The following is a 57,671-nucleotide window of genomic DNA, read 5'->3' as shown; positions in this document are numbered from 1 at the left end:
CGAGCGTGTTCACAGATTATTTTCCGTTGATCGCGTTCAATAATGGGAGTTGGATTTCAATACTGTCTGCGGCGCAAATTTCAGATTCAGGATGGTAGCACTCCGTTTTGATTTTGCTTTGTCTAATGTAATGCACGCTCAAGCCGTTAATCTTAAAAACGGTGATTTATCCACGAAAGACACGAAATAAATCAATATACGACATTGATTAATATCATTCATTCTTTGAGTGATGGCTTGCAGCTTGTTATCTCTTTGAGTATTTTGCGAGCTTTCGCCTTACGGCGAAATCCCTGCCTACCCCATTTCGTGCTTTTTGTGTTTTTCGTGGACCAACTGCTTTTTTAGGTTAATACAGAAAAAATGACTCAACTGCTGGGAGACAGTGAAAATGGAATTGAATTCAGATTTTTTTGCACCATGTATCTGATCAAATGATGAATTATCCGGGGCTCCCTTGTACAATCGCCAATCATGCTCACTGAACGCGCCCAAATTCTGCTCAAAACCCTGGTCGAACGCTATGTTGCGGAAGGTCAGCCGGTAGGTTCACGCACGCTGTCCAAGTATTCCGCGCTGGATTTAAGTCCCGCTTCCATCCGCAACGTGATGGCCGATCTGGAGGACATGGGCCTGGTGACCAGCCCGCACACCTCGGCAGGGCGTGTCCCGACAGCGTTGGGTTACCGTTTTTTCGTGGATTCCCTGCTCACCATCCAGCCCCTCAACAGCAAGGAAATGAGCCAGTTGGAAGAACAGCTGCACGCGGACGATCCGCAGCGGCTGGCCGCGAACGCCTCCCAGCTGTTGTCCGACCTGACCCGTTTCGCCGGTGTGGTGTTGGTTCCGGGACGGCGCAGCACAGCATTCCGTCAGCTTGAATTTATCAATCTGTCGGAAAAGCGCATCCTGCTCATTATCATCACCGCGGAAGGCGAAGTGCAGAACCGCGTACTCCTCACAGACCGCGCCTACACCCCGTCGGAACTCACCCGCGCCGCCAATTTCCTCAACCAGAATTACGCCGGCAAAACATTTGCCGACGTGCGCCGCCTGATGCAGGACGAGCTGCAGCAACTGCATCAGGACATCAACGGCCTGATGAATCTGGCACTCACGGCCGGCAGCGCGGCCCTCGCACCCAATCGCGACGATCTGGTCATGTCCGGCGGGCACAACCTGCTCAAGGTCAACGAGCTGTCCTCCAACATGGAACGGCTGCGCAAACTGTTCGACATGTTCGAACAAAAAACCTCGCTGATGCAGTTGCTGGACATCAGCCAGCGCGCGCACGGGGTGCAGATTTTCATCGGCGGCGAATCCGAAGTAGACCCTCTGGACGGCTGCAGCGTGGTCACCGCCCCCTATAAAGTCAACGGTGAAATCGTCGGTACGCTGGGCGTGGTCGGCCCCACCCGCATGGCCTACGAGCACATCATCCCGATTGTGGACATCACCGCCAAGCTGCTCTCCAGCGCGTTGTCGTTTCATTGATAGCCGGCGCTACCGTTACAAAAATTTGAGAAACCCAAACCCGCCATGTCGCGTTACCTGACCGAACCTGCCCACACCCATGGCAATGTTGCCAAAACCGGCATCCTGCTGATCAACCTGGGCACACCGGATGCCCCGACCAAACAGGCACTCAGGCCCTACCTGAAGGAATTCCTGTCCGACCCGCGCGTGGTGGAAATCCCGCGCGCCATCTGGTGGCTGATCCTGAATGGTGTGATCCTCAACACGCGCCCGAAAAAATCCGCCCACAAATACGCCAGCATCTGGACCAGCGAAGGTTCGCCGCTACGCTTTCACACCGAGAAACAGGCCAAGCTGCTCAAGGGCTGGCTGGGCGAACGCATTAAATCGCCCTTTGTGGTGGATTACGCCATGCGTTACGGCAACCCATCGGTGGCCAGCGCCATGACCAGGCTCAGCGAGCAAGGCTGCGACCGCATCCTGGCACTGCCGATGTACCCGCAATATGCCGCCAGCAGCACCGCCACCGCGCTCGATGCGGTGTATCAGATTCTGGAAACCAAACGCAATCAGCCGGCGCTGCGCACGCTCCGCCATTATCACGACGACCCCGGCTACATCGCCGCACTGGCTGCCAATGTGCACGAATACTGGATGCGCAACGGCCGTCCCGAAATGCTGGTGATGAGCTTCCACGGCGTGCCGCGCTACACGCTGGACAAAGGCGACCCCTACCATTGCGAATGCCAGAAAACCGCACGCCTGCTGGCCGAAGCGCTCGGGCTCTCCAAAACCCAGTATCAGCTCACCTTCCAGTCGCGCTTCGGCCGCGCCGAGTGGATCAAACCCTACACCGTCGCCACCCTCGAAGCACTCGGCCGTGCCAGGACAAAACGCGTGGACGTGGTATGCCCCGGCTTCGTCGCCGACTGTCTGGAAACCCTGGAAGAAATCGCCATGGAAGGCAAACAGACATTTCTCGCCGCAGGTGGTGGAGAATTCCACTACATCCCGGCACTCAACGAACGCCCGGAGTGGATCGCCGCGCTGGGCGAACTGGCGCTGAGCAATTTGAGCGGCTGGGTAGCGCCGCAGTGGAATGCGGCACAGGCAGTACAAGACACGGAAGACAGCCACGCCCGCGCCGTCGCGACGGGTGCGCCTGTTTGATCAGGCGGATATCGAAATAAAGAGTAGCTATCGAGCTTGCGGAAACTCATGCCGATACGTTACATCTGCTGAAGCCCGGTACGGCGTCCGTAGAATGACCAGAGGCACCCAACCATGAAGCCCGTGGACAAACTCATGCCTGGATTGCCCGGATTCAATTGCAGGTCGAATGCCGTGGTCTTGACGGCTTTCTACTCCTCGCCGGTGAGTTTGGCGAGGCTGCCGGTGAAGGTGTCGGCGATGAGGAAATCCATCAGATACCGTTCTGCCACACATCGTGCAAGGGTACGGCCTCGACGGAGGGCGCAATGGAAAACCGCTTCGTCCCCGGATAGACCACCGCGATACTTTCAAGCTGCAAGTCGTCAAGGGCGATGCGCATGGAGGGAGTCATCCTGGGCGCGTCGGTTCGTTTACATTCGACGCCGAACATGCGTCCGTTCTTGCGCAGAACCAGGTCAATCTCGGCGCCCTGATGCGTTGCCCAGAAATACGCCTCATCGGGTTGAATGGCGGCCAGCACCTCTTCAATCACATATCCCTCCCAGGATGCGCCGATCTTGGGATGGGTCATCAAGTCCCGATCGGTTCGTATACCAAGAAGCTGGTGCAACAGACCGGAATCACGGACATAAATCTTGGGCGCCTTGACCTGCCGTTTGCGTACGTTGGCATGCCAAGGCTGTAACTGACGTACCATAAAGGCATCTGTCAACAGATCAAGATAGCGGCGGGTTGTAGATTCGCTGACACCCAGGGCGCGGGCTGGTTCTGCCGCGTTCCATATCTGCCCGTGGTAATGAGCGAGCATGGACCAGAACCGCCACAAGGCAGCCGACGGGGTGCGCACCCCCCATTGCGGCAAATCACGCTCCAGCAGCGTCTGGATAAAATTCTTGCGCCAGGCAGTGCTGCCGGCCTCGCTGGCCGCCAGATAAGACAAGGGGAACCCCCCGCGCAACCAGTGCCGCTCCGGGGATGGATTGCCCAACTCGCCCAGGCTGAAACCGCGGAGCGTCAGGGTTTCCATCCGGCCAGCCAGTGTCTCGGACGACTGCCGGAGCAGATCGCCGGATGCACTGCCGAGAATAAGGAATCTGCCTTCAAACTTCTTGCGGTCCGCCAGCACCCTGAGCACCGGAAACAGATCGGGGCGGCGCTGCACCTCATCAATCACCACCAAACCCTTCAGTGCACCCAGCGCCGTCATCGGCTCAGAGAGGCGGGTCAGGCTGACGGGATCCTCCAGATCGAAATAGTTGGCAGACTCTTCCGAAAGAAAAAAACGTGCAAGAGTTGTCTTCCCGCATTGGCGCGGGCCGATCAACGTCACAATCCGGCTTCGTGTAAGGGCGGCTTGAATCGCTTCTATTTGGGCTGAACGTATAATCATGATGGTTTTATACCATGAATATCGGTTATGACACGAATGTTTTTCATGGTAAGTGCCGGGCGGATTATTTCAGAAACATCCGGGGTCAAGTCTAGATATAATGCATCCTCTGGTTCGTATAATCTATAGAATTAAAGCAAAGAAATTATTTGTCAGGCTACCCAAAAGAAGTATTCTTTCTCAAGATTTTCTCGCTGAATGGCCTCGGTTTCGCATATTTCGGCCTGTCATTTTTGTAGTCCATCTGGCCGCTTATGGCACGTTTCTGCCGGCCGATGGAGGTCTAAGATCCACCCATTCCAGTCATTGGATCCTCCACAAGCACAAGGGGATTAGTTGCTGCCCTTGCGGCAGTAGCAATAGACGAACTGCTGATTTGAACCGGAAGGCGTGTGGTGAACTTCCTTCTTATGCTCAACCAGCAGGAAAGCGTCTCCAAATTCAGCGTGCAGCGATTCAGGTCGATACCGGATCACCGGAAGGCCACTGCATTTTTCCGGGCCATCTTCGGCAAAGGTGGCAATGATCACATGCCCTCCCGGACGAACTGAGCGCATGACCCGTTCCACATAAGCATGGCGGTCATTCGGATTGGTCAAAAAATGGAACACTGCTCGATCATGCCAAATATCGAATCGGTGAACTGGAAATTTTGCAAGGGTAATGTCGCCTACCATCCAATCCACAGCTTCGGCATGTTTTCCTAAATGCTGCTTGGCAACAGAAATCGCTGATGGCGAAAGGTCAAGCACCGTCAGGTCGGAATAGCTTTCCGCCACAAGGTCATTCACCAGGGTAGAAGCTCCGCCGCCCACATCGATAATAGCCGCGTCCTTGCCGAGCCCGGTATTGTGAATCAGCCGCAGTGATAGCTCTGCGTGTTCCTGAAACCAGCTAACCGAGTCAGATGCTTTTGTGGAATAAACCTGTTCCCAATGTTGCTTGCGATCCATATACAGTCCCCAATTCAGCCATGATGGGCCTTAGCCGTTGGACGATTATGGATTCACGTCTTCAGGAAGTCCAGAAAGCCCTGAACGATGCCATTTCCGTGATGATTGTCCGGAAATGGCACGTTTCAACCAGCAGTTCACGGCATATACAACACGCTGGATTGTCCACTGCTGCAGTGTATTTCGAAAATACCTGTGTCCAGTCGTGCTGCGTGCCCGGCGTAGTGTTGGCGGCCTGCGCCAAAAATCCAGGTGCGATTTGTTTTCCTTGTTCTCCAGCACCTTGAACATGTGATAGCACGGAAAATCCGGTTGCTTGAGCGCCGTATAGGCCGACAACGTGCCGGTGCGCCCAAAGCCTGCTCCGATAACCTCAAGGGCCATGCTTATGTCTCCATTGGAAATTAACCATCGCGCCTGTTATTTTGGCTGAACCGCCGGACCGGCATGATCGGCCGGCGTCGCGCCGGGCGCCCCGGCCAGCTTGGCGCCCAGGCTCATTTTGGTGTTGATGGCCTGATCCGACAGCGTACCCTGTACCGGCGGCGCTACGCTCAGGTGGTCAGCCGCCACGCCATTAGCCAGCAGCGTTTGCCGTATGGCGTCACCACGCTGCTGCGCCAAGCGCAGCAGCTCGTCCTCCGTCACCGGAATTTGCAGCGTGAGCTGCTCCAGCAGCGCAGCATACAGTGTGCGCCCGTCAGGTTTTGTCTGGCTGAACTCGGTCTTGATGCGTTTGAACAGATCGGGTTTCAGGCGCGATTTCGCCAGCACCAGCACCGCCTGCTGCGCCTTGGGATTGGTTATATCCACCGGGCCTGGCGTTTCGTCAGGAGCCAGTTTCAGTCGCATGCCTTGCGCCACGTCGCGACGTATCCATTGTTCTTCGATGGCGCGGGTGTCGGCGGTGCTGGCGTAGCTGGGTTCCACGGTCAGCGTCAGCGCCGGACGTTTGCTCATGGCCTGCGCCACGGCTTTGAGTTTTTCCAGTTCAGGTGGTGCCAGTGCTGCGCTGCCGGCGTCGAATGCCACCGCCTGCAATTTGTCGGAGCTGATGCCGAGCAGGCTGCCGAGCGCGCGAAACGGCGCGGTGACCAGCTTGGTGAGCACGTTGACGATGGCTTTCCAGACGATGCGGCCATAGCTGAATTGTGGATCGTCGAGGCTGCCGGACACTGGCAGATTGAGGTCGATGACGCCGTTGCTGTCTTCCAGCAGGGCGATGGCCAGATCCAGCGGCAGTTTCATCGCGTCCGGGCTGTCGACGCGCTCGCCCAGGCGCAGTTTGTTCACAATAAACTGGTTTTCACCCGTCAGCTGGCGATTTTTGATCTTGTATTCGAGGTCGACAGAGAGCTTGCCGGATTCGATTTTGCGCCCGGCAAATTTGCCCGAATACGGCGTCAGGCGGTTCATTTCCAGATTGCGGAAAGTCAGCTTCAGATCGGTGAAATCGGTGGCGTGAAACGGCTGCAGCGAGCCACGAATGCGCGCCAAGCCATAGTCGTCCACCTTGCCGTCCAGTTCCACCTGCGACACCGTGGCCGGATTGGTGGAGAGACCGTTGATGACACCGCTGAGCGAATTGATGTTGGTACCAAACTGCGGTGTGAGCGAGAGATCGGCAAATTCCAGGTCGGCGTTGTCGATGCGCACGCGTTCGATACTGACCGGGAAGGTATCTTTGACCGGCTGGACAGGCACCGCTGCAACCGGCTCGACGTGTGGTGCGGCGGGTGCCTGCGCCGCAGATGGCGCGGACGTGGCGGGTGGCGGTGCCGCGCTGCGCATCATGCGCGTCACATTAAGCGTTTTGTCGGGGAAAATGATGATTTTTCCATACGGCTTCACCGCATGCAACGTGCCGATATGCAGGTTGCCGGGCGCGAGTCTGATGGCCAGGTCGTTGCTGGACAGGCGCTGCCAGCCGAGAAATTTGGCCCCGCCTTGTTCTTCGGTGATGTCCAGCCGATCGAGCGCGAAGCCGCCCGTGTATTTCATCGCCAGCACCTTGCCCGGCAGCAGCCTGAGCGTGCCGCCGGTACTGGCGCTGCCGTCATTGAGATTAAGCCGCGCAATGCGGTTGATATAGAGCGCAAACGGCTTCAGTGACAGCGCAGTGAGTTTGAGTTTGAAGTCGCCTTTCAGCGGTTCGGGCGCGAGCGTGCCTTGCGCGTCAAACCGTCCACCCTGTTTCACCTGGAAAGCCGCCTTGACCGGGATGGCTTTGGCCAGATCGAGCGACACGTCGCGTGCCACCACTGCGGCATGTTCGATATCCAGCACGACTGGCCTGCCCTTGGCCCGATCTTCGAAGTGCAGTGCGGCGTCTTCCAGCGCGGCTCGCTGCAGAGCCAGTGTCCAGGCGGGTTTTTCAGCGCTGGCTGTCTCAACGCGCGCTGCCGCTGGTTTCGGGCTGGCTTTGAGCGGCTCGAACATGACTTGCCAGGCCAGCGGCTGGTTGGCCTGATGGATGACTTCAGTGCGCAGGCCGCGGGCGACGATGGCATGCAGCGTGACGGATTGCTTCGCCAGATCGAGCGCGCCGTCTTCGATGCGCACCTGTTGCAGCATGGCGGCGGGCTTGCTATCCAGTGCCGAACTGAGCGTGATAGGCCCGGCGCGGCTGTTAATGGAGCTGAGTACTACGCCGCCACTGGCATTGGAGACGGCGAAATCCAGATTGAATCCGGCCACGTCGGCGCTGAGCGAGTGGCGGAAATGCTGATCGAGATAATGTGCCTGCCAGTCGTGGATCCGCACTGCGCCGATGTTGAATAGGAACGGCGCGCTGGCGCCGGCAGGGGTGGCGGGGAATGGTGCGGGCGGGGCGGATTTGGACGGGGCCGCCAGCACCTGTTGCCAATCGATGAGGCCCTCTGCATTCCGGCGGGCATGGATTTCGCCGCCGTCGAGTGCGACCCGAGCGACCTCGGCGCGGCGTGCTGCAAGGTCAAAATCGATGCCGCTCACGTTGCCTTGCGGCAGGCTCAACAAAGGTTCGCCATGCTGGCTCAAAACCAAGCCATTCAACTGCATGCCGAGCCCCTTGAAACGCAACTGCGTGCCCGGCTGCATGGCAAAGTCGAGACGCGGCAAGTGCACCGCGAACTGCTGTACGCCCAGTTGCGCGGTGCCGTTGGTGAACGTGGCGGCAAAATCCTTGAGGTTGAGCGCGATCTGCGTCAGTACCGCCTGCGGCCGGTCTTTGACCATGGCGAAATTGTAGGTCAGCTGCGTATTGAGCACGCCCGCCGTCGGCGCGAGCGGGAGTTCGATGTGTTTGACCACACGGATGAAGCTGGCGAGCTTTACGCCCTCCAGCGCCACTTCACCCTGCGAGGCAATGGGGTTCAGGCCCACATTGCCGCGCCATTTGAGCGTGCCGCCCTGCTCGGGCAGGCTGCCGGCTATCGAATAGTTGCCACGGTCTTCCGGCAATGTGGAGAGACCGTCGAGTTTCAGATCAAGCGGCAGCAGACTGGCTTTGAAAGGCATGGCGCGATTGCGGTCAGTGTATTCGATGTCACCCTGTTCGATCCGCAGGTGTTCGATCAGCACGCGCGCTAGCGTGTCGGACGGCGGGGTCTTGTCCTTGTTGACGGCGGCAATGAGATCCGCCCAGTTGAGCTTGCCGCCCGGGGCAATGTCGAAACGTGCTTGCGGCGCAGTCAGGCGGATGTCGCGCAACTTCCAGGCGAAACGCAGCAGGCCGCTGGCTTCGAGGTCTACGTGCAGACGTTTGAACCCGGCGAGAGGCGCGCCGCCGGGCTGGGTCAGGCGAAAATCGTCGATGGTGACGGCCAGACGCAAGGGGTCGAAATCCACCCGGCCGACGCTGGCACGGCTGGCGAGCCGGTTTTCCGCCACCCAGGGCAGGAGGCGTTTAGCCAGCGGATCAACGGCAAAATAACCGAGCAACAGATACACCCCAAAAAGGCCTGCACAGATGAGGAAAGGCAAGCCGAGGAAGATTTTTCTGGCATTGATACGCATGACGTCCCGATTGTATTGTTGGCGACAGCGTGGGTGACACACAATACGCCTCTGACGATTACGTTACAGCGTATTTTCTGGCTTGTCATCCGTTGTGAAGCGATTTTCGACCAGGTCAATTACGAAAATCAAACACCCAAAAAATATTTTTCCGGATGTGCGGGAGCGCACGGTGTGTATGGGCTGCGAAGTAGCAAACAGGGGCAACGACCGATGGCGTCAGAACCCCTTGCAATGTCAAATTCAGGTGAGGTCATTAGCGCTGAATGCTCGTCAAACCAGACACGGGGCATGCCCGCGACATTATCACAATCCAATGTAATTCCACAGACTGGAGAAATGCCATGCCGCTAAAGAAAGGGGCAAGCAAAGCAGCTATCAGCAGCAATATCAAGACACTGGTTCATGAGTGGGAAAAGGAAGGGTCGATAGGCAGCCGCCATCCTGCGACGAAGCAAAAAGCGGCCAGGCAGGCCATTGCGATCTCGTTGAAAAAAGCCACGCGGACATTGCAGACCAGCCGCGTCATGGCATCATGAGCAGCGCGTACATGGGTGTGAGATACAGCTCGCCTGCCCCGCATATTTGATGCCCGGTCCCGCACCAGCGAGAAACAATACGCGACCAGTGAAGGCCACCATGCCTAGCGAATATTCTTCAACTGAGCCACCATCAAATTTCGGCGCAGGATGTTCCACTGGCATTCCAATTTGAAACACGGGCGTAAACAGAAACGCCTATTCACTATAAATTCCCTGCAAAATCAGCCGGTAAGAAAATGGCACACCCCTTGCTCAAGGTGATGGCATTGCCCTGCCTGGATTCCATTACGGTATTAACCATGAGTTGGCGCATCTTCTCTTTTTTTATTTTGATTGCATTCGGGACGCTGAACGCCTGGGCGCATTCCGATGCGTCGGTCTTCGGCGCCGCAAGTGCGCCTGCCGTGACTGACGGCCACGATGATCACGATCATGCGGCGCCTGTGCTTTATCCGGCCATGATCGTGATCGACCCACGCCAGGTGGTGAATATCGTGGTCAAGATCAATGCCCGCTTGCGCAATCTCAGAAATCTCTATGTCGGCCAGCGCGTGACGCAAAATCAGATTCTGGGCGATCTGGAAAGTGCAGAGCTTGAAACCGTGCAGCGCACTTACCTGGGCCTCATTACAAATCTGGCCGCAGTGGAGGCATTTTCCATGACGACCAACGAGAAGCTGATTGACGCGCGCATGAGTCTGGCTTGGCGTGGCATGTCGGAAGCGGATATCAAACGGCTGGACGCAACCAAGGAACCGCTCAAGCTCATTGCGCTCAAGGCCCCGGTTGCGGGCTATCTCGCCAGCCTGAATGTAGTCAACGATCAGATCGTCAATGCGGGTGGGCAAAGCGGAGTCTATACCACCACCGGCACCACGGTCGCTACGATCGCCAAACCGGAAGTGGTATATGTCGAAGCGCAAATTCCGCTCGATGATGCAACCCGTATCAAGCCAGGCGGCGCTGCTGGAATTCTGCTGCCAACACCCGATGGCAGGCGCATGACCGTCAAGGCAAAGGTGGCAAGCATATTCGCCTATGTTAACCCGGTCACCCAGCGCAAACGGGTGCGGCTGATCATGACGAACCACCCGGAACGGCTGCCTCTGGTCGAAGGCATGCCGGTGATGGTCCAATTCAACGAAGGGGGCAATACGCATGCCCATTAAACCATGGCGGACCCAGGTGGCCGGCATCGTGGCTTGCCTCATCGCGAGTTGCGCCTGGGGGCATGGCGATGCCTCGCAATTTTCGGCTGCAACCCAGGGGGTTAATGAGCCGCACGAGCTGAGTTTGCCGGGCAATATGAAAGATGATCAGTCTATATTGAGCTTCGCCGAGGCAAAGTCAGGCAATCAGCAGGCGGTGCTGCACACCTATGGTCAAGTCGTGCCGGATGCGAAAGCCGTGCTTGATATCAACGCCTTTGTCAGTGGCCAGGTGCGGCGAGTGTTTGTGCGGGCGGGCGATCTGGTGAGAAAAAGCCAGCCGGTGATTTCAATATTTAATCCGGAATTTATCGCGACGCAAAAAGGCCATCTCCAGCTCCTGAAAAACAACGAAAAACTGGAGGTGCTACGGGAAGAAGGGCGATTACCCGATTACCTCAAGGATGCACGCGAAAACCTGCGCTGGTGGGGCATGACCGATGCACAGATCAAAGCCCTGGTCGACAAAGGCAAGGTGGTTGAGGAAATTCTTCTCCCTGCACCCACTGATGGCTATGTGACTGAGGTGTCGGTTCAGCCAGGCACGTTAATCAATGCCGGCGACAAGACAATGAAAGCTTTCGTGGTGATGGGCCGCTCGGTGGCGCGGATGGTGACGACCAGCGTGCCATACCTGATCGAGGGCTTTCTTTATTTCGACGAGCAGGCCGCGGTGCGCCCCGGCACGGCAGTGGATATTCAGTTGTCCGGCCGCAAAACCCTGCACCGCACCATTAGCCAGGTCGTGCCTGCAATCGACAGCCGCGGCCAACGGGCGCGCTTCCTGGTGCCCCTGGGCCAGGTGCTCCCGGATTTGGAGGTGGGCCAATCGGTGAATTTGAACGTGCATCTTCCGGCTTCTTTCGGGGTATGGGTGCCGCGCAATGCGGTGTTGAGCCAGCAGTTAAGCCCGATCGTGTATGTAAAGCGCAGCTCGCTCAAATATATGCGGCAACCGGTCAGCGTCCTGTCGGAGACCGCTGAGGCGCTGCGCATTACGGGCGTTCCTGCCGGCGCGACAGTTGTTACTGAAGGGAAAATGATGCTGGAAGGGCTTTATCGCATGTCGGCGAATCCGGATGCGCATGCGGGTGGGCATCATGACGACTGAGAGAGGTTAACGGCATGTTTGACTGGATTATCCGCTGGTCTTTGCAAAACCGCCTGGCAGTGTTGTTGCTTTACGGGTTGATTGCAGTGGCTGCGATAGTGGCTGCCGGGCGGATGGCGGTTGATGTGTTTCCGGAATTCGCTCCACCCCAAGTACAAATACAGACCGAGGTGCCGGGTTATTCCGCCGCGGATGTCGAGTCTCTGGTGACGCGGCCGATTGAAGTGTCGGTGCAGGGGGCGCCGTTTATCGACCACGTTCGCTCCAATTCTTCGGTTGGCCTGTCGCGCATCACCATTGTGTTCAAGTGGGGTGTAGACATCTATCGTGCCCGGCAGATTATTCAGGAACGCTTGCAGTTGGCGCAAAGCCAGTTGCCATCCGCCGCGCTGACGCCGCAATTGATGCCGGTGACTTCGGCGGTGAGCTGGCTGCTCAAGTTCGCTCTGGTGGACTGGTCCGGGCAGCCGCGCGATCTCGAGCTCCGTGCGCTGGTGGACTGGGATTTCCGCAATCGCATTCTGGCTCAACCCGGAGTCGCATCGCTGGTCGTGGTGGGCGGTGGAGTCAAGCAATACCAGGTGATGATGGATCCGATCCGCATGCGGAAATTCGGCGTGTCCATTGATGAGGTTGGCCGGGCGGTTCGTGCCGCGAATTCCGTGGCAGCCGGCGGCTTTCTTTACCCGACAAGCGAGGAGGAATATTTTCTGCGTGCCAACGGCCGCGTCAGGAGCTTGCCGGACCTGGGCAACACCCTGGTGGCGATGCGCGAAGGCCAGGCGATACGGCTCGCGGATGTAGCGGATATCCAGTTTGGCAGCGAGATCAAGCGCGGCGATGGCCAGATATACGGCGGGCCGGCCATCATCGCCACCGCGTCCAAGCTTTGGGGAGCCGATACGCTGGACACCACGCACCGCGTCGAGAAAGTACTGTCCCAACTTGGCGCCAGCCTGCCAAAGGATGTGCAGCTGATTCCCAATGTCTTCCGGCAGGCAAACTTTATCAAGTCTTCGATCACTAATTTAAAAGATGCATTGATCCATTCATCCATCATCGTTGCCTTGGTACTGTTGCTGTTTCTGTTTCGTTGGCGGCCTACTGTCATTAGCCTGATTGCCATTCCTGCCTCGCTGCTTGCCGCCATTCTCGTATTGTGGGCGTTCGATGCCAGCATCAACGCGTTGACCCTTGGCGGCCTGGTGTTTGCCATCGGCGAGGTGGTCGACGATGCAATTATCGACGTGGAAAATATCTTGCGCCGCTTGCGCGAGAACAAGATAGCCGCAAACCCTCTTCCTGCCCTGGAAATTGTTTATGAGGGGTCACGCGAGATTCGCAACTCGGTGGTGTTTGCCACGTTTATCATCATCGTCACGTTCATGCCGGTATTTTTTCTCGATGGAATCGAAGGGCGCATTTTCCGTCCGCTCGCGATTTCCTATATCACCGCGATAGGCAGCTCGCTACTGGTGGCGATCACGCTGGTTCCGGTGTTGTGCTATTACCTGATGGGGCGTGGCCAAACCCAGCTATCATTCAATCTGAGCCCGGTCTCGGAACGCGTGCTGCGCTGGTATCGCGTATTTCTGGCACGCTGGCTTGGCCGCCCAGTGCCCGTCATGGGCGCGTTTCTGATTTTGCTGCTGGGTGCCGCCTTGCTGGTGCCCGGGCTAGGCCGTTCATTTATCCCGGCATTTCACGAAGGTAATCTGGTGGTGGCGACGACCTTGATGCCTGGCACCTCGCTAGAGGAAAATCTGCGCGTGGGCCGGCAGATTCAGGATTCCATCGGCGCCATGCCGGAAATCGCCAGTTTTGCCCAGCGTGCCGGGCGCTCGCGCCTGGACGAGGATGCGCAGCCGGTCAATTTCAGCGAGTTTGACATTACCCTGAAACCCGGCGTGGACAATGTGGCCGGGGTGATGCACACGATTCGCGAGAAACTGGCGCAAATCCCCGGCATGTCGGCCAATGTTTCACAATTCATCAGCCACCGCATGTCGGAAATTTTCTCCGGGGTACGCTCGCAAGTCGTGGTCAAGATTTATGGCCAGGATTTTAGCGTGCTGCAGCAAAAGCAGCAGCAGATTTATGCAGCGGTCAAGACGGTGCCAGGTATCGTCGATTTGCAAATGGAGCCGATGATTATGGTGCCGGGTGTGGATATCCGCGTGAGGCGCGAGGCGGCTGCAGCTTATGGTTTCACACCCGATGCCGTGGTGACGCAAGTGAGCCAGGCCTTGAACGGGATCGCAGTATCCCGCGTGCTGGAGCAGGATCGCTCCTTCGACATTTTTTTGCGCGTGAATAAAGCCGCACGCAGCAATTTGCAGGTTATGGGTGAATTGCCGCTGATCAGCCCGAGCGGTAACGCTGTACCCTTGCGTGAGGTCGCACAACTGGCCGGAGTGAAAGAACCCTATATGATTAACCGCGACAGTGGAGCGCGCCGCGCCGTGGTGCAATGGAATATTTCGGGCCGCGATCTGAACAGCGTGGTCAATGACGCCACGGAACGGATCAAGCAGCAAGTCAAATTGCCGCCGGGCTATTCGCTGGAAGTGGGCGGTGACTATGAAGGGCAGCAGCGGGCTCTACGCTCCCTGCTTATTTCATCCTCCGCAGCACTGGTGCTGATTGCAATCATCATGTATCAGGCTTTCCGGCGCTGGTCACTGGTGCTGCTGGTCCTGCTGAATCTGCCGCTGGCGCTGATCGGCGGGGTATTCGCCTTGGCTATCGCCGGAGAAACAATCAACGTTTCCTCCTTGATCGGAATGATTGCATTATTCGGCATAGCCACACGCAATAGCCTGTTGCTGATTTCCCGCCTTCAGTTCCTGGCACGCCAGGGAGTGCTGACAGACATGGCTCAAGTCGCCCTGCAGGGCGCGACAGACCGGCTCTTGCCAATTTTGATGACTGCTTTTACCGCTGCATTGGCAGTCATTCCGCTCGTTATTGGTGATCCGACAGGGAAAGAATTGGAGCGCCCTCTTGCGATCGTTTTGCTCGGTGGTATGCTAAGTTCAACGCTGCTGAATTTGATCGTGATGCCGACCTTGTTTACCTGGATGGCGCGGCGTTGGCCGCAGCGTTTTACACCGGCTCAATCTTAGTGGGTCGTTGCCAAGCGGGAACAGAGCATACGTAAGTAAGTATGTATATCCGGTATGGTTTATGTTGATTAATACAATCCGTTATGCGCCACTAGTGATCAAAAAAATGGCAGCCGGGTATCGTCTGCGTCGCAGGCCGCTTGAGCTAGGGCTTGGTATTTGGGTCGCCTTGTTGATGGCATTGCCGGTAGTGATTGCCCGTAATATCAGTCCGGCGGTGCTCAATACCATCTATATCGAACCCAAGGCGCATGCGCTGATCGAGGCGTTTTGCGGGTTCGTCGCTTGTTTGATTGCTTGCTTAATTACTGCGGTGGCGATGCGGCGACGTGAACGTGGACTATGGTTGTTTTCGATCGCGTTTTTTGCCATGGCCATCCTCGATACCATACATGCCTTCACAAATCCGATGCACGCGCGTGAAGCCTTCGTCGCGTTCCATACATCCTCCACCTTGGCCGGGAGCATCTTCATCACGCTGGGCTTGCTGCAACAAGTAATGCGCGGCCCCAGGCTGACTGCGAAAGACTTCATAACGATTGCAGGCGGTCTGGCACTAATGTCGGCCATGGCAGTGCTATACAGGTCTGCGCTTCCCTGGTTCGCCGGGCACGAACAGTTAGGCATTTATCAGTTCTCCGGTTTTGCGCACTCCGCACATGGCTTGGCTGCGCTGCTGTACTCCTTTTCCGCATTGCTGCTGTACCAGCTTTACCGCAGCAACGGCCAGGTGCTCATGCTGGTAGTGGGAAGTTTTTTGGTGCTGTTCGCTCAAAGCGCGCTGCTGTTCAGCTTTTCCCAAATGTGGGATTTTCCATGGTGGCTCTGGCATGGCGCCAAAGTCATGTTCTATTTAGGGATACTTATCAGTATCACGGTGGGATTTCTGTTGGCGCTGGATGGGATGCGGCGCTCCCAGGCCACAATTCTCCGTGCAAATGCACGGATCAAACGCTCGCAGCGCAAAATACAAAAAGTCAATCGCGCACTTCATGTGCGCAACCGGATGGTATTCGAGGCAATTGGCACGCTTGATGTTCCTCACGCGATTGAAGTGTTGAGCCGTGCAATGAGGGAGCAGATAGAATTTGATACGTACGAGCTGGTTCTGCTGGTGCCGGAGGACCGGGTGGCCGAGTTGGCACGCAGTGCGCAATTTGTTGGCGCAAGGCACCTGATCCGGGTGGAGGCGGAACACAATACTTCTCAGCTAACAAACACATGCACGGATGAACTGGTCTGGCTTTGCGTTGATGCGACCAGTCATGCAAGCTGGATTTGCCTTGATCTCGTGGCGCATGGCAAACGATTTGGCTATATGAGGTTTTTGGGCGTGTCACCCGAGACCTTTGCCACGTCGCACCCCGAACTGAGCATATTGGCCTCAGAAGCCGCGCCGATTATCGATAATGCCCTGCTCTACCTGGAGCGCCAGCAGGAAGGTGCATTTCGGGCCGCGTTATTGCGCGTCTCCACCATGCTTACCTCAACACTGGATTTGAGCACTGTACTGGCAGCAGTATGCCGGGAAAGCGCAGCGCTGCTCGATGCCGATGGCGCCACGGTGTGGTTGCCCACACCGGATGGAGAGGGATTTAGCAGGGCAGCGCGCTGGTTCATGACGGACCAGACTGACCCCTCCTGTGAACATGCCGAAGCCTGGTGCCAGGATGGCAGGCTCTGTACCCAATTGCTGGCAAAGATCAATGGCCAGTTCCATCCTAGAGCGTGGATAGTGGGATCGGAAGGCGCGATGGATATCTTGCATGCAGACCCCAAACGGGACAAGGCAGTTGGCTTATTTCCGCTGGTAGACGAAGATTGTCTGATCGGCGTAATGATGCTGGTGCGTGATGCAATGGTGCCGTTCAGCGAGATAACACTCTCCAAGGGCGAGTTGCTGGCGGGACAGGTGCGAATCGCCATTAGCAATGCGAGCAGTTATCGCAAACTCTCCGAAATCAATCAACAGTTGCTATTGGCCGAAGCAACGAAAATCCGCAACGAGCGGCTTGCCGCCTTGGGTCAGATGGCGGCGTCTGTGGCACACGAAGTGAGAAACCCCTTGAGTGCAATTGCTAACTGTGTGTCAGTGCTGAAAGCCGGTTACTGGTCAGGAAGCAAGGCCGATCAAGCATTGGAGATTATTGAGGATGGGGTATTGCGCCTCGACAATCTCACACGGGATTTTCTGACTTTTGGCAAGCCGCGTCCTGCGATGCTTGGTCCGGTCGCTGTGGATGTGCTGTTGCATAAGGTATGTGGTGCGCTGGAGCATCATATCGCGCGCGAGGAATTGCCGATTCAGATTGAAGTAGCCATACGTAACGCACCGTGCGTGGTGATGATGGATGCTGGTGGATTGGAAATGGTGCTGTGGAATCTGCTCTTGAATGCGGTGCAGGCGATCCCCGGGCGAGGCCGAATCAAAGCAAGCCTCAGCTTCCGCCCGCACTATCTTTTCTTTGCCATCACCGATACGGGCAAAGGTATTTCCATGGAGGGACGCGAGCGGATCTTTGAACCTTTTTACTCCCAACGCTCGCATGGTGCCGGCTTGGGATTAGCTATCGTGCAGCGTTTCGTGCAGGACTGGCAAGGTCGTATACGGATTCTGAGTGCGCTGGGTTATGGAACATCATTCATTTTAATGATACCCAAGCCGAGGCACCCTGAATCGGATATGCCAATAGAGTATCCAATTGACTATGCGAATATTGCTGGTCGATGATCAACGCAGCCTGCGCCGGAGTCTGGCGCTGATGCTGCAAAATGCTGGCTATGACACAGCCGATGCCGCGAGCGGCAAGGATGCCTTGGAACTGTTGGCTGGCGGGCCGTTTGATTTGGTGATTACCGATTTGCGTATGGAAGGTATGTCGGGTATCGCTTTGCTGCAGGAAATCAAACGCTCCAAACCAGGGCTCCCGGTGATACTGATTACTGCTTATGGCAGCATCGAAACCGCAGTGGATGCGATGCGGCTGGGCGCATTCGATTATCTGACCAAGCCATTCAGTGAACGCGATATTCTCGACAAGATCCACGCCAGCCAAGCACTCCAAGTATTCGTGCCGATCCCTGGACAGATGCCAGCCGCTGGTAATCGACAGATCAAGACAGACATTGTGGCCACGACGCCACAAATGCGCGCATTGTTAATCAAAATTGATCGGCTTGCATATACTGATATCAGCGTGTTAATTACCGGCGAAACAGGTACTGGAAAGACCAAAATAGCCCGCCTGATCCATGAACATAGCCGTCGCAGCGACGAACCCTTTGTCAGTATTAATTGTGCAAGCGTACCCGAACAATTGCTGGAGAGTGAGTTGTTCGGCCATGTACGCGGTAGTTTCACCGGGGCCACTGATTCGCGTGTCGGCCTTTTCGAGGAGGCGGATCAAGGCACGATCTTTCTTGACGAGATCGACACGCTCTCGCCTGCGATGCAGGCGAAGCTGCTGAGCGTGCTGCAAGACCGGCAACTGCGCCGGGTAGGATCGAACAAGCCGAAGACGGTGGACGTGCGGGTGATTTCCGCTTCCAACCAGGACCTGGGCGATCTGATCGATCGCGGGCATTTCCGTTCCGATCTCTATTTCAGAATAAACGGCATACGCCTGCAATTACCGCCCTTGCGCGACCGGCAGGAGGATTTGCGGTTACTGCTGGACTCTTTTCTCCTGCGCTACGAGATCAAATACGGGCGTCAGAGTTTGCATATCACTCCGGACGCGCTGACACACATCATGGCTTACCCTTATCCGGGCAATGTCCGGCAACTTGAGAATTTTGTGGAGCAAATGGTGGTATTTGCCGATGAAGCCGGAGCGATCAATCTCGATACGCTACCCGAGGATCTGCTGCAATACCATCCTCATGCGATGGAGGGCGCCGTTCCGTCCGAACCGGCTGTGAGCGGTACGCTGGCCGGCTCCGAGCGGGTACTTATAGAAAATGCCCTGCGTAAACATGCGCATCTCTCGGATGTCGCACGCGAGCTGGGCATCGGGCGCACCACGCTCTGGCGAAAAATACGCGATTACAACCTTACCCGTTCCGGAGCGGATATAAAATAAAACGCGACGCCCGATTCCGTCCGGCGACAGCCACATCCACGCTGGCACATCCATTGCTTTTCTGGAGCAGACATCCTGTTCCCGGAAAGGCATATCCAGATGAAACATCTTCTTACCAGGCTCTTTTCCTGGCGGCATGCAATACGTGCAATGCTGCTGGTTCTCTGCAGCGCATTGATCGTCCCTGCCGCTGTCGCAGATGATGACAGCCAAATAGTTACCACCCGTATCAAGTACCAGGTACAAGTCAAAGACTCGCTGGAGTCGGTCAAGCAAACCCTGATTTCCTCGCTTGAAGCCAGGAATTACATGATCATCAATGTGCTAAACGTCCAGGAAGCCCTGCAAACAAGGGGGATTACGACCGGGAAAGTACAACTTATCGAGTTTTGCAATCTGGTTAAGGCCTATGACGTGACGCGCACCACGCATGAGTTCGAACTCTTCGCACCATGCCGCTTTGCTTTATTCGAAGACAACGGCACAACCACCGTGATGGTGCTGCGCCCGTCGTTCATCGAAACAGCGCTGCCCAAGGAAACGCTGAGCAAGAAAGGAAAGGCGGTGCTACGCGCGTTCGACCGGGATATGCGCGACATTTTGACCGCCCTGGCACGGGGTGATTTTTAAATGGCGGCGTTTCATTCTGAACCGGATTTGAAACATAACGAAACAGCTTCCCCACGCACAACCTGATAAATCACACTTCTCGATAAGGATCCTCCATGAAAAATTGTTTTGTATTGCAGCGGCCCTGGCTACCCCTGGCATTACCGATTGCTGCAACTTTGGCTATTGCCGCAACGGTACTGCTATTCGATTCTCCTTCCGTCCAGGCCCGCGAGAATATGGATTCCGTCACCGCCGAACTGCAAGCCAAGTCCGGCAGCAAAGTTGAAGGGACGCTGAAATTCATGGAGCATGAATCCAGGGTCCGGATTACCGGGCAGGTACGCGGGCTTACACCGGGCAAGCATGGCATACACATTCATGCCAACGGCAATTGCGATGCGCCCGACGCACTGAGCGCCGGCGGCCACTTCAGCCCCTATGGCGGACGCCACAACGCCCCGGCAAGCAATGACCGCCACCTGGGCGATTTAGGCAATATTGTCGCGGGCGCCGATGGCGTCGCGAATGTGGATATCGTAACCAACGGGGTGACCCTGGCATTGATGGGTGCCCACTCCATCATCGATCGTGCAATCGTTATTCACGCCAACGAGGATGATTTTTCAGAGCCTGCCGGCAATTCGGGAGCACGTATCGCTTGCGGCCTTATAGACCAAAGCATGATGCGCATGTGAGCCCCGTTTTCAACTCATGGGATATTGTTTCACCTCGAAACAAATCGCTGCCTTATTCCTCCAAACCAAGCTTGATGATGTTCCAATACATTGTTTCATATTAGAAATAATATATGGCATATGACTTGCTTTGTAATGGGCATGCGGCAATTTGCCACATGCAAAGCCCGGATATCTGACCAGAGATATTCGTGACATGTTTACATTATAAAGGAGGAGATTTGATGAACAGCGATATTCAAGTACATCGCCCAGCCTGGCTGGGCTCGCCGCAGTGTCGAATAGTGGCCGCTCTGGGAATGCTCGGCTTGACCGTCTGCCTGGCGCTCCCGGCTTATGCGGACAGCAAGGATGGCACTTTCCCCAGCGCGGACCAGGTCGGCGGACAGGTTTATCGCGATCCCCTCAAAACCGGTTCAGCCCTTCCTACTGATTTCGAAGCCTACGATGCCAAAGGCAATAAAGTGGATTTTGCTGATGTGATCAAAGGCAAGCGCTCGCTGGTAGTGTTTTTCATATCGGCTGCGCCGGTTTCGGTTAAAGAGCTGAAGCGAATACAAGATTTTGTCGACAAGAATGAGCCGAAATTAAATTTGGTTTTCGTTAATGCCGATACGGTCGGCGTCGCCCTGGAAGGCGGGCCTAAGCAAGCTATCGCGGCAACTACCCGCACCGTGCGTTTGATCGCCATGGAACACTCCCTCAAGCACCCGATGTACGTCGCTCCGAACGATGCATTGAGCGCGAATGGATTATCGAACCGCCTTAGCTTCAGGGGCTTGCCGACCACATTTCTGCTAAGCGGCAAAGGAACCATCGAGAAGATATTCGTGGGCCCGCAGAACTGGAAAAAAAGCGACCTTTAAACCTCTCAGTTGAGTTTGTGACATGCAGCTTGACGATTAATTCAGGAGTAATACCAGATGCCTATCTCTAGACGCGATTTTATGAAAGGTTCCCTCGCCGCCGGCCTTGCGGGCGTAGGCGGTATGTTAAATAGCAATTCCAGCCTGGCTGCGAGACATGATTTCACCGGCGAGCCACTACACGAGTTTTTCAAGAAATTCGAAGGCAACGTCATTCTCCTACCGGGGAAATACAGCGGAACAGTACAAGCCATGGATCTTGCCGGGCCCGAAACGCTGGCTTGGTACAACTATGGCTTGACGGGAGTAAACATGCCCATTCCCCACCATATTGCCGCGCTGCCTTCGGCAGACCCCTACAAGGGCTTTGATTTCTATCAAACCATGCAGCCGCCAATGTCGCCCTACGTTAACGAAAACTCGCCCGAATGGCGGGATCGCGGCGACTTCAAGATGTTCAAAATGCGCTATGACGGCAGCGGCAAGCAGAACTCCATCCATCTCGTTAACGATATCGCGGCAACCACCGGTCTCGCGCTGGGCGTGCACGTTTCGATCGGTGTAGGTGAAAACGCCCACAAGTACGTGGCTTTTGCGGACGGCCAGAAAGACATGGTGCTGATCACCACCCTTGACGACAATCCAAAGATCATCAAAGCGTTCCGCGCTGACTATGACCCGGTTGCGCGCCAGTTAAATGTCAGCCATGTTTTTCCTGATCCGGCGACCGGCAAGTTCGATTTTCAGGGCCGTAAAGGCATGAAAACATCGCATGAAGCAATGCTGGGTGAAGAGCTGATGCCGGCTGACCCGACTGCTGTGTTTGTGGACGCATTCACCTGGCATCCAACGCTGCCGTTTGGCGCGATCCTGATACGCCGGCTGGGGTGTTGCGCCATCGTCGATACACGCACCTGGGAAGTCGTCACGCTGTTGTCTACCGCCAAGGGTGCGCCGGACAATTTCCCACTGGTGAAGCAGCAAGGCTTTAAATGGACTTTCTCGGTACCATCGGTCCTCACGCCTTTGCATGAGGCGGGCTTCATCCCCAGCGGCGAGTACTTCCTCGCCTGCAACAACGTGCTGCAGAACAACATAGCCGCCTACCGTTCCACCGACCCGAATCCTCTCAAATGGACAAAAACGGCATTCGTGGAAGGCTTTGGTAACAAGTATCTGCCCTTGCATATGGGCAATGTGCCTGATTCCCGCTGGGCATTTTTCACCATGTGGGCGCGCAAGCCCAATAACGGCTACATCTGCAAGGTCGATACAAAAACCTGGAAAGTAGTGGCGAAATGGGATACTGGCCCCGATCCTCACACATGCGATTGCACAGTAGACGGTAAATACATGACTACCGTTTACAGCGGCAACCAGTCCGGACAGTCCGGGCTGGTGGTGATCAATGTGGACACGGACAAGATCGAGGCACGTTTGCCCAGCCCGGGCGGCCACCATGATCACGTAGTGGTGCCAAAAGACTGGGAAGGCATGAAATCGTCGCGCAGCACCTCTGTTTAGTTGTCCCCTCGTGCCGTCGCGGAATCTGGCGGCGGCACATTTTTTTTTCGGAGTGAGATATGTTTACACAATCAACAAAGGCCAACCCCGATCATCACTCTCAATGGCTCCTCCAGCGTTACCTGCATGGCCTGGTATTGCTTATCGGTTTGACCCTGGTGAGCCTGCCGTTACCGGCGCCGGCCCACAGCAACGAATATCTGGATACCATCAAGGGAGATCATGGTGGCAAGCTACGTATGGCGGAGCAATACCATTTCGAAATGCTGCTGGCAAATGGCGAGGTGCATATGTGGGTCACCGATCACGCCGACCGGCCACAGTCAACCATGGGTGCGGCAGGCAACGTGAAACTGGTTACGGATACGGGCATCGTGGCAGTGAAACTTACGCCCAGCGGCGCCAACAGCCTCGTTGGGAAAAACTCCAGGATTCAGCCGGCGGGCCTGATGAGAGCGGTTGCTACCGTGACTATGAAAGGACAGAAACCATTACAGATACACTTTCAGTTCGATAATGCGGTCAAAAAATAAGAATGGCTCCGTCAAGAAATTGATATGAAGCGCTTCCGTATAACCCTTGGATTTATGCTGTTGTTGCTGACACCAGGAGTATGTGCCGCAGATGATGCTTCCAGGTCAAGCCCAGCCGCACGCTTGCTGCGTAGCAATGCCTGCCCCAGGTGCGATTTGGCCCAGGTGAATCTGGCTGGCAAGAATCTCATCGGAGCCAACTTGTCAGGCGCCAACCTGAGCGGCGCGGATTTATCCGGCACCATGTTGATTGGTGCCGACGTCCATGATGCCATTCTCACCGGCGCCAATTTATTACACGCCAACATCAGCGGTGCCAATTTCGAAGGAAGCCAGCTTGCCAGGGCGCAACTGGATGATGCGATGGCGAGCCGCACCAATTTGCGGCTAGTGACGGCTGCGGGTGCAAGCTTTCGTCGCGCAAAACTCGAATATGTGAATTTCGAAGGGGCAGATTTGAAGGGCGCCACCTTCGAGCAGGCGGATCTCTATGAAGTGAAGTTTCATTTCGCAGAGCTCGAAAACGTAAGCTTCGAGGGCGCGGATTTGAGTGCCGCCGATTTTTCCGATGTAAATATGACGGCTGTACGCACTGATACCCAGACCACCTGCCCTGCTTTCCTTGCGGGCCCATGTAGCTGGAAATAAGGATCTTCAGTGTCAAATACATACAGCATACAAGAAACCCGGCGGAACTGCAGTTGGATCAGATCAACTGTGACAGACATCCAAATTACAGGAAGCGAAAATGTCTGCTAATCGTACGATCTTGATGCTTTGTGGAGTTGTTTTGCTACCGATCGGTGCGGCCAATGCCAGCTGCGGCGCTGCATTCTGTACACTCAACAGCGACTGGGGAATCCAGGGGACATGGGAACACAGCGGGACGCGGCTCGACCTGCGCTACGAATGGGTGCGCCAGGATCAGCTGCGTGCGGGCACAGCAAAAGTCCCGGCTGCGGGCATTGCGGAGACACATGACGAAGTTAAAACCTTCAACCGCAATACCATAGTCACCCTGGACCACAGCCTGGGTCCGGACTGGGGATTAACGCTGCGCGTGCCGGTAGTCGCGCGCAAGCATGAGCATATCTACAATGACCCGATCAATGGCGCGCAGCCGGAAACCTGGAAGTTTTCCGCGCTGGGCGATATGCAGCTGCTCGGGATGTATCGTCTTGATCCCGGTTACACGTCGCCGGCCAGCGCCGGATTGCGCTTTGGCGTGAAACTGCCGACCGGCAGCATTGCCCAACGCAACGCCGACGGCGAACCGGCGGAGCGCAGCCTGCAGCCCGGCAGCGGCAGCACCGACCTCGTGGCGGGTGCATTTTATGGCGCACCCGGCGCGCCGGGCGGCAACTGGTTTAGCCAGATTCAGTGGCAACACGCAGTCGCGATCCGCGACAATTATCGGCCCGGCGATACGGTGAGCCTGGATTCCGGTTATGCGCACGCGCTGACAGCCAGTTTGCAAGGTTTGCTTCAGCTTAACCTGCACTGGAAAGACCATGATCGCGGCAGCAACGCGGAGCCGGCTGACTCAGGTGGCGAATATGCGCACATCAGTCCCGGGCTGGCATTTGCTGTAAGCAAAGACATGCGCCTGTATGGTTTTGTACAAATACCCGTTTATCAGTCGGTGAATGGTACCCAGCTCACCGCAGACTGGACGGCTGCGGCAGGGGTGAATGTGCGCTTCTAACAGGGTGTTGAAAAACGTAGCGAGATGTATCCCTGGCAACGCGTAAACCAACCAGAAAGGCTGAGTTTCATGAAGTAAATGGCGAACGCTGAATGCCGCGCAACCGGCATTGACCGCCGAGAAGAAGTCAGCAGGGGACATGGTAGCTACAGCCAGTAAAATCTATTCACAGTGATTCCTGATATCCATAAAACCGCCTGGTTTACCAGGTGGCTTTATGGATATTTCAGAAATCAGAGCTTGATCATTTCATCCGGCTTCATCACCACCAGCTTGGCCTTCACGCCCTGCCTGATCAGCGCGGCCTTGAATTCTGCCGGTGTGCCGTCCAGTACCGGGAAGGTGCCGTAGTGCATGGGCACCACCATCAGCGGTCCAACCATTTTGGTTGCCAGCGCTGCGCGGTCCGGGCCCATGGTGAAATGGCCGCCGATGCATGCCAGCATCACGTCCACTTTATGAAAGCGCGGGATCAGCGTCATGTCGTTGAATACGTCGGTATCCCCGGTGTGATAGATTACCGGGCCGTTCTTGATGCTGATCAGGAATCCGCCCGGGTTGCCGCCGTCGTGGATATCCTTGCCGTTTTCATCCATCACGGTGGAGCTGTGGATGGCCGGTATAAAGGCCACTTTCACCTCGCCACCGAGCAGGGTGAGTTCGCCGCCGAAATTACCCTGGGTGTCCAGACCTGCCTGCGCTTTGGGGAATCCGCCATAGGTAACCAGCGCGTTGCCCAGATCAAACGTGCTGACCAGGTGCGCGCCGGTTTTTTTGGCAATCGCCACCGCATCGCCGACATGATCGAAATGGCCGTGACTGATCAGGATCAGGTCAACATGCGTAAGCCCCGCCAGATCGGCTTTGCCGTTTTTATTGGCGGGATTGGTGATCCACGGATCGATCAGCAGTATCTTGCCGCTCGGCGTGGTGATCTTGAATGCGGAATGACCGTACCAGGTCAGCTCGGTTTGTCCGGCCCATGCAGCGTTTACTCCAAAAACCATACTGAATATAAAAATTACCAATACTTTGATTGCTTTCATTTTGACGTCTCCTTACGTTGATACACCACGAAATCGTAGTCCAATGCGCTGGCCTCATCGTAGCGCGGATCACGGCTGAACTCTTCCCATCCGTCGCGTTCGAATTCGGGAAACCAGGCATCGCCGGCGAATTCGGCGTGTATCTCGGTCAGATAAAGCCGGTCTGCCAGCGGTAATGCCTGTTCGTAGAGTTGCGCACCGCCGATAAAGAATACCTCGGTGTCATTGGCACAGGCGACCAGCGCTTCCGCGATGGAGTTCGCTACCAGGCAGCCGTCTGACGCAGTGTAGGCAGAACGCGAAATGATCACGGTGGTACGCCCCGGCAACGGACGCCCGATGGATTCAAAAGTCTTGCGCCCCATCAATATATGATGCCCCATGGTGAGCGCCTTGAAGTGCTTGAGCTCTTCCGGCAAACGCCACGGCAGCGTATTGTGAATACCGATGACGCGATTTTTCGCCAGCGCGGCGATGAGCGCAATGCGAGGCTTGGGATGCGGCATGTTTTCTCCTGGTTTCGGTGCATTATATCCAGCCTGCGGCAGTAAAGAACTGCGCGGAAGAACCGTAATGTATAAAATTCAGCCTCAAGATAAACCCTCATGACGATCGAGCAACGACCATGCTGAACCTGATTATTTCTACCATCGCTTTCTTCATTGCCGCCTGGTGGCTTAACCGCTATCTGGATGATATGGAAATCGGCAAGGGCATGACGCGCGGCATGCTGGTGTTTGTACTGGCTTCGGTTGTATCGTGGGGAACCGGATCGGTGGTGGACTGGACTCAGGTCAAAATAGAAGGTCCGCAACCGCCTTCGCTGGCTTCCGGCGATTTGACTCAAATCCTCAAGGCGGTCCAGCAGGCACAAATGCCGATGCAACCGTGAACCTTAATGCGACAAACCCGGAAACAGCGCCAATAGCCCATCCGCCATAAACTGCACCGCCATCGCAGCGAGGATCAGTCCCATCACCCGCGTGGCGATGTTGAGGCCAGCTGTACCGAGTCGTTCGCCAATCGGTTCGGCCAATCGCAGTACCAGCCAGACGATTACCCCGATCCCAACGAGCCCAACACTAAACACCAGCTTTTCCGGCCAATTTCCCGCCTGATGGGCGTCAACAATGACCAGGCTGATTGCTCCGGGCCCTGCCAACAGCGGAATCGCCAACGGCACCACGGCAATGTCATTCTTCGATTCGGCTTCGGTTTGTTCGGCGTCGGTCTGCCGTGCCGGACTGGTTCGGGCATGAAACATGGCGATTGCAATCAGCAATACCAATAGCCCGCCCGCGATACGAAATGCCGGCAGCCCGATACCGAAAAAAGACAGCAAGGAATCGCCGACCCACACGGTAAGAATCAGGATCACAGCCACTGCGATGGCAGCTTTGGCAGCGGTATGGTGCATCTCTGCGGGACGTCGATCCGCTGTCAGGCTGAGGTAGATCGGGATGGCACCGAGCGGATTCAGAATGGCGAAAATACCCACCAGGTATTTGATTTGCTCGGCCCAATGAAGAAACATCGTCGCAGTCTCCGGTAGTCGCGCTATACCGCGACCGATGCCTTGATCGCCGGATGCGGATCGTAGCCGTGCAGCTCGAAATCCTCGAACCGGAAGGCGAACAAGTCACTCACAGCAGGATTCAGTTGCATGACCGGCAATGCGCGTGGCGTACGCGAGAGCTGTTCACGGGCCTGCTCCAGGTGGTTCGAATACAGATGCGCGTCGCCCAGGGTATGCACGAAGTCGCCGGGTTTGAGGCCACTCACCTGCGCCATCATCATGGTAAGCAACGCATAGCTGGCAATGTTGAACGGCACGCCCAGAAAAATATCGGCGCTGCGCTGATAAAGCTGACAGCTTAATTTTCCGTCGGCAACATAGAACTGGAAAAAGGCATGACAAGGTGCCAACGCCATTTTGTCCAAGTCGGCTACATTCCATGCGGACACAATGATGCGGCGCGAATCCGGGTTGTGTTTGAGGTCGTGCAGCACGCGCGCAATCTGGTCGATATGGCCGCCGTCCGGCTTGGGCCAGTTGCGCCACTGGTGACCATAGACCGGGCCCAGATCACCGTCCTCGTCGGCCCATTCATCCCAGATACGAACGCCATTTTCCTTCAGGTAGCGAATATTGGTGTCGCCCTGCAGAAACCACAACAACTCGTGAATGATGGAGCGCAAATGACATTTCTTGGTCGTCACCAGCGGAAAACCCTGGCTCAGATCAAAGCGCATCTGGTAACCGAACACCGAAATGGTGCCGGTACCGGTGCGGTCGGATTTTTGAGTGCCGTGTTCCAGCACGTGGCGCATCAGATCGAGGTATTGGTGCATGGCGTTAGCGTATCAGGTTAAATGGGGGTTATAAACGATTGATGGGTTCTTGAAAAGAAGCCTGCTTGTAGCACGGAGTTCGTATTATCCCGCAATTTCAACCACAACAGGCAGGGCTATCTTCAACTATTCGCAATGGCAAGCAGCGCATCCAGTTCATCCGCTGGCAGCGTCGGCTAATCACAAAACCCTGGGTCAGGTTGCATCCAAGCTGCTCCAGTTTGATCCGCTGGACTCCGGTTTCCACGCCCCCTGCCACCACCTCCAGATCGGGCCATGCGCCAGTCCGATAATGGCCGGCACGATCGCTGCACTTTGCGTGTTCTCGACGATATCGATCACAAAGCTGCGATCTATTTTCAGGCTGTCGATGGGCAAATGACGCAAATAGCTGAAACTGGAATACCTTGTGCCGAAATCATCCAGCGCGAGCCGTACTCCCAATGCGCTCAATTCATTCAGCTTGGCAATGGAACTGCCCATATCGCCGATCAACGCTGTTTCCGTGATTTCAAGTTCCAGAAAATTTGCCGGCAAATGACTCTCGGCCAGCATCAGGCGCAGGAGAAATCACCCGAGCGGGTGAGAAAGTTCTTCCAGGATATACACGTGAAATAGGCAGCGCGATTCCCGGATAAATGTGGCTGGATCAATAACTTAAGAAGAAGAATCCTTCTGATCATAGGGATAGAGAGGGGCTGAGAGCCCCGTAGCGTTATCATGCAGGTGTCGAATCCGTGATGTATAACGCAAGAGGGTCAATGGATAGTATCAAGAAACGGCATCTTGCCGAACAGGTGCGACCGTTGCGCGCACGATTTGTACAGACGGCGGACACCGTGTTGGGCGATGCCCTGCCGGCACCGTTGCTGAGGCAGTGGGTAGCCGAAGAGGCTGGCCGCTACCGGCAGCGCATCTATGATCCGCTGCAGACGCTCATGCTGTTTATCGAGCAGGTGTTGAGCGCGGATCACAGCTGCCAGGACGCGGTCGCGCGCGGGGTGAGCGGCCGGGTGGCACAGGGGCAAGCCCCGGGCAGCCTGAACACTGCGGCGTACAGCAAAGCGCGCTCGCGGCTGGCTGTGGGACTTATCGAGCGTTTGGGCGGCTGGGAGTACGGAATCACGTGGTCATTTGGCTCCGGCTCCAGCGTCCCGGATAGATGGACAAGGCGATCTATGGCGCCCTACCCGAGACGCTCAGGGCGTGTGAAGTGCGTGTCGCCGGATGGATGCGGTGACGACGCTCACCGATGTACAAGCGGTCAGCAAGCAGGCGCTGTTCGACCTGTATCGTGCCCGTTGGCAGGTCGAACCCAGGGCGGTGAAGCGAAGACCGAAGCCGCGACTGGGTTTCCATGGATTTACAGCAGGTGACGTTCAAGATTGGCGCCGATGGCGCCGGCCATTTGCAGCCACTGTGCGGCAAGATCAGGGGGCAAATTCTCAGTCAGGGTATCGCCAAACAATGTCAGCCAGCGTTCGATGGCCGCCGGCGTCAGCCCCAGCGGCCGGTGCCGCTCAAGCATGTCGAACTGGCATGGCTGTTGCAGGGTGCCACCCATTGCTATCCACCAGAAATCGGCAATGTGCGTTTCGTGTTCAGCAAAATCGTCGATGCCGTCAAAGTATGGATGCAATACCGGATCCGTCCGTAGCCGGGTATAGAATGCATGTATCACCTGATCGACACGACTACGGCCGATCTTTCCACACAAAGGCTCAATTTTTCGGCGCGGGGAAGATTCGCCAGTCTGCATCAATTAATCCTTGCAACGGTTGGTATTGGCTCTTGTAGGCCATCTTGCGGCTGTCTTCGATCCAGTAGCCCAGATACACATAGGGCAAGCCGAGACTGCGTGCCAGTTCGATTTGCCACAGTACGTTATACACACCAAAGCTACGCTCAGGCAGATCCGGATCAAAAAACGTATATACCGCTGACAAGCCATCCTCCACCTGATCAATCACGCTGACCATGCGCAGTTGCCCGGCTTCGCGGAATTCCACCAGGTAGGTGTCCACATTGCTTTGCAGCAAAAAGTGCGCGTACTGGTCGCGATCATCATGATCCATGCCGCCACCGGCATGACGCGATGCCTGATAACGTTGGTACAGCTTGAAGTGTGCGGCATCAAAATAGGGCCGTCGCGGTTCAGCCACCAGGTTTGCATTACGCTTGCCAATACGGCGCTGGGTACGGCCCGGGCTGAACTGATCCACGACCACACGTACTGGTATGCATGCCTGGCATTGTCCGCATTGCGGGCGGTAGGTGAACAGGCCGCTACGCCGGAATCCGGATTGAATCAACTGGCTATAGGCCATGTCATCGACCAGATGTGCGGGCGTTACCACCTGCGAGCGCGCAGTTTGCGCGGCCAGGTAGCTGCACGGATACGGCGACGTCAGGTAAAACTGCAACCGCGCGAAAGGCAGGTCATTCAATAAGGTCATGATCGAAGTGCCAGGGAGAGTGCACTGCCGGGAAGTTTATCAAGTTATTCAGTTGTGCGATAAACTCTGTGCGCGGAATTTCGCGTGCGCCAAAACGCGCCAGATGCGCCGTATTCATCTGGCAATCTATGATGCCAAAATTCCAGCGCCGCAATTGCCGCACCAGATGGACGAAAGCGGTTTTCGAGGCATCCGGCACCAGCGTGAACATGGATTCACCGTAAAACGCCCGCCCCAGCGCAATCCCGTACAAACCGCCCGCCAGCCTGCCGTCAATCCAGGTCTCGATACTATGTGCCACACCCAACTGGTGCAGGCGCGTATAAGCTGCGATCATCTCTTTACTGATCCAGGTGCCTTCCTGACCCGAACGCGGTCTGGAACACCCCGCTATCACCTCTGAAAATGCGCTATCCACGCGAATTTCATACTGGCGTTTACGCAACACCTTGGCGAGTGAACGCTGTACCACCAGTTCCTGTGGAAACAGCACCATGCGCGGGTCCGGGCTCCACCACAAAATCGGCTCACCCGGACTGTACCAGGGGAAAATACCCTGGCTGTAGGCCAGGATTAATCGCTCAGGGGAAAGATCCGCACCCGCCGCCAATAACCCGGCAGGGTCGTGCAGCGCACGCTGCACCGGCGGAAAACTGTCTGTAGGAGAGAGCCAGGTTAGCATCTTCGATACGCGTTATTTTGGTGTCTTCCACGCCGAAAACAAGATTCAGCCCAGCTAAGAGCCTGGCCGCTTATCAAGCGCAGCGCTCAATAAGTATTTTGCACTTCAGTCACCTGCGGAAAAGTCCGCCGCACGATTTTCTCCACCACATTTTTCAGGTCCAGCATTGAGTTGGGGCAACCCACGCAAGCACCTTTCAGCCGCACCCGTACGACTGTGCCGCTGATTTCCACCAGCTCCAGATCGCCGCCATCGCGCAGCAGGATGGCGCGGGCTTCTTCCAGAACCTGCACCAGTGCGGCCTCGGTTAGCGGCGGGGCTTCACCGATGGCCTGATAGGGACGCAATTTTTCCAGGCGGTTCTGGCGCTGTGCGATACGCGCAGCTAATAATGGGTCACGCTCATCCAGCTCATCAAGTTCCTCTTCGCTATACCAGCGCGTATCGTCGAGCGCCATTTCACGGTCGCGCGCGGCAAGTTCCTCGGCGCTATAGCGTTTGATGGGGATGACTTTGGTGGTGTCAGTCATACTTATCCAACCCATTTGCGCCCATTGCGGAACATCCGCAGCCACGGACCGTCTTCGCGCCAGTCGTCCGGATGCCAGGAATGCTGTACGGTGCGGAACACCCGTTCCGGATGCGGCATCAACAGGGTGAAGCGGCCATCGGCAGTGGTCACGCCGGTCAGTCCACCGGGGGAGCCGTTCGGATTCGCCGGATAAGTCTCGGTCACACGGCCGTGGTTGTCCACATAACGCAGCGCACCAATCACCCGGGCAGAGTCGCCCCCCTGGCTGAAATCGGCATAACCCTCGCCGTGGGAGACCACCACCGGCATGCGGCTGCCGGCCATGCCGTCGAACAGGATGGAGGGGCTATCCGGCACTTCGACCATGACGAAACGCGCCTCGAACTGCTCGGACTGGTTGCGGATAAATTTCGGCCAGTATTCGGCGCCGGGAATGATGGATTTGAGATTGCTCATCATCTGGCAGCCGTTGCACACGCCCAGCGCGAAGCTGTCGTCGCGCCTGAAAAATGCTTCGAACTGATCGCGTGCGCGCGGGTTGAACAGGATGGATTTGGCCCAGCCTTCGCCGGCGCCCAGCACATCGCCGTAGGAAAAACCACCGCACGCGGCAAAGCCGCGGAAATCAGTCAGCACCACGCGTCCGGCAATGATGTCACTCATGTGCACGTCCACCGCCTCGAAGCCGGCGCGGTCGAAAGCGGCGGCCATTTCCACTTCGCCGTTGACGCCCTGCTCGCGCAGGATGGCGATGCGCGGTTTGCTGCCGCCGATGAAAGGCGCGGCGATGTTGTCGTTGAGGTCGAAGCTCAGCTTTGCCGACAAACCCGGGTTGGCCCCATCCAGCAGTTGCGCATATTCGCTCTCGGCACAAGCCGGATTGTCGCGCAAGCGCTGGATCTGGTAGCTGGTTTCGCTCCAGACGCGCTGTAATTCCGCGCGGCTGAAATCGAGCATGGTTTTTTCATTACGCACGATTTCCACGCGGTCGCGACCATTGGTACTTCCAATGATATGGAACTCGGAGCGCAGCCCGGACGCTATGAAGGTCTGCATGACCTCGGCGGTATGCTCGCGCTTCACCTGCAACACTGCGCCCAGCTCCTCGTTGAACAGCACACCAAACACGCGCGGGCTGTATCCGGTTTGCTCGGTGATCACTTCCTCGTCTTCATCCATGCCTTCTTCTTCAACTTGCACGCGGAAGCGATCCTGGCACAGTTCGTCCGCGTCCACAGTGATGCCGCAGTGGCCGGCGAAGGCCATTTCGCACAGTGCCGCCCACAGGCCGCCATCGGAGCGGTCATGGTAGGCCAGCACGCGACCAGCGGCATTGAGCGCCTGCACGGTTTCGAAAAACGCCTTGAACTGGCCCGGGTGATCGAGATCCGGGCAGCCCTCGCCCACTTGTTTGTAGACCTGCGCCAGCGCTGAGCCACCCAGCCGATTGCGGCCGCAGCCGAGGTCGATCAGGATGAGGTCGGTATCGCCCTGATCGGTACGCAGCTGCGGCGTAAGCGTGGCCCGCGCATCGGGGCTGGGGGCGAAAGCGGAAATGATCAGCGACAATGGCGCGGTGACGGATTTCTGCGCGCCGTCTGATTCCCACACGCTGCGCATGGACAACGAATCCTTGCCCACCGGGATGCTGATGCCCAATGCGGGGCATAATTCCAGCCCCACAGCCTTGACCGTGTCGTATAGCGCAGCATCTTCGCCCGGGAAACCGGCGGCCGCCATCCAGTTGGCGGAGAGCTTCACATCGCCGATTTTTTCCACGCGCGCGGCGGCCAGGTTGGTCAGCGCCTCACCCACCGCCATGCGCCCGGAGGCGGCGCCATCGATCAACGCCAGCGGGGTGCGCTCGCCCACAGCAAAGGCCTCGCCGCGCTCGGTGGCGTAGCCCATGGTGGTCACCGCCACGTCCGCAACCGGTACCTGCCAGGGGCCGACCAACTGGTCGCGCGCGGTGTAGCCGCCCACGCTACGGTCGCCAATGGTGATGAGGAATGACTTGGATGCGACGCTGGGCAGGCGCAGCACGCGCAGCGCTGCCTCCGCCAGATCGATGCCATCGGTGTTCAATACCGGCAAGCTGCGAACTACACGCTGCACGTCGCGGGTCATGCGTGGCGGCTTGCCGAGCAGCACGGACATATCCATATCCACCGGCATAGCGCTCAGCAGACTGTCTTCCACCCTCAGATGACGATCCTCGGTCGCCACGCCGATCACGGCGAACGGGCAGCGCTCGCGCTCGCATACCGCGCGGAAAGCATCGAGGCTTTCCGGCGCGATCGCCAGCACGTAGCGTTCCTGCGATTCGTTTGACCAGATTTCACGCGGCGCCATGCCCGATTCTTCCAGCGGAATATCGCGCAATTGAAAGCGTGCCCCACGTCCGGCGCCGTCCACCAGCTCCGGCATGGCGTTGGAAACACCGCCCGCACCCACGTCGTGGATGGACAGAATCGGATTGGCATCACCCAGCTGCCAGCAGCGGTCAATGACCTCCTGCACGCGCCGCTGCATTTCCGGATTGCCGCGCTGCACCGAATCGAAGTCCAGGTTTTCGGCATTGGTGCCGGTATCCATGCTGGATGCCGCGCCGCCGCCCAGACCGATGAGCATGCCAGGTCCGCCCAGATGGATCAGCAGCGTGCCGGCGGCGAACTGCTTTTTGAAGCAGTGGGCGTCGTCGATGTTGCCCACCCCGCCCGCCAGCATGATGGGCTTGTGGTAGCCGCGCATCTCGCCTGCGCATTCTTCCTCGAAAGTGCGGAAATAACCCGCCAGATTAGGCCGGCCGAATTCGTTGTTGAACGCCGCCGCGCCGAGCGGGCCGTCGATCATGATTTGCAGCGCGGAGGCGATGCGGTCGGGCTTGCCGTAACCACCCGTGTTGCCTTGATAGGTTTCCCAGGGCTGCTGGCTGCCAGGGATGTTCAGGTTGGACACCGAGAACCCGCACAACCCCGCCTTGGGCTTGGAACCGGTACCGGTGGCGCCCTCGTCGCGAATCTCGCCGCCCGAACCCGTTGCCGCGCCGGGGAAAGGCGAAATGGCGGTGGGGTGATTGTGCGTTTCCACCTTCATCAGGATGTGCGTACGCGCCTCACGATATACATAGCGGCCATTTTCCGCCGGATGAAAACGCGCCACGTCAGCGCCTTCGATCACCGAGGAATTATCCGAATACGCCACCACGGTCCCTTGCGGATGGCGCGCGTGGGTTTCGCGAATCATGCCGAACAGCGTGTGCGGTTGCGCCTCGCCGTCAATCACCCAGGCAGCATTGAAAATCTTGTGGCGGCAGTGCTCTGAATTGGCCTGGGCGAACATGGTCAGCTCGACATCGGTCGGGTTGCGCCCGATACGGGTGAAATTGCCCATCAGATAGTCGATTTCATCCGCCGACAATGCCAGTCCCATCTCGCTGTTGGCGCGCACCAGCGCCGCGCGGCCGGCGCCGAGAATATCCACCGTGGTCAACGGCTTGGGCGGAAGATGGCGGAACAGTGCCTGTGCGTCGTCCAGGCTGCCGAATACCGCTTCGGTCATGCGGTCGTGGATGTGCGGTGCGATCTGCGCCTGGTCTTCTGCAGTCAACACAGCACCGTCGCGGCGGCTGAAATGATAGGCAGTGCCGCGTTCAATCCGGGAGATTTTCTCCAGTCCGCAATGGCGAACGATGTCGGTCGCCTTGGAAGACCACGGCGAAATGGTGCCGGGACGCGGGGTAACCAGTAGAAGCAAACCGTCAGACAAGTCCGGCAACAGCGTGCTGTAAGTGAGGATGGACTCCAGCCTTGCCTGTTCAAGGGAATCCAGCCCGGTTGTCACCTCAACGAAATGCCAGAATACCGCTTGTATGCAGTCGTAATCAGGCAGCGATCGGGATAGCTGGTCGAGACGAAAACGGGATAGCGCGGTGCCACCGCGCAATTTATGCAGTTCGGACATGGTGCGAATCGGGCATCGGATAAAAACGAATTTTACCCGAAATCAGCCCCGCACCCTAACTGTGGCCGCCCAAATCAGGCAGCAGGCCCAACGGGGGATTCCGGCTCTTTCTCGCGTTTCCAGGTCTCAAGACAGTCCAACCCGCAGAAATGCTGAATGTAATCCGCGCCTTCTTCGTTCAAGGCGACTGAGGCAGGAATTTCAACCTTGCATACGGCACAACTGGTAATTTGGCATTCAGCATCGTCGACACAAGGTAATATTTCGGCACCATTTGGATTTACATTGGCAGGTATTTTCATTTCATTCTCCTTGTTACTATCATCCGAATGCTACGCTTCAAGTATAGTCTTTCTATCCATACCGGGTGAGCCATGAAACCAAATTCAGAGCCGTTTCCGGACGGCGGCTTGATCAATAAAGATATCCTCAACGCCCTGCCCCCGCGGGCACCGGAAAACCACAAGGGCGACTTCGGCAACGCCGGGATCCTCGGCGGGGCCCAGGGCATGACGGGCGCAGTATTGCTGGCGGCCCGTGCAGCACTTCATCTGGGTGCAGGCAAAGTCTACGCAGCCAGCCTATGCAAGACGCTGGCCATCGATATCATGCAGCCGGAAGTGATGCTACTTGAACCATCTCAGCTGCTCGGCGTATCGTTAACCGTGCTGGCCGTCGGCCCTGGCCTGGGGTGCTCGGAACACGCTGGCCAATTACTGGAAGCCGCGCTGCAAAGCCCGTCCATTCTGGTATTGGATGCGGACGCCCTGAATCTGCTTGCCGAATCACCGAACCTGAAAAAGCGGGTATATCAGCGTACCGCCCCCGCGTTACTCACCCCGCATCCGGGTGAAGCTGCACGGCTGCTGGACTGTAGCATCCAAACCATTCAGCATGATCGCCCGGCGGCAGCATTGCAGCTGGCCGAAAAGTACCGTGCCTGGGTCGTGTTAAAGGGCGCGCGCAGTATTTGCGCGGCACCAGACCAGACCTGGCGTATCAACTCCACCGGTAATCCGGGCTTGAGCAGCGCAGGGATGGGTGATGTGCTGACAGGCATGCTGGCGGCCTTGCTCGCACAGCACGTCCCTCCTTTTTCCGCACTACAACTTGCCGTTTACCTGCATGGTGCTGCTGCAGATAATTTGGTGCTGCAGGATATCGGGCCAGTGGGGCTAACCGCATCAGAAATAATGCTCGAAGCCCGCAGGCTGCTCAATCAGCGCATTGTTGCAACGTAACCGGGCGGAATCGAGTATCCGGTTATTTGGTCAATGGAGGGAACAGCTTTTTCGCGGCATTGATCAATACCATTGCCTTGGCATATTCTGCGCTGCTGGTCTTGGTCAAATGGGTTTCTCCTGAGCCGCCGCCCACCTGGATGTCCGCCAACGCAGCCTTTCCACTGGGGTTATCGCCTATAGTCAGCAATGCCTCGGTGATTTTTTTCGCCTGAGCCTGCGGCATGTCAGGAGACAAGGCAATCGCAAAACCCGGAACGGGGTCGGTTGTAGCCAAAATACGCAGCTTCCCGGGATGCGCCTTCATGGCATCGATTGCCGATTTTGGCGAAACGGTAACCACATCCACAGCATCTTCCAGCAAAAGTGAAGTCAATGTATCCATAAATTGGATTTCCTGAAATTGCTTGAAATCCCGGTCCAGCATAAGCCCATTATTTTTCAACAAATTGACCGACAACAGCCCCATCAGGGTTTTACGGCTTATCATGCCGATCCGCGAACCCTTAATAGAAGCGATGGTCTGATAAGGGCTTTGCGACCTGACCAGAAAAACCGCATGAAGATCCTTGAACTTCGCTACCGGATAGTATCCAGCCTGCTTGAGGGCCTGCCCTATCGCATTGGTAGGCGCCATCAGCAAGTCATACCGTCCTGACCCCGCCTGCTTATCGATAGCCGTGAATCGCTGTGTGATATCGGTACGCACCTGAATGCCTGCCGCTTTGCCAATATAGTCGGCAAGTGGCTGGAACGAATCCCTTAATACCCATTGGTCTTCTTTTCCAACAGTGCCCGGATTGATGCCAAACATCAGCCTATCCGCCGCCTGCAAATTAAAAGACAGCAGCAGTGCCACTATAAAAAATAATTTACGCATTGTCTCCAGACTCCTCTTTTAGTATTGTGCATCCGAACATCCCTGGCCGTTGCGATAAGCTACCTTAACGCAAGCACCAGTTGGGTGAGTGCATTGATCATCACGTACGCAAACTACCTGATGGACAGCCAGTAATACCGGATTCCATTTTGACGCGTTTGGTCTTCGGCACACGGGATAAAAGCAGCAAACATGCCACTTGCCAACTCTACCAGGCGGAATATCTGATCAGCCCCGTATTTCGCAGAGCGCATGCTACAAACCGATTAACGACAAAAATGAAATTATCTGAAGAGAATGTCCCTGGCGTTGGGATTTCGACAGCGCTGTCGAACCCTCCGTCGGGAGTACCGCTATTCTGTAATGCAGGATGCCGGGTAAATCGGCTAAACCCAACTGGCTCGATTGATCGACCCAATGCGCCAGTTTACTTTGCCGGAGGTGGATAAAGTTTTTTTGCTGCATCAAGCAATGCGTCTGCTTTGACATATTCCTCGCTATTGGTTTTGGTTAATCCGGTAGTTTCTGTGCCCCCACCTACAGTGATGTCAGCAAGCGCAGCTTTACCATTTGCGTTCTGGGCTATCGTCAGCAATGACTGAGTGATTCTTTTCGCTTGAATTTTCGGCATGTCACGAGACAAGGAAATTGCAAAGCCCGGAACAGGTTCGGCTTGAGCTAAAATCCGCAATTTTCCAGGATGTGCCTGCAATGCTTCTGCAGCCACTTTTGGGCCAACGGAAATCACATCTACCGCATCTTTCAATAACAGCGAAACCAGAGTGTCCTGAAACTTTATTTCCTGCACGCGCTTGAAATCGCGGTTCAATAACAGCCCCTGGTTTTGCAACAAACTGACTGCCAATTGACCCAGCAGCGTATTACGGTTCGCCACGCCGATCCGTGAATCTTTAAGCGAGGCTACGTTCCTGTAAGGGCTGTTCGCGTTAACCAGCAAAACTGCATGCATATCCTTGAATTTCGCTACCGGGTAATACCCCGCTTCCTTATAGGCCTGCGCAATGACGTTGGTAGGCGCCATCAACAAATCGTATCGTCCTGTACCCGCATGCGCATCGATCGCCTTGAAGTTTTGCGTGATGTCGGTACGGACCTGAATCCCGGCTGCTTTGCCAATATAATCGGCAAGCGGCTGGTACGCATCCTTGAGCACCAATTGATCTTCACTCCCATAGGCACCCGGGTTGATTCCAAACATCAGCCTGTTCCCGGCCTGCACGCTAAAAGACAACAGCAACGTCGCCATAAAAAAGAATTTACGCATTATTTTCAAGATACCCTGGTTAAATTTGAGCAATCAGACGCGCGCGTCCGCATTTGATCATCACCCTCAATCATCGTCAGCAGACAACAAGTGATGCGAATTTCCGTTCGATGCGCAGTCTCAGGAACAGTGGGTCCCGTCAAAATAAAAGCGGCAAACAAGCCGCTTTTCAACCATTACCCGTCCGTCGAATCAGTACATCAGCAGATGCTGATACTTCAGTAACGGCATAGCAAAAATTATCTGAAGGCATCCGCTACATTATGTTATTTCCAACGGAATGACCCGCCGGACCACCCGAAGCTCATACCAGAATGACGGATACTCGATGAATCTCCGAAATCGGCATCTTCCCAATGCCAGAATTGATTATTTTTCCGGCGGCGAACAATATTTTATTTGCAGGTAATCGTGGAATTCCTCGCTCACCTCATCATGCTTCAATGCATATTCCACCGTGGCTTTCAGATAGCCCAGCTTGCTGCCGCAATCGTAGCGCACCCCTTTAAACTCGTAGGCTTGTACCTGCTGTTCCTGCAACAAGCTGGCAATCGCGTCGGTCAGCTGGATTTCGCCGCCAGCGCCCGGCTGGATGTTCTCGATGTGATGGAAGATGCGTGGGGTAAGAATGTAACGCCCAACTACGCCTAACGTGGAAGGTGCATTCTCCGGACGGGGCTTCTCCACAATCGAACTTACCTTGTGCAAGCCATTGGAGAGCGGCGTTGCCGCAACGATCCCGTACTGACTGGTTTCTTCACGGGCAACATTCTGAACCCCCAGCAATGAGCATTGATAATAGTCGTATAAATCCACCATCTGCTTCATCACCGGTGGATCGGCATCGATCAGGTCATCGGCAAGGATCACGGCAAAAGGCTCGTTTTGCACCACCGGTTTTGCGCACAGCACCGCGTGTCCGAGACCCAGCGCCTCAGACTGACGAATGTAAATGCAATTCACGTGGGGCGGCAGAATGCCGCGCACCAATTCCAGCAACTTGGTCTTGCCATGCGCTTCCAGTTCGGCTTCCAGCTCGTAGGCCTTGTCGAAATGATCGGGGATGGCACGTTTGCTGCGGCCGGTAATAAAGATCAAATCAGTGATGCCCGCCGCAACGGCTTCTTCCACCGCATATTGAATCAAGGGCTTGTCTACAATCGGCAGCATTTCCTTGGGACTGGCCTTCGTGGCCGGCAAAAAACGGGTGCCCATACCCGCAACTGGGAAAACTGCTTTGGTAATCGTGTTAGTCATGCTGGCTCCATAGTGGTTACAAAATTCATTTTAAACTGCTCAATAATTCCAGTAATTCGTCTTCATCGAGAATTTTGACACCAAGTTCTTGCGCTTTGATGTATTTGCCGCCCGGATCAACACCTGCCACCACATAGTCGGTTTTTTTCGACACGCTGCCACTCACTTTACCACCCTGCGACGCAATCTTTTCCTTGGCATCGTCGCGGCTCAGATTGGGCAAGGTACCGGTGAGCACGAAAGTCTTGCCGGCAATTGCGCTGGTTTGGGTGGGCATGCCCGGCTCGCCCTCCGGCCAAACCACCCCGCTGGCACGTAACATATCGATCACAGTGCGGTTATGCGGCTCGACGAAGAACTGCGCAACGGATTGCGCCACCACCGGTCCCACATCGGGTATCTGCTGCAATACGGCCTCGTCGGCGCCTATCAACGCATCCAGATTACCGAAGTAGCGCGCCAGATCCCTGGCAGTTTGTTCACCCACATTGCGGATACCCAGTGCATAGATAAATCGTGCCAAAGTCGTGTGCTTGCTGGCCTCGATTGCAGCGAGCAGATTGGCAGCGGATTTGTCCGCCATGCGTTCCAGATTGGCGAGTTTCACCATACCCAGCCGGTACAGATCGGCCGGACTGTTGACCATGCCCATATCCACCAATTGGTCGACCAGTTTTTCGCCCAGTCCGTCGATATCCATCGCCCTGCGGCTGGCAAAATGCCATAGTGCCTGCTTGCGCTGCGCCGGACAATACAAGCCGCCGCTGCAGCGCGTCACCACCTCGTCCGGCAAGCGCACCACGTGCGAACCGCACACTGGGCAGGTAGTGGGCATGACAAACTCGCGGGTGTCAGTTGGGCGGCGCTCCATGACCACAGACACAATTTCAGGAATCACGTCCCCCGCGCGACGCACATTCACCCAGTCGCCGATGCGCACGTCCTTGCGGCGGATTTCATCCTCATTATGCAGCGTTGCGTTGGTCACCGTCACGCCGCCGACAAAAACGGGAGCAAGCCGCGCCACCGGCGTCAACGCACCGGTACGGCCGACCTGCACGTCGATTCCAATCACCTTGGTCAGCTCTTCCTGTGCCGGAAATTTGTGTGCAATGGCGAACCGGGGTGCACGTGCAACAAAGCCAAGCTGCTCCTGCAAGATGAGATCATTGATTTTATATACCACGCCGTCAATGTCGTAGGGCAACTGAGCGCGGGCACTTCCAATCTGGCGGTAGAAATCCAGCAGACCGGACACACCCTGCACTACGTCGCGCTGTCTGGCGATTGGCAGATGCATATCCAGCAGCTGATTCATTATTTCGGCGTGGGTCTGGGGGGTAATCCAGCCATCTGCTGCGCCAATGCCATAAGCGAAAAAATGCAGGCGACGGGTAGCAGTGATGCGAGGGTCGAGTTGACGTAATGAGCCTGCAGCGGCGTTGCGCGGATTGGCAAACTCCTTTTCCCCGCGCTCACATTGGGCAGCATTCAGCGCCGCGAAGTCGGCTTTGAGCATCAGTACCTCCCCGCGCACCTCCAGCAAAGCCGGTGGTTGTTTGATCCCCAGTTGCATCGGAATCGCACGGATTGTGCGCAAATTTGCAGTGACATCCTCGCCGGTGTAGCCATCGCCGCGCGTAGCACCCCGCACAAAACGGCCATGCTCATAACTCAAGGTAATCGCCAGGCCATCAAACTTAGGTTCAACTGCGTATTCGATTTGTGGCAGCCTGGTCAGCTCGCGGCAACGACGATCAAAGGCCTCGATCTCTGCATCGTTAAAAGCATTATTCAGCGACAACATCGGCGCTCGATGCGTAATCTTCGCAAAGACTGCAACCGGCGCCACACCCACGCGCTGAGTGGGGGAATCGGGTGTCACCAGCTGCGGATATTCGTTTTCCAGCGCTTGCAGTTCACGCAACAGGCGGTCAAATTCGGCATCGGGAATAACAGGTGCATCCAGCGCATAGTAACGGTAATTGTGATATTCGATTTGTTCGCGCAACTGATGTGCGCGTACGGAAATCTCGTCAGGCACAGCCATCAGTCAAACAATCGTAGCGCTCGCTTGCTGCCACCAGCAATACCGCGCGCCTGCATGCGTTGGTAAATTTGGTCAAGTTGCATACGGATTTTATCGATACCCGCCTGGGTAAGCGGACGGATATTGTCATCCACCAATTGTCCGCCAAGCGCTTCACCAAGCTGTAGCGCCAGTTCGACCATCCGGTCGAATGCTGCCAGGCCATCGGCTACGCGTGGCAGATCAAATAACAGGGTGACGCCATGGGTAGTAAACGACGCGCCGGCATTTGCGCTAAACGGGGCGGATTCGTGATTGCACAACGAGTAAATCACCTCATTATCGGCATTGCGGCACTGGTATACGCCATCCACGGCCAGTACCATGTTTGCACGCTGTGCCAGTTCGCTAATCTTGCTGCCCGCAAACACCTCATTGTCGCGGCTTACGACATTCAGTCCGATCAGCACATCCACATCCACACAGAACAAATCAAGTTCATTGGCACGCTGCAATGCTGAAGGAATGTCCGGGCATTCCGCTACCCCATTGAAACGACTGGCCAGCTGCCGCGCCAATGTGCACAACTGCACCAAATGCTCTTCGCTAACGGCACCATTACGGTCTGCCAACTGCACGGCAATGGCAATCTCCGTATAGGCATCCTCACGCCAGCCTGCAATTTCCTCCCAGGCTCCCGCAAGATGGCTATAGCCCAACCAGTACACAGGCTTGCCACTACTGCGGCCGGATTCAAGCAATTGTGTCATGGCCGAGCCAGGGATCGCGTCAGCAATATGTATGCGGATTTCGAAATCAATCTCCGGATCCGCTGGAGATGGCGGCAGTTCGGCAGACACCACAGACGCAGCGTGTTTCAGCATTGATTCAGCAGTGGCGGACTGCGCAGGCTGCGATTCGCGTGGCGCATCAGACTGATAATTCATTGCGGGTGGATGAGCGCTGGCTACGGCGTGCTCGACCGGTGTATCCAGCCGGTTTGTTGTATCTGGCGCAAAGCCTGCCGGATCAACTGGCCGCTCATCGAGATAAGGTTCGATGCGCTCCGCATTATAATATTCGGCGTTTTGTTGTTCATCCAGCAAAACGTCCTGCTGGGATTCAAACATCTCGCGCGACTGCTTGCGGTATTTTCTTTCCTGAAACCAGTTGTACAGGACGATCGCTGCGACCACCACGATTGCGGCTGCAATCAGACTGATTTGCAATGGATTCATCTTTGCTTTCCGTCCCCCGCGCCACCCGGTGGTGGCTGCTGTTTATTATTCCCGTTTTGAGACGGCGCTGCTGGCTGTGCCTGTCCCGGTTTCAATACCTGAAAAAACACTTCGTCGTTTCGGATCATGCCGAGTTCGCTGCGCGCACGTTCGGCAATGGCATCCAGCCCGTGCTTGAGGTCGATGACCTCAGCGTCCATCGCCAGATTTCGCGCAGTCAGGGTATCGTTAACCTGCTTTTGCTCGGCCACCTGGCGGCCCATATTCCATACCTGAAACCAGCCACCCTTGCCAAACCATAGCGGATACTGCAACGCCAGCAGCAAAGATAACAGAATCCAGGTCATCCAGCGCATTGGGCGTAATTAGACTCAGTTGCCAATCTGATAAAAAGCGGACCTGCCTGGAAATCTTGCGGCATCACCCAGTTCTTCTTCGATACGCAGCAATTGATTGTATTTGGCCATGCGGTCGGAACGTGACAATGAGCCGGTCTTGATCTGCAGCGCATTGGTAGCCACTGCGAGATCGGCGATGGTGGTGTCCTCAGTCTCGCCGGAACGGTGCGAAATCACCGAAGTATAACCGGCACGCTTGGCCGTCTCGATCGCATCAAATGTTTCGGACAGCGTACCGATCTGGTTGACCTTGATCAGAATGGAGTTGGCGATCCCCTGGCGGATACCCTCACTGAGGATTTTGGCGTTGGTGACGAACAGATCGTCGCCTACCAGCTGGATGGATTTTTTCAGGCGCGTGCTGAGCACTGCCCAACCCGCCCAGTCATCCTCGGCCATGCCGTCTTCGATACTGATAATGGGATACTTGTCGCACCAGCTCGCCAGGTAGTCGGTGAACTGCGCGGAAGAAAGTTGCAACCCTTCGGATTCGAGGTGATATTTGCCGTCCTTGTAGAACTCGCTGGCAGCGCAATCGAGGCCGATGGCAATGTCGGTGCCCGGCACGTAACCGGCTTTTTCAATCGCCTGCACGATGAGCTTCAATGCAGCTTCGTTGGATTCCAGATTGGGCGCAAAACCGCCTTCGTCACCTACGGTGGTCGTCATGCCAAGGCCATCAAGCAGTTTTTTCAGCGCATGAAACACTTCCGCGCCATAACGCAGCGCTTCACGGAAGCTGGGGGCGCCAAGCGGGATAATCATGAATTCCTGCATATCGATATTATTGTTGGCGTGCGCGCCGCCGTTGATGATATTCATCATCGGTACCGGCAACTGCATCGGGCCCGCACCACCCAGATAGCGGTACAACGGCAGGCCGGATTCTTCCGCCGCCGCACGCGCCACCGCCATCGACACCGCCAGGATCGCATTGGCGCCAAGGCGCGACTTGGTTTCCGTGCCATCCAGTTCGATCATGGTGCGGTCAATGAAATGCTGTTCTTCCACATCCAGACCGATGATGGCCTCGCAGATTTCGGTATTGACGTTTTCCACCGCGCGCAACACGCCGCGGCCCAGGTAGCGCTGGGCATCGCCGTCGCGCAGCTCGATCGCTTCGCGGCTGCCGGTGGATGCGCCGGACGGCACGGCAGCGCGTCCCATGACGCCCGATTCCAGCAACACATCGGCTTCTACAGTCGGATTGCCGCGTGAATCCAGAATCTCGCGGGCGATAACGTCAACAATGGCACTCATTTATTTTCCTTGTTCATTTAATGGCTACGTTATACGCAGCTTATTTCACTTTGTTTTCAACAAATCCACGCTGTTTGACCAGCGCATCCATTTCCTTCAGCGTATACAGCAATTCTTTCATCAATCCCAGCGGCCAGGCATTGGGTCCGTCCGATAGCGCCTTGGATGGGTCGGGATGAGTTTCTGCAAACAGTCCGGCGACGCCTACTGCTACCGCAGCGCGCGCCAGTACCGGCACGAATTCACGCTGACCACCGGAGACATTCCCTTGTCCTCCAGGCAACTGCACCGAATGCGTGGCATCGAACACCACCGGGCAGGCAGTTTCACGCATCACCATGAGTGAGCGCATGTCCGATACCAGATTATTGTAGCCGAACGACACGCCACGTTCGCACACCATGATGTTGTCCTGCCCGCCATTGGCAGCACGCGCCTTGTCCACCACGTTCTTCATGTCCCAAGGGGCGAGAAACTGGCCTTTCTTGATATTCACCGGCTTGCCCGCGCACGCCACGGCGTGGATGAAATCGGTCTGGCGGCACAGGAAGGCGGGCGTTTGCAACACATCCACCACCGCAGCCACCTCGGCGATTTCCTCGATGCTGTGCACGTCGGTCAGTACTGGCACCCCGATTTCTTTTTTTACATCCGCCAGAATCTGCAGCCCCGCGCTCATGCCCGGCCCGCGGAACGAAGCGCCGGAACTCCGATTGGCCTTGTCATAAGACGATTTGTAGATGAACGGCACGCCCAGCTCGGCACAAATTTCCTTCAAGGCCCCTGCCGTGTCCATCGCCATCTGGCGCGATTCCACCACACAAGGACCGGCGATCAGAAATAGCGGCTGATCCAGTCCTGCTTCAAACCCGCACAGTTTCATACTGTTTCTCCTGCTACAGCAGCGTATTTTCCTGCTGCAGACTGCTGATGGGTAAGCGCCGCCTCGACAAACGCCTTGAACAGCGGATGGCCGGCACGCGGCGTAGAAGTGAATTCTGGATGAAACTGACAGCCGATGAACCATGGGTGATCGGGCAATTCCACCATTTCGCACAGCCCGTCACTGGCCGACAAACCGCTCACTTTAAGCCCGGCCTGCTGCAATTGCGGCAGCAGCGCGTTGTTGACTTCATAGCGGTGGCGATGACGTTCGGTAATTTCATTGGCCGCGTAAACATGCTGCGCGAGCGAATCTGCTTCAAGCTTGCACACCTGCCCGCCCAGGCGCATGGTGCCGCCCAGATTGGAGTCTTCACTGCGCGTTTCCACCTGGCCCGCGGCGTCTTTCCATTCGGAAATCAACGCCACGACAGGGTGCGTGGTGGCCGGCTCGAATTCGGTGCTGTGAGCATCCGCCATGCCCGCCTTGTGACGCGCATACTCAATCACGGCAAGCTGCATGCCCAAACAGATGCCCAGGTACGGCACCCTGTTTTCACGTGCGTACCGGATCGCGGCAATCTTGCCTTCGACGCCACGTTTGCCGAAACCGCCCGGCACCAGGATGGCATCCATGCCGGTCAGGCAACCGATACCGTCCTTCTCGATCTGCTCGGAATCCAGGTAGTGGATATTGATATGGGTGCGGGTATGAATCCCGGCATGGATCAGCGCCTCGGACAGGGATTTGTACGACTCGGTCAGCCCCACGTACTTGCCCACCATGGCGATATCGATCTCGTGCTGCGGATGCTCCAGCGCCTCCACCAGTCCGTTCCACATGGACAGGTCGGCGGGCGGCGGCGTGATGCCGAACTTGCGGCAGACAATCTCGTCCATGCCTTGCTCGCGCAGCATTTCAGGAATCTTGTAGATGCTGTCCACATCGTGCACGGACACCACCGCACCCGGCTCCAGGTTGGTGAACAGCGCGATCTTGCGGCGCTCCTCGTCGGGCAGCGGTCGATCGCCGCGGCATAGCACCACATCCGGCTGGATACCGATTTCGCGTAACTCTTTCACCGAGTGTTGAGTGGGTTTGGTCTTCACCTCGCCCGCCTTGCCCAGATACGGCACCAGCGTGAGGTGGATATAACAGGTATTGTTGCGCCCCTCTTGCAAGCCCATCTGGCGGATCGCCTCGAGGAAAGGCAGTGATTCGATGTCGCCCACCGTCCCGCCGATCTCGACAATGGCCACCTCGGCCCCCGCCGCGCCGTTGCGGATATGCAGCTTGATCTCGTCGGTGATATGCGGGATGACCTGCACCGTGCCGCCCAGATATTCGCCGCGCCGCTCCTTCTTGATCACCGACTCGTAGATCTGGCCGGTGGTGAAGTTGTTGCGCTTGCTCATGTGGGCATGGGTAAAGCGCTCGTAGTGACCAAGATCAAGGTCGGTTTCCGCCCCGTCCTCGGTGACGAACACCTCCCCGTGCTGAAACGGGCTCATGGTGCCGGGGTCCACGTTGATGTATGGATCCAGCTTCATCATGGTGACTTGCATACCGCGCGATTCAAGAATGGCGGCGAGAGAGGCGGCGGCGATTCCCTTGCCCAGGGAAGAAACCACACCGCCAGTAACGAAGATATAACGGGTCATGTTGATTTACGGCGCAGGTAATGCTGAATTTTAGCGTAAAGCGGACGCTCGAACAATTGCGAAGCTAAGTAATTACCCTCCACACACCAAGAATAAGGAATCACCTTAGAAACGAGCCTATCATCCAGGCTGCGGCATATTTAGATACCAAAGCACCCCAGGCTCAGCGCCGCCCCAACCGCTCCCAGGTTTCCAGCACCGTATCCGGATTCAGTGATAAGGAATCAATGCCTTGGGCGACCAGCCAGTCAGCCAGATCGGGGTGGTCGGACGGCCCCTGACCGCAGATGCCGACGTATTTGCCGGCCTGCTTGCAGGCGCCGATGGCTTGCGAGAGCAGCGCTTTCACCGCCGGGTTGCGTTCGTCGAAGCTGGCGGCGACCAGGGATGAGTCGCGATCGATCCCCAGGGTCAACTGGGTCAGGTCGTTGGAACCGATGGAGTAGCCGTCGAAGTATTGCAGGAAATCGTGCGCCAGAATCACGTTGGAGGGCACCTCGCACATCATGATCAGACGCAGACCCCGCTCTCCGCGCTTGAGGCCATTGTGCGCCAGCGCTTCGACCACGGCGCGGGCTTCGTCCACGGTGCGCACGAACGGGATCATCAATTCCACGTTGGTCAGCCCCATGATCTCGCGCACTTTTTTTACGGCGCGGCATTCCAGCGCAAAGGCGTCGCGGAACAGGGGCGAGACATAGCGTGCGGCGCCACGCAGGCCGAGCATGGGGTTTTCTTCGACCGGCTCGTAGGCGCGGCCGCCGGGCAGGTTGGCGTATTCATTCGACTTGAAATCGGACAGGCGCACGATCACCGGCTTGGGCCAGAATGCGGCACCCAGCGTAGCCACGCCCTCGGCGAGTTTTTCCACATAGAAATTCACCGGATCGCCGTAACCCGCACTCTTGTCCTCCAATACCGCGCGGACATCGGGCGGCACATTGGGATAGTCCAGCGCAGCGCGCGGATGGATGCCGATCTGGTTATTGATAATGAACTCCAGCCGCGCCAGACCGACACCGTGGTTGGGCAACTGGCTGGCGTCGAAGGCGCGCTCCGGATTGCCTACGTTCATCATGATTTTGACAGGCGGCTCGGCCAGATTTCCCAGGGTAACCTCGGTCACTTCAACTTCCAGCCTGCCTTCGTACACGAAGCCGGTATCGCCCTCGGCGCAAGATACTGTCACTTCGGTGCCGTCCGCCAGACTGGTGGTTGCACCCTCCGCACCCACTACGGCAGGGATGCCGAGCTCGCGCGCAATGATCGCGGCGTGGCAAGTGCGGCCGCCGCGATTGGTGACAATGGCCGATGCCACTCTCATCACCGGTTCCCAGTCCGGGTCGGTCATGTCGGTGACCAGCACGTCGCCCTTTTGCACGCGTGCCATTTCAGCCGGGCTGGCGATATTGCGCACCACGCCCTGGCCGATGCGGCTGCCGATGGCGCGACCCTGGGTCAGGATGCGCGAATGCTGTTTCAGCGCGAAACGTGTTTGCGTGGTGCCGGCACGCGCCTTAACGGTTTCCGGGCGCGCCTGCACGATAAACAACTCACCGGTTACACCATCTTTAGCCCATTCGATATCCATCGGGCGGCCATAGTGCTGCTCAATGGCCATGGCCTGGTCCGCAAGCGCCAGCACATCGCTGTCCGTCAACGCAAAGCGGCGCCGCTCAGCCTCGGGCACCTCGATCACTTGCGTGGCATTGGTCGCATTCTGACCTGCACCGAAAGTCATTTTGACCGCCTTGCTGCCCAGCGTGCGCCGTATTACGGCGCGGGTGGGCTTGTGCACGTAATATTCGTCCGGGTTGACCTGGCCCTGCACCACGGTTTCTCCCAACCCGTAGGCGGCGGTGATGAACACCACGCCGTCGAAGCCCGATTCGGTATCGAGAGTGAACATCACCCCGGAGCACTCCAGATCCGAGCGCACCATGCGTTGCACCCCGGCGGACAACGCCACCTGGTCATGCTCGAAACCCTGATGCACGCGATAGGCGATGGCGCGGTCGTTATACAAGGAAGCAAACACCAGGCGGATGGCGGCGAGAACATTATCCGCACCCTGGATGTTGAGATAGGTTTCCTGCTGTCCGGCAAACGAGGCGTTGGGCAGATCCTCTGCGGTGGCGGAGGAACGCACCGCCACCGGCACATCGCCCTGTTCCGCACAGGCAGCGCGGATGGCCGCTTCCAGAGCCGGCTGCAACGGGCTCTGCGCCACCCAGCTACGCACTTCCTTGCCGGTCGCCGCAAGCTGCGTCACATCAGCTACATCAAGCTTGCCCAGGGCATCACTGATACGCGCAGTCAGGTTATTGAAATCGAGAAAATCACGGAATGCCTGCGCTGTGGTAGCAAAGCCTCCCGGCACGTTGACGCCAGCGTTGGACAGGTTACCGATCATTTCGCCCAGAGAGGCGTTTTTGCCGCCCACGCGAGGAATATCGGTGAGCTTGAGTTGGGTAAAATCGATGATGTAAGGCTGATTCATGCTTATATCCTCAAATTGTGCGGCAGCAAAGCACCCAGGAAAAACAGGGCGGCTACATGCTGCACCAGTGTAGCCCGGTCAGCACAGCGTGTGTTTATTCCGCGAGCAAAGATATGAATTATCCTGCCTGCCGTACCCGTTCGAACAGGCATACCGCCAGTGCAGCTGCCGCGTTGAGGGACTCTATCCGGCCCGGCATCGGAATAATGAATTCTACGCCTGCCGCAGCACGCAATTCAGCGGACAGACCGGCACCTTCATTACCCACCGCAAACGCCACCGCACCGCGCAAATCGGTTTGATACAGGTTGTGCGCAGCACCCAGTGTGGCAGCACATACTGCGCCGGGAAAGGCCTGTGCTACGGCGGGCAGGTCGGCATTTTCGATAATATGGGTCGCAAAGTGCGCCCCCATGCCGCCGCGCAGCACCTTGGGGGACCAGGCATCGGCACAACCAGAGGAAAGATACACCGCGCCGACGCCCGCTGCCGCCGCACTGCGCAGCATGGCACCAAGATTGCCGGGGTCCTGGATCGCTTCCAGCAGCACGCAGAAATTCGTTTTGACAGGTGGAGGTGATCGGGGAATGGCAATCAACGCCAGTATCCCGGTCGGGGTTTTAACCGGTGACAGCGCATTGAACAAAGCTTGTGAAAACGTCATCCGCTCCACTGCGGCACAACGCGATAGCAAAGGGTGGTTGGACGTAGCGGGTGTCGTAATCAGTAAGTCTGGTTGTAGACCTGCATCCATGGCTGCCGTCAGCAAATGTTCGCCATCCAGCACAATTTGACCATATTCACGGCGCGCGACGGTCGATTCGGCGAGTTTTTTAATATGCCTGAAGCGCGGGTTTTGCGGCGAGGAAATGGTTTCGGTCATGTCGCATCAGCGCGATCGATAAGTTTCAGCAAGTATTGTAGCTCAAGGTATCATCAGCAAATATGAAAATATCCCTCATTACGCCTGCCCAGCCCGGTAGCCGTCTGGGTAACCGCACACTGCTTCGCTGCGGCATTTGACTCGTCCTGACTGGGTTGCTGAAGCCCAGGGCGCTGCGACTGTTTAGCCTCACCCGAACCCGGCTCCCCGGCCCGCGTGATTGAAGCACAATGAATGCAATCCGACCAAACAGCACAGTCCAATGAATGAGTGAGAAAATCGATTTTCAATCCATTTAAATACGGCTGATTCTGCTCATATTTCTTTCGCTTGCTAGCACCAGCCTGTTGCGGTATCTTCAAAACATAAATTCATATTACAACAAGAGGACACAACCATGAGTCATAAAGTCAGAGTCGCATTACTCGGTTTAGGCAACGTTGGAGAAATCTTCGCGGAAAACTTCCTGGAAAAAATTCAGGAGGAGCACGCCAATGTGGAAATTGTCGCCGTTGCCAGTAAAGACCTGGAATCTCCCGTTGCGATGGGTTTTGTGCACAGCCATATTCCTGTTTTTCGTGACGCGCTTGAGGTAATCGACCTCGGCGACAAGGTGGACATTATTTTCGACCTGACGGGTAATGCACAATTGCGCAAGGATTTGCGTGTCCGTCTCCAGGAAACCAACAATCGCCATACCGTGATTGCGCCTGAGGTTGTCGCCCATCTGCTGTGGAGCTTTTTCGGTGAAGTCGGTGAATTGCCGCACAGTTCACAAACGGGTTACTGACGCGCAACATATTCTTGCCTGCAACGACCTGTTATTCACGCCGACGTTTAACCCTGCATTCAATCGGGGATTCAGCGCGTCAAGACTCTGCCGGTTCACGCATCCCAAGCAGAACACATTCGGGCCTCACCCGGTGTGTTCATCGCATATAAGCCCGGCTTTTCAATCTATTCGTTACGGCACTGGCAAATATATCCTGCCAACCAGCCCCTTTCAGACGACACCATAGCAACCCTTGAAGCAGGACAAATAAAATGCTGTTGTTCATAAGCTACTAAAACCTCTAGTTTTGCTACCATTACTACATGACCGTCCCTCTAATGAGGAATATGCACAGGGCACATAGCCATCGATATTAGGAGGCCTTCATGAATAAACGCCGTATCAGCATGCAGGACATGGTACTCGGGGAGCCTTTGCAATGGGACGTCTTTGATACTACGGGACATCTATTGCTTAGTCGTGGCCATGTCATTGACAATACCCACTTGCTGGAATCGCTGGTGTCACGCGGCTTGTTTATTGATCTGCCGCACAAGCAAACCGAGGCGCCTCTAACTGTAGCCAAAGTTCCGGAACTGCCATCCGTATTACGCTTTATCAATCTTGCCCACAAACGTCTGGAAAGCCTGTTGTTCGGCCTGCATACGGAAACCGATGCCACCACCAAAATTCTTGAAGTAGCCAAAACCGTCATTTACGCGGCCAACCTGAATCCTGATATCGCGATTGCCTGTATTTTGCTTAACCAGAGCGTTACTACCTATGCCGGACGACATTCGATGGATACAGCGCTGGTTTCCCTGCTTGTCGCCCAGGTAATGAAAAAAAGTCCGGACGAGGTTAAGATTATCGTGGCTGCTGCACTGACGATGAATATCGGCATGCTCCGTCAACATGATCACTTTCAGGAAAAACAGGGGCCTTTAACCGAGCAGGAAATGGCAATAGTCAAAAAGCATCCGCAAGAGGGGGTGCGTTTATTGCAACAGGCCGGGATCGATCATCCAGACTGGTTGACCTGTGTACTGCAGCATCATGAGAATGAAGATGGTAGTGGTTATCCTCATGGCCTGAAAGGCCCGGAAATTTCACAGAATGCCAAGATCATTTCATTAGCGGATCGTTATTGCGCCCGTGTAACCGGCCGTACCTATCGGCAACCTCTGCTCCCTCCTGCGGCCCTGCGCGGCCTGTTCTTCGAAGAAAGCAAAACCATAGACAAGAATCTGGCGCCCTTCTTTATTCATGAACTCGGAATGTATCCCCCGGGCACGCATGTACGCCTGCTAAACGGCGAGATCGGCGTAGTCACTCGCAAAGGCCATCAGGTATCCGCTCCGATAGTGCATGCATTGCTTGCGCCAGGTGGCGCTCCCTTGTCATTTCCGATTCAGCGCGATACGTCTAAAACACTCTTCGCCATTCGGGAAGCGCTCTACCCCAGCCAGGCGGATGTCCGTTTCAGCATGCAGCACCTGTGGGGGAAAGAAGCCAGACTATAAGGCAAGGCTGCCTTGTCTAACCAAGCAACACACCCAGGCTACCGGCCACGATTGTCAGCAATCCCAGGCTTAGATTAATCCCCACCAGCATGCGTATCTGCCCTAACGCCGCACCACCGGCCTGCCAGTCCTGCGCGGCAACTGCCCGTTTTAAACGCCGGAAAGGCGCAAAGAAAACGTGAGCGAATAGCAGCATCATGACAATGCCAAGACCGAACATGGCGGATACATACATGGGCGGTTTGCCCAGTTGCGCCATCATAAAGAGGCCACTACCCAATATGACGGCCACGCACAACCACACCCATGGAAAAAACTTGCCAAATACACCTTCCCATAGCGGCAAACGCTGTTGCGGTTCGAGCCGCGTTGCGGCTATTGGCCGTAGGGCCATATAGGCAAAAAACATACCACCTACCCAGATGGTGAAGCCGAGAATATGCAAAAATTTGGCAAATATCATGACTGGTCTCCTTGATTATAAAAAATGATCCGCACAGCCTACACACATGCAACCGTGTTTGTCAGCTTATCCGGGAATTATCCGGGATTCTGTGGTCAACATACAGCGCCGCACTGGCGCATAGCTACGACGATGTTCGATTGTGACACCATGTTTTGCCAGTGCTGCAAGGTGCTCTGGCGTTGGATACCCTTTGTGACGGTCAAAACCGTATTCCGGATAAATATGATGCAATCGCATCAAATCACGATCACGTGCCGTTTTGGCGAGAATGGAAGCCGCCGAGATGGCCGGTTCAGAAGCGTCGCCCCTGACGATGGCACGTGCAGGCATCAGTATTGTTGGGCAATGCAACCCATCCACCAGTACTTCTGAAGGCATTACCGGCAATGCCTCCACCGCGCGTTTCATGGCCATGAGCGTGGCCTGCAAAATATTAATTTGATCAATTTCAGCAACGCTGGCCTGCCCGACTGCCCAAGCCAGCGCATGCGTCTGAATAAGCACTTCAAGCGCTTCGCGACGGCGCGCGGAAAGTTTTTTTGAGTCATTGAGACCCGCGATCGGATGCGCCGGATCAAGAATGACTGCCGCGGCAAATACGGCACCTGCCAGCGGCCCGCGACCGGCTTCATCCACCCCGCATACCAGCAAAGCTCCGTTCATCTGCGCTCCAGAAATGGCAATATCGCCTCCGCCATGCGCTCCGCAGTATTGCATTTGAGCGCCGCGTGCTGCGCAGCAAATTCAGCCTCTATGGCATTACACTTATCCTGATCTGACAGCAAATCAATCACTGCGTCCGCAAGCTTTTCCGGCGTGGCATTTTCCTGCACAAGCTCGGGTACCACATCGCGATTGGCGAGGATATTGGGCAGTCCTACCCAGGGCAGATAGGCTTTGCGGCGCATGAGATAGGCAGTCAGTTTGGGCACCCGGTAGGTGATGACCATCGGACGCTTGAGCAAAGCGGCCTCGAGTGTGGCCGTGCCGGACGCAACCAGCACAACATCCGCCGCTGTCATGGCGTAATCAGCATGACCTACCATGATGCGGACAGGCAACATGGTTTCACTACTGCCCAATGCACGTTCAAAAATATTGCGCGTAGCGCGGCTGAGCAGCGGCACCAGATAATGAACCTCAGGGTGCCGGGAATGGATCAGGCGGGCGGTATCGACAAACAACTGCGCATGATGCGCCAGTTCGCCCACACGACTGCCTGGCAACATCGCTACGATCGGTTGCTGATGAGGCAGTTTAAGCCGTTCGCGCATCTCGTCACGATCGGGATCATCGGGCAGCATATCAGCCAGCGGATGTCCCACATACGTGACCGGAATACCCGCCTTGCGATAAATAGCCTCCTCGAACGGGAATACCACCAGCATATGCGAAACTGCCCGCGCGATTTTTCTGATGCGCTCGCCGCGCCATGCCCAAATGGACGGGCTCACATAATGCAGCGTAGGAATGCCGCGCGCCTTGAGATGGGCCTCGAGAGCGAGGTTGAAATCGGGTGCGTCGATGCCGATGAACAAGTCGGGCGGATCAGCCAGAAGGGCGCGCCTGAGCTTGCGCCGGATGCCGAGGATTTCCGGCAGGTGGCGCAGCACCTCAACATAGCCATTCACCGAGAGCTTTTCCATCGGAAACAGGCTGCGTGCGCCTGCCGCAATCATTTTTGGTCCGGCGATACCAACAAATTCGATATCCGGGCGATGCGCCTTCAGGGCTGTGATCAGGTGGCTGCCGAGCAGATCACCCGAAGCTTCACCCGCGACGATACCGATCCGGGGCGGTCGTGCTGCAGCCGCCATGTCAGCGAATAATGCCGCGATCGGCCTGGCTGAGAAAATCCACCAGCAGCTGGACTTCCGGCACATCCCGGGTCTGCTCGGCAAGACGTTGTTGCGCCTCGTCGAAAGTCAGCCCTTCACGATATAGCGTTTTGTAGGCGCGCTTGAGTCCGGCCAGCGCCGCTGCCGTAAAACCACGCCGCCGCAAGCCTTCGGCATTGATGCCGTGGGGCGCAGCAGGCTGGCCCGCAGCCATGACATAGGGCGGGATATCCTTGAATACCACGCTGGAAATACCCGTCATGACATGGGCGCCAATTTTGCAGAACTGGTGCACGCCGGTAAACCCGCCCAGGATGGCATGGTCTCCCACCGTCACATGTCCCGCCAGGGAAGCGTTATTGGCGAAAATCGTATGGTTGCCCACCTGGCAGTCGTGGGCGAGATGGACATAGGCCATGATCCAGTTGTCGTTGCCGACACGCGTCACCCCCGTATCTTGCGCAGTCCCCAGATTGAGCGTGCAGAATTCGCGTATGGTATTGCGGTCGCCAATTTCCAGCCGGGTCGGCTCCCCCGCATATTTCTTGTCCTGTGGAATTTCTCCCAGGGAATTGAACTGGAAAATATGATTCTCGCGGCCGATAAGGGTATGCCCGTTAATGACCGTATGCGCGCCTACCGTGGTGTCATCACCGATGATCACATGCTCGCCGATCACGGCGTAAGGACCGATACTGACATGGGTGCCAAGTTGCGCACCGGGATGAATGATTGCCGTGGTGTGAATCATGTTTCAGCGTAAAGTGGCCATCATTTCGGCTTCCGCCACGCGCTGGCCGTCCACTTCGGCATACGTCGCATATTTCCAGATACCCTTGAGATTACGCAGGATTGCCGCATGCAGTATGAGTTGGTCACCGGGCACTACCGGTTTCTTGAAACGGGCAGCGTCGATGCCGGCAAAATACACCACGGAATCTTCGCTGGGGGCATCGGCAACCGTCTTGAAAGACAGGAGAGCAGCCGCCTGCGCCAGCGCCTCCAGAATCAGCACGCCAGGCATGACGGGATGCTTGGGAAAATGACCCGGAAAAAATGGCTCGTTCATGCTTACGTTTTTGAGGGCGACGATACTTTTCCCCGGCTCCAGAGAAATCACCCGGTCAACCAGTAAAAAAGGAAACCGGTGCGGCAGATAGGCCATGATCTCGTTGACGTCCATACTACTCATGTTGGTTTTTCTCCAGTTCGACAAGCTTTTTTTCCAGCGCGCGAATACGCTTGGCCATACTGTCCAGGTGGCGCATCTGCACCGCATTTTTCAGCCACTCACTGTGTTCTGAAAAAGGCAGCGCCGATGTATAGGTGCCCGCTTGTGTAAGCGATTTGGTAATCAGGGTATTGGTAGAAATATTCACCCGGTCAGCTATCTCGATGTGGCCAAAAATCATTGCTGCCCCACCGATGGTGCAGTGCGCACCAATTTTTGCGCTGCCGGCAATCCCCGTGCAGGCTGCAATCGCGGTATGGGCGCCAATGCGTACGTTGTGTGCAATTTGAATCTGATTGTCGAG

53 protein-coding genes (2 of these 53 running past the window's edge) are annotated in these 57,671 nt (G+C 56.3%); 20 read left to right on the top strand and 33 right to left on the bottom strand.

The window, feature by feature from the left end:
* Nucleotides 1-13 carry the beginning of an efflux RND transporter periplasmic adaptor subunit gene (locus tag ACYCZJ_RS02695; RefSeq protein ID WP_461552680.1) on the bottom strand. 1,310 nt of this gene lie to the left of the window's left edge, so 13 of the gene's 1,323 nt are visible here — the first part of the coding sequence; its start codon is at nucleotides 11-13; the stop codon falls past the left edge of the window.
* Nucleotides 14-474: 461 nt separating this feature from the next.
* On the opposite strand from ACYCZJ_RS02695, the gene hrcA reads away from it, so the two are divergent.
* Both hrcA and hemH read left to right on the top strand, forming a co-directional pair.
* Nucleotides 475-1,494: a heat-inducible transcriptional repressor HrcA gene (gene hrcA, locus ACYCZJ_RS02690; RefSeq protein WP_461552679.1), complete on the top strand. Its 1,020-nt coding sequence runs from the start codon at nucleotides 475-477 to the stop codon at nucleotides 1,492-1,494.
* 45 nt (nucleotides 1,495-1,539) lie between these two features.
* A complete protein-coding gene (gene hemH, locus ACYCZJ_RS02685) occupies nucleotides 1,540-2,646 on the top strand; it encodes a ferrochelatase (RefSeq protein WP_461552678.1) in 1,107 nt (368 codons plus the stop codon).
* Between the two features lie 253 nt (nucleotides 2,647-2,899).
* Here hemH and ACYCZJ_RS02680 read toward each other — a convergent pair whose 3' ends face one another.
* From ACYCZJ_RS02680 to ACYCZJ_RS02665, 4 genes are all read right to left on the bottom strand, one after another.
* Complete coding sequence (locus ACYCZJ_RS02680) at nucleotides 2,900-4,039, bottom strand: ATP-binding protein (RefSeq protein ID WP_461552677.1); 1,140 nt, start codon at nucleotides 4,037-4,039, stop codon at nucleotides 2,900-2,902.
* Nucleotides 4,040-4,371: 332 nt separating this feature from the next.
* On the bottom strand, nucleotides 4,372-4,992 hold the full coding sequence (locus ACYCZJ_RS02675; RefSeq protein ID WP_461552676.1) for a class I SAM-dependent methyltransferase: 621 nt from the start codon (nucleotides 4,990-4,992) through the stop codon (nucleotides 4,372-4,374).
* Between the two features lie 45 nt (nucleotides 4,993-5,037).
* The gene (locus tag ACYCZJ_RS02670; RefSeq protein ID WP_461552675.1) at nucleotides 5,038-5,376 is read right to left on the bottom strand and encodes a sulfotransferase; all 339 of its coding nucleotides are present in this window, start codon (nucleotides 5,374-5,376) and stop codon (nucleotides 5,038-5,040) included.
* Between the two features lie 36 nt (nucleotides 5,377-5,412).
* A complete protein-coding gene (locus ACYCZJ_RS02665) occupies nucleotides 5,413-8,988 on the bottom strand; it encodes a DUF748 domain-containing protein (protein WP_461552674.1) in 3,576 nt (1,191 codons plus the stop codon).
* A 266-nt stretch (nucleotides 8,989-9,254) separates the two neighbouring features.
* Here ACYCZJ_RS02665 and ACYCZJ_RS02660 point away from each other — a divergent pair, with 266 nt between their 5' ends.
* The 13 genes from ACYCZJ_RS02660 (at nucleotide 9,255) to ACYCZJ_RS02600 (ending at nucleotide 24,991) form a co-directional block, all read left to right on the top strand.
* Nucleotides 9,255-9,527, top strand: a complete 273-nt coding sequence (locus ACYCZJ_RS02660; RefSeq protein WP_461552673.1) for a hypothetical protein — start codon at nucleotides 9,255-9,257, stop codon at nucleotides 9,525-9,527.
* Nucleotides 9,528-9,766: 239 nt separating this feature from the next.
* The gene (locus ACYCZJ_RS02655; RefSeq protein ID WP_461552672.1) at nucleotides 9,767-10,699 is read left to right on the top strand and encodes an efflux RND transporter periplasmic adaptor subunit; all 933 of its coding nucleotides are present in this window, start codon (nucleotides 9,767-9,769) and stop codon (nucleotides 10,697-10,699) included.
* Nucleotides 10,689-11,849, top strand: a complete 1,161-nt coding sequence (locus ACYCZJ_RS02650) for an efflux RND transporter periplasmic adaptor subunit (RefSeq protein WP_461552671.1) — start codon at nucleotides 10,689-10,691, stop codon at nucleotides 11,847-11,849. Before ACYCZJ_RS02655 ends, ACYCZJ_RS02650 begins: the two co-directional genes overlap by 11 nt.
* Nucleotides 11,850-11,863: 14 nt before the next feature.
* The gene (locus ACYCZJ_RS02645; RefSeq protein WP_461552670.1) at nucleotides 11,864-14,974 is read left to right on the top strand and encodes an efflux RND transporter permease subunit; all 3,111 of its coding nucleotides are present in this window, start codon (nucleotides 11,864-11,866) and stop codon (nucleotides 14,972-14,974) included.
* A 61-nt stretch (nucleotides 14,975-15,035) separates the two neighbouring features.
* Nucleotides 15,036-17,705 carry a GAF domain-containing sensor histidine kinase gene (locus ACYCZJ_RS02640; protein ID WP_461552669.1) on the top strand — a complete coding sequence of 890 codons (2,670 nt, stop codon included), beginning with the start codon at nucleotides 15,036-15,038 and terminating at the stop codon, nucleotides 17,703-17,705.
* The gene (locus ACYCZJ_RS02635; RefSeq protein WP_461552696.1) at nucleotides 17,683-19,056 is read left to right on the top strand and encodes a sigma-54-dependent transcriptional regulator; all 1,374 of its coding nucleotides are present in this window, start codon (nucleotides 17,683-17,685) and stop codon (nucleotides 19,054-19,056) included. Before ACYCZJ_RS02640 ends, ACYCZJ_RS02635 begins: the two co-directional genes overlap by 23 nt.
* A gap of 150 nt (nucleotides 19,057-19,206) precedes the next feature.
* On the top strand, nucleotides 19,207-19,686 hold the full coding sequence (locus ACYCZJ_RS02630) for a DUF302 domain-containing protein (protein WP_461552668.1): 480 nt from the start codon (nucleotides 19,207-19,209) through the stop codon (nucleotides 19,684-19,686).
* Between the two features lie 95 nt (nucleotides 19,687-19,781).
* Nucleotides 19,782-20,363, top strand: a complete 582-nt coding sequence (locus ACYCZJ_RS02625) for a superoxide dismutase family protein (protein WP_461552667.1) — start codon at nucleotides 19,782-19,784, stop codon at nucleotides 20,361-20,363.
* A 224-nt stretch (nucleotides 20,364-20,587) separates the two neighbouring features.
* Nucleotides 20,588-21,229, top strand: coding sequence for a peroxiredoxin family protein (locus ACYCZJ_RS02620; RefSeq protein WP_461552666.1), 642 nt, complete (start codon nucleotides 20,588-20,590; stop codon nucleotides 21,227-21,229).
* Nucleotides 21,230-21,286: 57 nt separating this feature from the next.
* Nucleotides 21,287-22,753, top strand: a complete 1,467-nt coding sequence (locus ACYCZJ_RS02615) for a twin-arginine translocation signal domain-containing protein (RefSeq protein WP_461552665.1) — start codon at nucleotides 21,287-21,289, stop codon at nucleotides 22,751-22,753.
* Between the two features lie 59 nt (nucleotides 22,754-22,812).
* Nucleotides 22,813-23,286 carry a hypothetical protein gene (locus ACYCZJ_RS02610; RefSeq protein ID WP_461552664.1) on the top strand — a complete coding sequence of 158 codons (474 nt, stop codon included), beginning with the start codon at nucleotides 22,813-22,815 and terminating at the stop codon, nucleotides 23,284-23,286.
* 123 nt (nucleotides 23,287-23,409) lie between these two features.
* Entirely contained in the window at nucleotides 23,410-23,934 is a 525-nt protein-coding gene (locus ACYCZJ_RS02605; RefSeq protein WP_461552663.1) for a pentapeptide repeat-containing protein, read from the top strand.
* Nucleotides 23,935-24,034: 100 nt separating this feature from the next.
* Nucleotides 24,035-24,991 carry a hypothetical protein gene (locus ACYCZJ_RS02600; protein ID WP_461552662.1) on the top strand — a complete coding sequence of 319 codons (957 nt, stop codon included), beginning with the start codon at nucleotides 24,035-24,037 and terminating at the stop codon, nucleotides 24,989-24,991.
* 233 nt (nucleotides 24,992-25,224) lie between these two features.
* Here ACYCZJ_RS02600 and ACYCZJ_RS02595 read toward each other — a convergent pair whose 3' ends face one another.
* A complete protein-coding gene (locus ACYCZJ_RS02595) occupies nucleotides 25,225-26,037 on the bottom strand; it encodes a metal-dependent hydrolase (RefSeq protein WP_461552661.1) in 813 nt (270 codons plus the stop codon).
* A complete protein-coding gene (locus ACYCZJ_RS02590; protein ID WP_461552660.1) occupies nucleotides 26,034-26,543 on the bottom strand; it encodes a dihydrofolate reductase in 510 nt (169 codons plus the stop codon). The genes ACYCZJ_RS02595 and ACYCZJ_RS02590 overlap by 4 nt, the downstream gene beginning before the upstream one ends.
* A 119-nt stretch (nucleotides 26,544-26,662) precedes the next feature.
* On the opposite strand from ACYCZJ_RS02590, the gene ACYCZJ_RS02585 reads away from it, so the two are divergent.
* Complete coding sequence (locus ACYCZJ_RS02585) at nucleotides 26,663-26,929, top strand: hypothetical protein (protein ID WP_461552659.1); 267 nt, start codon at nucleotides 26,663-26,665, stop codon at nucleotides 26,927-26,929.
* A gap of 3 nt (nucleotides 26,930-26,932) precedes the next feature.
* Here ACYCZJ_RS02585 and ACYCZJ_RS02580 read toward each other — a convergent pair whose 3' ends face one another.
* From ACYCZJ_RS02580 to ACYCZJ_RS02570, 3 genes are all read right to left on the bottom strand, one after another.
* Nucleotides 26,933-27,571 (bottom strand): MarC family protein, encoded by a 639-nt coding sequence (locus ACYCZJ_RS02580; RefSeq protein WP_461552658.1) that lies wholly within the window; start codon nucleotides 27,569-27,571, stop codon nucleotides 26,933-26,935.
* A gap of 23 nt (nucleotides 27,572-27,594) precedes the next feature.
* Nucleotides 27,595-28,389: a thymidylate synthase gene (locus tag ACYCZJ_RS02575; protein WP_461552657.1), complete on the bottom strand. Its 795-nt coding sequence runs from the start codon at nucleotides 28,387-28,389 to the stop codon at nucleotides 27,595-27,597.
* 195 nt (nucleotides 28,390-28,584) lie between these two features.
* Nucleotides 28,585-28,944, bottom strand: coding sequence for an EAL domain-containing protein (locus ACYCZJ_RS02570; protein ID WP_461552656.1), 360 nt, complete (start codon nucleotides 28,942-28,944; stop codon nucleotides 28,585-28,587).
* A 206-nt stretch (nucleotides 28,945-29,150) separates the two neighbouring features.
* On the opposite strand from ACYCZJ_RS02570, the gene ACYCZJ_RS02565 reads away from it, so the two are divergent.
* On the top strand, nucleotides 29,151-29,765 hold the full coding sequence (locus tag ACYCZJ_RS02565) for a hypothetical protein (RefSeq protein WP_461552655.1): 615 nt from the start codon (nucleotides 29,151-29,153) through the stop codon (nucleotides 29,763-29,765).
* On the opposite strand, the gene ACYCZJ_RS02560 is transcribed toward ACYCZJ_RS02565, so the two are convergent.
* The 6 genes from ACYCZJ_RS02560 to ACYCZJ_RS02535 all read right to left on the bottom strand — a co-directional run bounded on the left by ACYCZJ_RS02560 (nucleotide 29,753) and on the right by ACYCZJ_RS02535 (nucleotide 36,324).
* Nucleotides 29,753-30,148 (bottom strand): group III truncated hemoglobin, encoded by a 396-nt coding sequence (locus tag ACYCZJ_RS02560; RefSeq protein ID WP_461552654.1) that lies wholly within the window; start codon nucleotides 30,146-30,148, stop codon nucleotides 29,753-29,755. The two genes, ACYCZJ_RS02565 and ACYCZJ_RS02560, sit on opposite strands and share 13 nt — an antisense overlap.
* Entirely contained in the window at nucleotides 30,111-30,845 is a 735-nt protein-coding gene (locus ACYCZJ_RS02555; RefSeq protein WP_461552653.1) for an arginyltransferase, read from the bottom strand. Before ACYCZJ_RS02555 ends, ACYCZJ_RS02560 begins: the two co-directional genes overlap by 38 nt.
* Nucleotides 30,829-31,527, bottom strand: a complete 699-nt coding sequence (gene aat / locus ACYCZJ_RS02550) for a leucyl/phenylalanyl-tRNA--protein transferase (RefSeq protein WP_461552652.1) — start codon at nucleotides 31,525-31,527, stop codon at nucleotides 30,829-30,831. Before aat ends, ACYCZJ_RS02555 begins: the two co-directional genes overlap by 17 nt.
* Nucleotides 31,528-31,613: 86 nt before the next feature.
* Nucleotides 31,614-32,057: a NifU family protein gene (locus tag ACYCZJ_RS02545; RefSeq protein ID WP_461552651.1), complete on the bottom strand. Its 444-nt coding sequence runs from the start codon at nucleotides 32,055-32,057 to the stop codon at nucleotides 31,614-31,616.
* Nucleotides 32,058-32,059: 2 nt separating this feature from the next.
* Entirely contained in the window at nucleotides 32,060-36,022 is a 3,963-nt protein-coding gene (gene purL / locus ACYCZJ_RS02540) for a phosphoribosylformylglycinamidine synthase (RefSeq protein WP_461552650.1), read from the bottom strand.
* 74 nt (nucleotides 36,023-36,096) lie between these two features.
* Nucleotides 36,097-36,324: a DUF3330 domain-containing protein gene (locus tag ACYCZJ_RS02535; RefSeq protein ID WP_461552649.1), complete on the bottom strand. Its 228-nt coding sequence runs from the start codon at nucleotides 36,322-36,324 to the stop codon at nucleotides 36,097-36,099.
* Between the two features lie 72 nt (nucleotides 36,325-36,396).
* Between ACYCZJ_RS02535 and ACYCZJ_RS02530 the strand changes: the two genes are divergently transcribed.
* A complete protein-coding gene (locus tag ACYCZJ_RS02530) occupies nucleotides 36,397-37,263 on the top strand; it encodes an NAD(P)H-hydrate dehydratase (protein WP_461552648.1) in 867 nt (288 codons plus the stop codon).
* 22 nt (nucleotides 37,264-37,285) lie between these two features.
* Here ACYCZJ_RS02530 and ACYCZJ_RS02525 read toward each other — a convergent pair whose 3' ends face one another.
* From ACYCZJ_RS02525 to ACYCZJ_RS02475, 11 genes are all read right to left on the bottom strand, one after another.
* Nucleotides 37,286-38,143: a phosphate/phosphite/phosphonate ABC transporter substrate-binding protein gene (locus ACYCZJ_RS02525; protein ID WP_461552647.1), complete on the bottom strand. Its 858-nt coding sequence runs from the start codon at nucleotides 38,141-38,143 to the stop codon at nucleotides 37,286-37,288.
* Between the two features lie 427 nt (nucleotides 38,144-38,570).
* The gene (locus ACYCZJ_RS02520; RefSeq protein ID WP_461552646.1) at nucleotides 38,571-39,461 is read right to left on the bottom strand and encodes a phosphate/phosphite/phosphonate ABC transporter substrate-binding protein; all 891 of its coding nucleotides are present in this window, start codon (nucleotides 39,459-39,461) and stop codon (nucleotides 38,571-38,573) included.
* A 336-nt stretch (nucleotides 39,462-39,797) separates the two neighbouring features.
* The gene (gene galU / locus ACYCZJ_RS02515) at nucleotides 39,798-40,685 is read right to left on the bottom strand and encodes a UTP--glucose-1-phosphate uridylyltransferase GalU (RefSeq protein ID WP_461552645.1); all 888 of its coding nucleotides are present in this window, start codon (nucleotides 40,683-40,685) and stop codon (nucleotides 39,798-39,800) included.
* Between the two features lie 25 nt (nucleotides 40,686-40,710).
* A complete protein-coding gene (ligA, locus tag ACYCZJ_RS02510) occupies nucleotides 40,711-42,735 on the bottom strand; it encodes an NAD-dependent DNA ligase LigA (protein ID WP_461552644.1) in 2,025 nt (674 codons plus the stop codon).
* Nucleotides 42,735-43,952: a cell division protein ZipA C-terminal FtsZ-binding domain-containing protein gene (locus ACYCZJ_RS02505; RefSeq protein WP_461552643.1), complete on the bottom strand. Its 1,218-nt coding sequence runs from the start codon at nucleotides 43,950-43,952 to the stop codon at nucleotides 42,735-42,737. Before ACYCZJ_RS02505 ends, ligA begins: the two co-directional genes overlap by 1 nt.
* Nucleotides 43,949-44,299, bottom strand: coding sequence for a cell division protein FtsB (gene ftsB, locus ACYCZJ_RS02500; protein WP_461552642.1), 351 nt, complete (start codon nucleotides 44,297-44,299; stop codon nucleotides 43,949-43,951). Before ftsB ends, ACYCZJ_RS02505 begins: the two co-directional genes overlap by 4 nt.
* Before the next feature lie 24 nt (nucleotides 44,300-44,323).
* Nucleotides 44,324-45,610, bottom strand: a complete 1,287-nt coding sequence (eno, locus tag ACYCZJ_RS02495) for a phosphopyruvate hydratase (protein WP_461552641.1) — start codon at nucleotides 45,608-45,610, stop codon at nucleotides 44,324-44,326.
* Nucleotides 45,611-45,650: 40 nt separating this feature from the next.
* Nucleotides 45,651-46,493: a 3-deoxy-8-phosphooctulonate synthase gene (kdsA, locus tag ACYCZJ_RS02490; RefSeq protein WP_461552640.1), complete on the bottom strand. Its 843-nt coding sequence runs from the start codon at nucleotides 46,491-46,493 to the stop codon at nucleotides 45,651-45,653.
* Nucleotides 46,490-48,154: a CTP synthase gene (locus ACYCZJ_RS02485; protein ID WP_461552639.1), complete on the bottom strand. Its 1,665-nt coding sequence runs from the start codon at nucleotides 48,152-48,154 to the stop codon at nucleotides 46,490-46,492. Before ACYCZJ_RS02485 ends, kdsA begins: the two co-directional genes overlap by 4 nt.
* Nucleotides 48,155-48,317: 163 nt before the next feature.
* Nucleotides 48,318-50,654 carry a phosphoenolpyruvate synthase gene (gene ppsA / locus ACYCZJ_RS02480; protein ID WP_461552638.1) on the bottom strand — a complete coding sequence of 779 codons (2,337 nt, stop codon included), beginning with the start codon at nucleotides 50,652-50,654 and terminating at the stop codon, nucleotides 48,318-48,320.
* A 118-nt stretch (nucleotides 50,655-50,772) separates the two neighbouring features.
* The gene (locus ACYCZJ_RS02475) at nucleotides 50,773-51,537 is read right to left on the bottom strand and encodes a TrmH family RNA methyltransferase (RefSeq protein WP_461552637.1); all 765 of its coding nucleotides are present in this window, start codon (nucleotides 51,535-51,537) and stop codon (nucleotides 50,773-50,775) included.
* 397 nt (nucleotides 51,538-51,934) lie between these two features.
* Between ACYCZJ_RS02475 and ACYCZJ_RS02470 the strand changes: the two genes are divergently transcribed.
* Nucleotides 51,935-52,327, top strand: coding sequence for a hypothetical protein (locus ACYCZJ_RS02470; RefSeq protein ID WP_461552636.1), 393 nt, complete (start codon nucleotides 51,935-51,937; stop codon nucleotides 52,325-52,327).
* 368 nt (nucleotides 52,328-52,695) lie between these two features.
* Entirely contained in the window at nucleotides 52,696-53,832 is a 1,137-nt protein-coding gene (locus ACYCZJ_RS02465) for an HD-GYP domain-containing protein (RefSeq protein ID WP_461552635.1), read from the top strand.
* A 16-nt stretch (nucleotides 53,833-53,848) separates the two neighbouring features.
* On the opposite strand, the gene ACYCZJ_RS02460 is transcribed toward ACYCZJ_RS02465, so the two are convergent.
* From ACYCZJ_RS02460 to lpxD, 6 genes are all read right to left on the bottom strand, one after another.
* Nucleotides 53,849-54,295: a CopD family protein gene (locus tag ACYCZJ_RS02460; protein ID WP_461552634.1), complete on the bottom strand. Its 447-nt coding sequence runs from the start codon at nucleotides 54,293-54,295 to the stop codon at nucleotides 53,849-53,851.
* 66 nt (nucleotides 54,296-54,361) lie between these two features.
* Nucleotides 54,362-54,961, bottom strand: coding sequence for a ribonuclease HII (gene rnhB / locus ACYCZJ_RS02455; RefSeq protein WP_461552633.1), 600 nt, complete (start codon nucleotides 54,959-54,961; stop codon nucleotides 54,362-54,364).
* Entirely contained in the window at nucleotides 54,958-56,115 is a 1,158-nt protein-coding gene (lpxB, locus tag ACYCZJ_RS02450) for a lipid-A-disaccharide synthase (RefSeq protein WP_461552632.1), read from the bottom strand. Before lpxB ends, rnhB begins: the two co-directional genes overlap by 4 nt.
* Nucleotide 56,116: 1 nt before the next feature.
* Complete coding sequence (gene lpxA / locus ACYCZJ_RS02445) at nucleotides 56,117-56,887, bottom strand: acyl-ACP--UDP-N-acetylglucosamine O-acyltransferase (RefSeq protein ID WP_461552631.1); 771 nt, start codon at nucleotides 56,885-56,887, stop codon at nucleotides 56,117-56,119.
* Between the two features lie 3 nt (nucleotides 56,888-56,890).
* Nucleotides 56,891-57,328, bottom strand: coding sequence for a 3-hydroxyacyl-ACP dehydratase FabZ (gene fabZ, locus ACYCZJ_RS02440; RefSeq protein ID WP_461552630.1), 438 nt, complete (start codon nucleotides 57,326-57,328; stop codon nucleotides 56,891-56,893).
* Nucleotides 57,321-57,671, bottom strand: the end of a protein-coding gene (gene lpxD / locus ACYCZJ_RS02435; protein WP_461552695.1) for a UDP-3-O-(3-hydroxymyristoyl)glucosamine N-acyltransferase. It continues 687 nt past the right edge of the window; only the last 351 of its 1,038 coding nucleotides appear in the window; its start codon lies off the right edge, out of view; it ends in the stop codon at nucleotides 57,321-57,323. Before lpxD ends, fabZ begins: the two co-directional genes overlap by 8 nt.

Source organism: Sulfuriferula sp. (assembly GCF_054605375.1).
This window is presented reverse-complemented; position numbering and strand designations above follow the sequence as displayed.

Coding starts and splice junctions, on each gene's coding strand:
- rnhB (WP_461552633.1), bottom strand. CDS start 54,961: ATGAACGGAGCTTTGCTGGTATGCGGGGTGGATGAAGCCGGTCGCGGG.
- ACYCZJ_RS02645 (WP_461552670.1), top strand. CDS start 11,864: ATGTTTGACTGGATTATCCGCTGGTCTTTGCAAAACCGCCTGGCAGTG.
- ACYCZJ_RS02585 (WP_461552659.1), top strand. CDS start 26,663: ATGCTGAACCTGATTATTTCTACCATCGCTTTCTTCATTGCCGCCTGG.
- purL (WP_461552650.1), bottom strand. CDS start 36,022: ATGTCCGAACTGCATAAATTGCGCGGTGGCACCGCGCTATCCCGTTTT.
- ACYCZJ_RS02470 (WP_461552636.1), top strand. CDS start 51,935: ATGAGTCATAAAGTCAGAGTCGCATTACTCGGTTTAGGCAACGTTGGA.
- aat (WP_461552652.1), bottom strand. CDS start 31,527: ATGCTAACCTGGCTCTCTCCTACAGACAGTTTTCCGCCGGTGCAGCGT.
- kdsA (WP_461552640.1), bottom strand. CDS start 46,493: ATGAAACTGTGCGGGTTTGAAGCAGGACTGGATCAGCCGCTATTTCTG.
- ACYCZJ_RS02475 (WP_461552637.1), bottom strand. CDS start 51,537: ATGACCGAAACCATTTCCTCGCCGCAAAACCCGCGCTTCAGGCATATT.
- ACYCZJ_RS02535 (WP_461552649.1), bottom strand. CDS start 36,324: ATGAAAATACCTGCCAATGTAAATCCAAATGGTGCCGAAATATTACCT.
- hrcA (WP_461552679.1), top strand. CDS start 475: ATGCTCACTGAACGCGCCCAAATTCTGCTCAAAACCCTGGTCGAACGC.
- ACYCZJ_RS02590 (WP_461552660.1), bottom strand. CDS start 26,543: ATGCCGCATCCCAAGCCTCGCATTGCGCTCATCGCCGCGCTGGCGAAA.
- ACYCZJ_RS02665 (WP_461552674.1), bottom strand. CDS start 8,988: ATGCGTATCAATGCCAGAAAAATCTTCCTCGGCTTGCCTTTCCTCATC.
- ACYCZJ_RS02625 (WP_461552667.1), top strand. CDS start 19,782: ATGAAAAATTGTTTTGTATTGCAGCGGCCCTGGCTACCCCTGGCATTA.
- eno (WP_461552641.1), bottom strand. CDS start 45,610: ATGAGTGCCATTGTTGACGTTATCGCCCGCGAGATTCTGGATTCACGC.
- ACYCZJ_RS02525 (WP_461552647.1), bottom strand. CDS start 38,143: ATGCGTAAATTATTTTTTATAGTGGCACTGCTGCTGTCTTTTAATTTG.
- ACYCZJ_RS02570 (WP_461552656.1), bottom strand. CDS start 28,944: ATGCTGGCCGAGAGTCATTTGCCGGCAAATTTTCTGGAACTTGAAATC.
- ACYCZJ_RS02640 (WP_461552669.1), top strand. CDS start 15,036: ATGTTGATTAATACAATCCGTTATGCGCCACTAGTGATCAAAAAAATG.
- ACYCZJ_RS02675 (WP_461552676.1), bottom strand. CDS start 4,992: ATGGATCGCAAGCAACATTGGGAACAGGTTTATTCCACAAAAGCATCT.
- ACYCZJ_RS02575 (WP_461552657.1), bottom strand. CDS start 28,389: ATGCACCAATACCTCGATCTGATGCGCCACGTGCTGGAACACGGCACT.
- hemH (WP_461552678.1), top strand. CDS start 1,540: ATGTCGCGTTACCTGACCGAACCTGCCCACACCCATGGCAATGTTGCC.
- ACYCZJ_RS02680 (WP_461552677.1), bottom strand. CDS start 4,039: ATGATTATACGTTCAGCCCAAATAGAAGCGATTCAAGCCGCCCTTACA.
- ACYCZJ_RS02460 (WP_461552634.1), bottom strand. CDS start 54,295: ATGATATTTGCCAAATTTTTGCATATTCTCGGCTTCACCATCTGGGTA.
- ACYCZJ_RS02505 (WP_461552643.1), bottom strand. CDS start 43,952: ATGAATCCATTGCAAATCAGTCTGATTGCAGCCGCAATCGTGGTGGTC.
- ACYCZJ_RS02670 (WP_461552675.1), bottom strand. CDS start 5,376: ATGGCCCTTGAGGTTATCGGAGCAGGCTTTGGGCGCACCGGCACGTTG.
- ACYCZJ_RS02485 (WP_461552639.1), bottom strand. CDS start 48,154: ATGACCCGTTATATCTTCGTTACTGGCGGTGTGGTTTCTTCCCTGGGC.
- ACYCZJ_RS02610 (WP_461552664.1), top strand. CDS start 22,813: ATGTTTACACAATCAACAAAGGCCAACCCCGATCATCACTCTCAATGG.
- ppsA (WP_461552638.1), bottom strand. CDS start 50,654: ATGAATCAGCCTTACATCATCGATTTTACCCAACTCAAGCTCACCGAT.
- ACYCZJ_RS02650 (WP_461552671.1), top strand. CDS start 10,689: ATGCCCATTAAACCATGGCGGACCCAGGTGGCCGGCATCGTGGCTTGC.
- ACYCZJ_RS02565 (WP_461552655.1), top strand. CDS start 29,151: ATGGATAGTATCAAGAAACGGCATCTTGCCGAACAGGTGCGACCGTTG.
- ACYCZJ_RS02555 (WP_461552653.1), bottom strand. CDS start 30,845: ATGACCTTATTGAATGACCTGCCTTTCGCGCGGTTGCAGTTTTACCTG.
- ACYCZJ_RS02620 (WP_461552666.1), top strand. CDS start 20,588: ATGAACAGCGATATTCAAGTACATCGCCCAGCCTGGCTGGGCTCGCCG.
- ACYCZJ_RS02465 (WP_461552635.1), top strand. CDS start 52,696: ATGAATAAACGCCGTATCAGCATGCAGGACATGGTACTCGGGGAGCCT.
- ACYCZJ_RS02600 (WP_461552662.1), top strand. CDS start 24,035: ATGTCTGCTAATCGTACGATCTTGATGCTTTGTGGAGTTGTTTTGCTA.
- ACYCZJ_RS02660 (WP_461552673.1), top strand. CDS start 9,255: ATGCTCGTCAAACCAGACACGGGGCATGCCCGCGACATTATCACAATC.
- ACYCZJ_RS02635 (WP_461552696.1), top strand. CDS start 17,683: ATGCGAATATTGCTGGTCGATGATCAACGCAGCCTGCGCCGGAGTCTG.
- galU (WP_461552645.1), bottom strand. CDS start 40,685: ATGACTAACACGATTACCAAAGCAGTTTTCCCAGTTGCGGGTATGGGC.
- ACYCZJ_RS02630 (WP_461552668.1), top strand. CDS start 19,207: ATGCTGCTGGTTCTCTGCAGCGCATTGATCGTCCCTGCCGCTGTCGCA.
- ligA (WP_461552644.1), bottom strand. CDS start 42,735: ATGGCTGTGCCTGACGAGATTTCCGTACGCGCACATCAGTTGCGCGAA.
- fabZ (WP_461552630.1), bottom strand. CDS start 57,328: ATGAGTAGTATGGACGTCAACGAGATCATGGCCTATCTGCCGCACCGG.
- ftsB (WP_461552642.1), bottom strand. CDS start 44,299: ATGACCTGGATTCTGTTATCTTTGCTGCTGGCGTTGCAGTATCCGCTA.
- ACYCZJ_RS02615 (WP_461552665.1), top strand. CDS start 21,287: ATGCCTATCTCTAGACGCGATTTTATGAAAGGTTCCCTCGCCGCCGGC.
- ACYCZJ_RS02560 (WP_461552654.1), bottom strand. CDS start 30,148: ATGCAGACTGGCGAATCTTCCCCGCGCCGAAAAATTGAGCCTTTGTGT.
- ACYCZJ_RS02530 (WP_461552648.1), top strand. CDS start 36,397: ATGAAACCAAATTCAGAGCCGTTTCCGGACGGCGGCTTGATCAATAAA.
- ACYCZJ_RS02655 (WP_461552672.1), top strand. CDS start 9,767: ATGGCACACCCCTTGCTCAAGGTGATGGCATTGCCCTGCCTGGATTCC.
- ACYCZJ_RS02580 (WP_461552658.1), bottom strand. CDS start 27,571: ATGTTTCTTCATTGGGCCGAGCAAATCAAATACCTGGTGGGTATTTTC.
- lpxA (WP_461552631.1), bottom strand. CDS start 56,887: ATGATTCACACCACGGCAATCATTCATCCCGGTGCGCAACTTGGCACC.
- ACYCZJ_RS02595 (WP_461552661.1), bottom strand. CDS start 26,037: ATGAAAGCAATCAAAGTATTGGTAATTTTTATATTCAGTATGGTTTTT.
- lpxB (WP_461552632.1), bottom strand. CDS start 56,115: ATGGCGGCTGCAGCACGACCGCCCCGGATCGGTATCGTCGCGGGTGAA.
- ACYCZJ_RS02545 (WP_461552651.1), bottom strand. CDS start 32,057: ATGACTGACACCACCAAAGTCATCCCCATCAAACGCTATAGCGCCGAG.